Annotated in this window: 42 protein-coding genes (1 of these 42 only partly in view); 16 read left to right on the top strand and 26 right to left on the bottom strand. The window is 44.0% G+C overall.

Features of this window, described 5'->3' with window-relative positions:
- Positions 1-38 precede the first annotated feature (38 nt).
- Complete coding sequence (locus ACED48_RS08010; RefSeq protein WP_139151193.1) at positions 39-1754, top strand: hypothetical protein; 1716 nt, start codon at positions 39-41, stop codon at positions 1752-1754.
- A gap of 691 nt (positions 1755-2445) precedes the next feature.
- On the opposite strand, the gene pheT is transcribed toward ACED48_RS08010, so the two are convergent.
- The 7 genes from pheT to ACED48_RS07975 all read right to left on the bottom strand — a co-directional run bounded on the left by pheT (position 2446) and on the right by ACED48_RS07975 (position 12950).
- A complete protein-coding gene (gene pheT, locus ACED48_RS08005) occupies positions 2446-4851 on the bottom strand; it encodes a phenylalanine--tRNA ligase subunit beta (protein WP_017057497.1) in 2406 nt (801 codons plus the stop codon).
- A gap of 18 nt (positions 4852-4869) precedes the next feature.
- Entirely contained in the window at positions 4870-5853 is a 984-nt protein-coding gene (pheS, locus tag ACED48_RS08000) for a phenylalanine--tRNA ligase subunit alpha (RefSeq protein ID WP_004734764.1), read from the bottom strand.
- 217 nt (positions 5854-6070) lie between these two features.
- Positions 6071-7180: a GGDEF domain-containing protein gene (locus ACED48_RS07995; RefSeq protein WP_029627146.1), complete on the bottom strand. Its 1110-nt coding sequence runs from the start codon at positions 7178-7180 to the stop codon at positions 6071-6073.
- 236 nt (positions 7181-7416) lie between these two features.
- On the bottom strand, positions 7417-8649 hold the full coding sequence (locus ACED48_RS07990) for a hypothetical protein (RefSeq protein WP_017057500.1): 1233 nt from the start codon (positions 8647-8649) through the stop codon (positions 7417-7419).
- Between the two features lie 9 nt (positions 8650-8658).
- Positions 8659-9408: an outer membrane lipoprotein-sorting protein gene (locus ACED48_RS07985; protein WP_230855792.1), complete on the bottom strand. Its 750-nt coding sequence runs from the start codon at positions 9406-9408 to the stop codon at positions 8659-8661.
- Between the two features lie 101 nt (positions 9409-9509).
- Complete coding sequence (locus ACED48_RS07980) at positions 9510-11993, bottom strand: RND family transporter (RefSeq protein ID WP_084026600.1); 2484 nt, start codon at positions 11991-11993, stop codon at positions 9510-9512.
- A 171-nt stretch (positions 11994-12164) separates the two neighbouring features.
- Complete coding sequence (locus ACED48_RS07975; protein WP_017057503.1) at positions 12165-12950, bottom strand: TetR/AcrR family transcriptional regulator; 786 nt, start codon at positions 12948-12950, stop codon at positions 12165-12167.
- Between the two features lie 532 nt (positions 12951-13482).
- Between ACED48_RS07975 and ACED48_RS07970 the strand changes: the two genes are divergently transcribed.
- Positions 13483-14259, top strand: coding sequence for a hypothetical protein (locus tag ACED48_RS07970; RefSeq protein ID WP_017057504.1), 777 nt, complete (start codon positions 13483-13485; stop codon positions 14257-14259).
- Positions 14180-14956, top strand: a complete 777-nt coding sequence (locus ACED48_RS07965; protein WP_017057505.1) for a hypothetical protein — start codon at positions 14180-14182, stop codon at positions 14954-14956. Before ACED48_RS07970 ends, ACED48_RS07965 begins: the two co-directional genes overlap by 80 nt.
- Before the next feature lie 193 nt (positions 14957-15149).
- Here ACED48_RS07965 and ACED48_RS07960 read toward each other — a convergent pair whose 3' ends face one another.
- The 3 genes from ACED48_RS07960 to ACED48_RS07950 all read right to left on the bottom strand — a co-directional run bounded on the left by ACED48_RS07960 (position 15150) and on the right by ACED48_RS07950 (position 21342).
- The gene (locus tag ACED48_RS07960; RefSeq protein ID WP_017057506.1) at positions 15150-15644 is read right to left on the bottom strand and encodes an outer membrane beta-barrel protein; all 495 of its coding nucleotides are present in this window, start codon (positions 15642-15644) and stop codon (positions 15150-15152) included.
- Positions 15645-15787: 143 nt separating this feature from the next.
- Positions 15788-19858: an ATP-dependent RNA helicase HrpA gene (hrpA, locus tag ACED48_RS07955; protein ID WP_017057507.1), complete on the bottom strand. Its 4071-nt coding sequence runs from the start codon at positions 19856-19858 to the stop codon at positions 15788-15790.
- A 167-nt stretch (positions 19859-20025) separates the two neighbouring features.
- The gene (locus ACED48_RS07950; RefSeq protein ID WP_017057508.1) at positions 20026-21342 is read right to left on the bottom strand and encodes a MipA/OmpV family protein; all 1317 of its coding nucleotides are present in this window, start codon (positions 21340-21342) and stop codon (positions 20026-20028) included.
- Positions 21343-21477: 135 nt separating this feature from the next.
- Here ACED48_RS07950 and ACED48_RS07945 point away from each other — a divergent pair, with 135 nt between their 5' ends.
- The 3 genes from ACED48_RS07945 (at position 21478) to ACED48_RS07935 (ending at position 24564) form a co-directional block, all read left to right on the top strand.
- On the top strand, positions 21478-21966 hold the full coding sequence (locus ACED48_RS07945; RefSeq protein WP_017057509.1) for a hypothetical protein: 489 nt from the start codon (positions 21478-21480) through the stop codon (positions 21964-21966).
- Positions 21967-21974: 8 nt separating this feature from the next.
- Positions 21975-23981, top strand: coding sequence for a hypothetical protein (locus ACED48_RS07940; protein WP_017057510.1), 2007 nt, complete (start codon positions 21975-21977; stop codon positions 23979-23981).
- 133 nt (positions 23982-24114) lie between these two features.
- On the top strand, positions 24115-24564 hold the full coding sequence (locus ACED48_RS07935; protein ID WP_017057511.1) for a TerB family tellurite resistance protein: 450 nt from the start codon (positions 24115-24117) through the stop codon (positions 24562-24564).
- A gap of 123 nt (positions 24565-24687) precedes the next feature.
- On the opposite strand, the gene ACED48_RS07930 is transcribed toward ACED48_RS07935, so the two are convergent.
- Together ACED48_RS07930 and ACED48_RS07925 are read right to left on the bottom strand one after the other, a co-directional pair.
- On the bottom strand, positions 24688-25218 hold the full coding sequence (locus ACED48_RS07930) for a 3'-5' exonuclease (protein ID WP_017057512.1): 531 nt from the start codon (positions 25216-25218) through the stop codon (positions 24688-24690).
- A gap of 87 nt (positions 25219-25305) precedes the next feature.
- Positions 25306-26844: a sensor domain-containing diguanylate cyclase gene (locus ACED48_RS07925; RefSeq protein ID WP_017057513.1), complete on the bottom strand. Its 1539-nt coding sequence runs from the start codon at positions 26842-26844 to the stop codon at positions 25306-25308.
- A 348-nt stretch (positions 26845-27192) separates the two neighbouring features.
- Between ACED48_RS07925 and ACED48_RS07920 the strand changes: the two genes are divergently transcribed.
- From ACED48_RS07920 to ACED48_RS07910, 3 genes are all read left to right on the top strand, one after another.
- A complete protein-coding gene (locus ACED48_RS07920) occupies positions 27193-27825 on the top strand; it encodes a DUF2760 domain-containing protein (RefSeq protein ID WP_017057514.1) in 633 nt (210 codons plus the stop codon).
- A complete protein-coding gene (locus ACED48_RS07915) occupies positions 27825-29777 on the top strand; it encodes an Hsp70 family protein (RefSeq protein ID WP_017057515.1) in 1953 nt (650 codons plus the stop codon). Before ACED48_RS07920 ends, ACED48_RS07915 begins: the two co-directional genes overlap by 1 nt.
- Positions 29778-29915: 138 nt before the next feature.
- Positions 29916-32768 carry an Hsp70 family protein gene (locus ACED48_RS07910; protein ID WP_017057516.1) on the top strand — a complete coding sequence of 951 codons (2853 nt, stop codon included), beginning with the start codon at positions 29916-29918 and terminating at the stop codon, positions 32766-32768.
- A 155-nt stretch (positions 32769-32923) separates the two neighbouring features.
- Here ACED48_RS07910 and ACED48_RS07905 read toward each other — a convergent pair whose 3' ends face one another.
- A complete protein-coding gene (locus ACED48_RS07905) occupies positions 32924-33139 on the bottom strand; it encodes a hypothetical protein (RefSeq protein ID WP_017057517.1) in 216 nt (71 codons plus the stop codon).
- A 320-nt stretch (positions 33140-33459) separates the two neighbouring features.
- Here ACED48_RS07905 and ACED48_RS07900 point away from each other — a divergent pair, with 320 nt between their 5' ends.
- Positions 33460-34458 carry a sensor domain-containing diguanylate cyclase gene (locus ACED48_RS07900; protein ID WP_017057518.1) on the top strand — a complete coding sequence of 333 codons (999 nt, stop codon included), beginning with the start codon at positions 33460-33462 and terminating at the stop codon, positions 34456-34458.
- Positions 34459-34529: 71 nt separating this feature from the next.
- On the opposite strand, the gene ACED48_RS07895 is transcribed toward ACED48_RS07900, so the two are convergent.
- From ACED48_RS07895 to ACED48_RS07865, 7 genes are all read right to left on the bottom strand, one after another.
- Positions 34530-35003 (bottom strand): DUF2947 domain-containing protein, encoded by a 474-nt coding sequence (locus ACED48_RS07895; RefSeq protein ID WP_017057519.1) that lies wholly within the window; start codon positions 35001-35003, stop codon positions 34530-34532.
- A gap of 159 nt (positions 35004-35162) precedes the next feature.
- Positions 35163-35762 (bottom strand): ribosomal protein S5-alanine N-acetyltransferase, encoded by a 600-nt coding sequence (gene rimJ, locus ACED48_RS07890; RefSeq protein ID WP_017057520.1) that lies wholly within the window; start codon positions 35760-35762, stop codon positions 35163-35165.
- Between the two features lie 105 nt (positions 35763-35867).
- Complete coding sequence (tyrR, locus tag ACED48_RS07885) at positions 35868-37412, bottom strand: transcriptional regulator TyrR (RefSeq protein WP_017057521.1); 1545 nt, start codon at positions 37410-37412, stop codon at positions 35868-35870.
- Positions 37413-37556: 144 nt separating this feature from the next.
- Complete coding sequence (locus ACED48_RS07880) at positions 37557-38609, bottom strand: YcjF family protein (RefSeq protein ID WP_017057522.1); 1053 nt, start codon at positions 38607-38609, stop codon at positions 37557-37559.
- Positions 38610-38623: 14 nt separating this feature from the next.
- Positions 38624-39997 carry a YcjX family protein gene (locus tag ACED48_RS07875; RefSeq protein WP_017057523.1) on the bottom strand — a complete coding sequence of 458 codons (1374 nt, stop codon included), beginning with the start codon at positions 39995-39997 and terminating at the stop codon, positions 38624-38626.
- 195 nt (positions 39998-40192) lie between these two features.
- Positions 40193-40378 carry a hypothetical protein gene (locus ACED48_RS07870; RefSeq protein WP_017057524.1) on the bottom strand — a complete coding sequence of 62 codons (186 nt, stop codon included), beginning with the start codon at positions 40376-40378 and terminating at the stop codon, positions 40193-40195.
- A gap of 164 nt (positions 40379-40542) precedes the next feature.
- Entirely contained in the window at positions 40543-42060 is a 1518-nt protein-coding gene (locus ACED48_RS07865; RefSeq protein WP_017057525.1) for a fumarate hydratase, read from the bottom strand.
- Positions 42061-42305: 245 nt separating this feature from the next.
- Here ACED48_RS07865 and pabB point away from each other — a divergent pair, with 245 nt between their 5' ends.
- Positions 42306-43679, top strand: a complete 1374-nt coding sequence (gene pabB, locus ACED48_RS07860) for an aminodeoxychorismate synthase component I (RefSeq protein WP_029627147.1) — start codon at positions 42306-42308, stop codon at positions 43677-43679.
- A gap of 185 nt (positions 43680-43864) precedes the next feature.
- On the opposite strand, the gene ACED48_RS07855 is transcribed toward pabB, so the two are convergent.
- Entirely contained in the window at positions 43865-45583 is a 1719-nt protein-coding gene (locus ACED48_RS07855; RefSeq protein WP_017057527.1) for an ATP-binding protein, read from the bottom strand.
- A gap of 1 nt (position 45584) precedes the next feature.
- A complete protein-coding gene (locus ACED48_RS07850; protein ID WP_017057528.1) occupies positions 45585-46127 on the bottom strand; it encodes a heme NO-binding domain-containing protein in 543 nt (180 codons plus the stop codon).
- A 315-nt stretch (positions 46128-46442) separates the two neighbouring features.
- On the opposite strand from ACED48_RS07850, the gene ACED48_RS07845 reads away from it, so the two are divergent.
- The 3 genes from ACED48_RS07845 (at position 46443) to ACED48_RS07835 (ending at position 50086) form a co-directional block, all read left to right on the top strand.
- Positions 46443-47033, top strand: a complete 591-nt coding sequence (locus tag ACED48_RS07845) for a CoA pyrophosphatase (protein ID WP_017057529.1) — start codon at positions 46443-46445, stop codon at positions 47031-47033.
- A 318-nt stretch (positions 47034-47351) separates the two neighbouring features.
- Positions 47352-48605 (top strand): aromatic amino acid transport family protein, encoded by a 1254-nt coding sequence (locus ACED48_RS07840; RefSeq protein ID WP_017057530.1) that lies wholly within the window; start codon positions 47352-47354, stop codon positions 48603-48605.
- A 119-nt stretch (positions 48606-48724) separates the two neighbouring features.
- On the top strand, positions 48725-50086 hold the full coding sequence (locus tag ACED48_RS07835) for an L-serine ammonia-lyase (RefSeq protein ID WP_017057531.1): 1362 nt from the start codon (positions 48725-48727) through the stop codon (positions 50084-50086).
- 149 nt (positions 50087-50235) lie between these two features.
- Here the strand turns inward: ACED48_RS07835 and ACED48_RS07830 are convergent, their stop codons facing one another.
- The 3 genes from ACED48_RS07830 to ACED48_RS07820 all read right to left on the bottom strand — a co-directional run bounded on the left by ACED48_RS07830 (position 50236) and on the right by ACED48_RS07820 (position 53722).
- Positions 50236-51378: an amino acid permease gene (locus ACED48_RS07830; protein ID WP_017057532.1), complete on the bottom strand. Its 1143-nt coding sequence runs from the start codon at positions 51376-51378 to the stop codon at positions 50236-50238.
- 539 nt (positions 51379-51917) lie between these two features.
- Positions 51918-52748: a formate dehydrogenase accessory sulfurtransferase FdhD gene (fdhD, locus tag ACED48_RS07825; protein ID WP_017057533.1), complete on the bottom strand. Its 831-nt coding sequence runs from the start codon at positions 52746-52748 to the stop codon at positions 51918-51920.
- Between the two features lie 89 nt (positions 52749-52837).
- Positions 52838-53722 (bottom strand): LysR family transcriptional regulator, encoded by an 885-nt coding sequence (locus ACED48_RS07820; protein WP_017057534.1) that lies wholly within the window; start codon positions 53720-53722, stop codon positions 52838-52840.
- A 579-nt stretch (positions 53723-54301) separates the two neighbouring features.
- On the opposite strand from ACED48_RS07820, the gene ACED48_RS07815 reads away from it, so the two are divergent.
- Positions 54302-56626, top strand: coding sequence for an FdhF/YdeP family oxidoreductase (locus tag ACED48_RS07815; RefSeq protein ID WP_017057535.1), 2325 nt, complete (start codon positions 54302-54304; stop codon positions 56624-56626).
- Positions 56627-56698: 72 nt separating this feature from the next.
- Here ACED48_RS07815 and queD read toward each other — a convergent pair whose 3' ends face one another.
- Positions 56699-57064 carry a 6-carboxytetrahydropterin synthase QueD gene (queD, locus tag ACED48_RS07810; RefSeq protein WP_017057536.1) on the bottom strand — a complete coding sequence of 122 codons (366 nt, stop codon included), beginning with the start codon at positions 57062-57064 and terminating at the stop codon, positions 56699-56701.
- 327 nt (positions 57065-57391) lie between these two features.
- On the opposite strand from queD, the gene ACED48_RS07805 reads away from it, so the two are divergent.
- On the top strand, positions 57392-57671 hold the 5' portion of the coding sequence (locus ACED48_RS07805) for a methyl-accepting chemotaxis protein (RefSeq protein ID WP_029627148.1). 1355 nt of this gene lie beyond the right edge of the window; only the first 280 of its 1635 coding nucleotides appear in the window; it begins with the start codon at positions 57392-57394; the stop codon falls past the right edge of the window.

Below are 57671 nucleotides of genomic sequence, written 5' to 3'. Positions count from 1 at the left end.
CTGTGTTTATATACATATATAACTAGTGTGGTATAAATTTGCTTATAGATACTCCTCGAAACTTAAGATCTGTGGTTCGAAGCTTACTTCAGAAACCGTTCGACTTTTCTTTATATGATTCCCTATCGAAGCTGGATTCTGGTAACTTCATAGAAAAACGTAGTGATAAGGAGCAACTACTAGATATCGCTAACTTTTATGACCAAATAAAAGTAAACCTCTCCTCTCAACTACCCTTGCTTATTTATGAACTTGAAAATAAATATAAGTTCAAAGTAACTGATTTGAGTCATGCCCGCGAATTAGTTAGATACAACTTGGATACTCAAAGATGTGGTGATTTTGGTTTCGACCCAGAACAGGCGATGGAAACTAACGTAGTTTCTAGGCAACTTGATCGAATCTATGATTACTTCTCCCTGACCAGATCTGGCAAGGAACCTCCATTGACAGGGGATTCTCTATGTCGAGTACTAAAATTTTTCATATTTAATGAGTTGCTAGCGTTGACGCTAGCAGGGAAATTGAATGTGTCCAAACTCGAAAAAACTTATGTATTTCAAGTTCGAGATCTAGAGCAACGTCAAATTATAGATAGGCATTTATTCGCAAAATCAATGGCTACTGAGTCCTCAAAGGCTGATATGTATTTGGTCCGCCTTATATCTGAGTTGAACCTTAAGCTTAATAAAAAACACATAGACTTAGTGGGAGAGTTAATACTTAACAAAGAACTCTTTATAAAAAAACAACATCTAACCAAAAAATCATATGAAATCAAGTCGACAATTTTCATTGTTAACGCTGCCAACCTAGTAGGCGCTTTGCTTTTAGCAAAAGTAAAGCAAACCAACATAAAATTAAATAGATACGAACTTAGTATGATTGGGTTGGACTATGACTTTGTAAAAGGCTTTGTCTTAGAGCATAAATCTAGACTAATTACAGAGCAGTTTATCGTCTGCAATGACAATGGAATCGAGCTGTCTGTAGAGTCATGGGCTTCAAACTTGCCAGCGCTTCTTAAGGATAAGGTTGAAGAATTAGGTGAGCTTGACAAAGTTCGAGAGCATCTAGGAGGCAAATTTTTTGAAGTGGGCTACATATTCAACGAGCTAAATGAAAGCCCTGATTATTCAGATCGATTTATAGTAAAGAAAGGATTTGATAGAGATCAAATCGTCGGGAGCTACAAGAATAAGGCCGATGTAGACATTGTTTTATATGATAGGAACATTAAACATTATTATTTCCTGCAAGTTAAGTTCTCTATAGAAGGGAATACACCATACTTCAGCGGAGCAGTCAAAAGACTACAGCAGGATTTATCTAAAGGCATTGAGCAGCTAAGTGAAGCTAAGCGATTGCTAGAGAGTGGTCGATTAAGTGAAACAGTTAAAAATTTAGGTTTCAAAGATACGCCTTCACTTAATAACTCAAGCTTTATAGTTCTTCATAACTTACCCGATTATGATTATCAGGTAACTAACTATGGTATTGCCTTATATGACTGGAACTCTTTTCGCAACTTGATACTTGATTTTAGAATATTATCTCCTCGCGAAGACGGGCTGTTCGAGTATAGAGGCGATTACATCGCGAAGTTGGATGACCCTGATGCCGTAATTGGCAAGTTCTTTAGTCATCATCCTGTATTCAAGGGACAAAAGGACAATATTCTGTTAGCAAAAACATCCAAACTAAATTTTGAGCTTGAGAATTACAATATTGTTGCAATCGGCGTTGGGATATAACCTGCGGGGCAAGATTATGAAGCCCCTTGCCGGAAAGGACATGAGAAATATAAGCGTTATTTCGATTTGCTTCCTTTTAATACCACCGTTGAACGGTTTTTTTTCTGTCAGTAGGTTCAGTGCCATATGTCGGACGACTACAACGTTTTCCCTGCCTGCTCTCTGCGTATTCGACAAGCATCTTCATCGAAACCGACACCCAATCACCCGTGCATTTGATACGCGATACACCAATGAGAACGAGTACTCCTAATAATGCTCTAGCCGACAATTTAGCTGAACTAATGTAGTATTTTATTTGCATTGTTTCCGCTGTTTTACCAGACTCTTAGCGAATCTTTGGAAAACTTATCGAAAAAACAATAGTTGCTAACTAACAGTATTTGCCAAAAAGTTAGAATACTGCATTTGTTTTTCACATTAGTTTACTACATCACTATGAAAAACTAATTCTAACGACTGGAATAGCACTATGAGCATGTGGTGCACAAATGAACTGGATAAATGACTTGGCCACTTTTATTTCTGCTGAGTGCATGATTGCAATACCAGCGCGAATCCGAAAAGTCGTTTTTTTTGGTTCGTAACTCGGAAATGTCTAATTGCAAGTTAGCACCCTACTCCTTATCCAACAAAAACAAAAAAGGCCTCGCAATGCGAGGCCTTTGGTTTTTCTATCTATCAGAAGAGATTAGTCGCGAAGTGCTGCGCCAAATTTCTCTGAGATTGAAGCTACGATAGCATCTACTGAACCAGCGATGTCTGCATCTTCTAGTGTGCGCTCTACAGACTGTAGGCTAAGTGCGATAGCTAGGCTCTTCTTACCTTCTTCAACGCCTTGACCAACGTATACGTCGAACAGTTTAGCGCCTGTTAGGAATTCGCCACCAGCAGCGATACACGCTTCAACGATGTCGCCAGAAGCGACTGCTTCGTCAACAACAACGGCGATATCACGACGGTTTGCAGGGAACTTAGATACGGCTACTGCTTCTGGAAGCACGCGAGTGTTGATAGCTGCCCATTCGATTTCGAATACGATAGTACGGCCGTTAAGACCAAACTTGCGCTCTAGTTCTGGGTGAACAGTACCAATGATACCCACTTCTTTGCCATCAGCCATAATCACTGCTGACTGGCCTGGGTGAAGTGCTGGGTTGCGCTCTTTTGCTTCATAAGAAAGGGCTTTGAAGCTGTATGCGATTTCGTTTGCAGAAAGCTCAAGAACCGCTTCTAGGTCACCTTTAAGATCGAAGAAATCTACAGTGTTAGTTGCAATGTCCCAGTGCTCTTCGCCACGATTACCCGAGATAACGCCCGCAAGCATCATTTCTTGGCGCATGCCGTTTTCAGCAGTTGCTTCAGGGATGAAGCGTAGGCCTGATTCGAATAGACGAACGCGAGACTGTTGACGCTTCTGGTTGTGAACAACTGTGTTTAGAAGACCTTGGATTAGGCCAAGACGCATTGCTGACATGTCCGCAGAGATTGGGAATGGCAGGATTAGCGGCTCAACACCAGGTACAACAAGTTTTTGCTGTTCTGGTTCTACGAAGCTGTATGTGATTGCTTCGTGGTAGCCACGGTCTACAAGAAGGTCACGAACGCGCTTAAGCGGTTGGTTAGCTTCTTTGTGGTCATTCATTTTAAGTGCCGCTTTAGGCGCTTGGTTTGGAATGTTATCGTAACCGTAGATACGACCTACTTCTTCAATTAGGTCTTGCTCGATTGCGATATCAAAACGCCAAGATGGAGACGTTGCCGTCCAGCCAGCATCAGTGCTTTCAACTTCACAACCTAGGCGAGTAAGAATTTCCACTACGTCTGTAAATGGGATTTCGTGACCTAGTAGGCTGTCTAGCTTAGCGCGACGTAGAGCAACTACGTTTGCTTTAGGAAGATCAGCTTCAGATTCGCTGCCGTTTACTGGCGCAACTTCACCACCGCAGATTTCAACTAGAAGCTGTGTTGCACGCTCCATTGCTGCTGCTTGAAGTGTTGAATCAACACCACGTTCGAAACGTAGAGAAGAATCAGTGTGAAGGCCGTAAGCACGTGCGCGACCACGGATGTGATCCGGTGCGAAGAATGCCGCTTCAAGAAGAACGTCTGTTGTTTCAGTAGTAACACCTGAATCTTGACCGCCAAAGATACCAGCGATTGCTAGTGCTTTATTGTGGTCAGCGATAACAAGTGTGTTGCTGTTTAGTTCAGCTTCGTTGCCATCTAGAAGTGTTAGCTTTTCGCCCTGCTCTGCTAGACGAACCACGATACCGCCTTCGATCTTAGCTAGATCAAATGCGTGCATTGGTTGGCCTTGCTCTAGCATCACATAGTTTGTGATGTCTACAACTGGGTCGATTGAACGGATACCACAACGACGCAGTTTTTCTTGCATCCAGATTGGAGATTCCGCTTTCACGTTTACGTTCTTAACCACACGGCCAAGGTAACGTGGACAAGCATCCGTTGCTTTGATTTCAACAGATACTGTGTCTTCAATGCTTGTTGCAACAGTTTCAACTGCTGGCTCTGTAACGTCTGCGCGGTTTAGTACGCCAACTTCACGAGCAAGGCCACGGATGCTGAAGCAGTCTGCGCGGTTTGCTGTTAGGTCTACGTCGATAGTTACGTCGTTAAGCTCAAGAAGCTCACGTACGTCCATACCTAGCGTTGTGCCTTCAGGCAGCTCAAGGATGCCGTCAGACTCTACGTCGATACCTAGCTCAGAGAAAGAACAAAGCATGCCGTGCGATGGAACGCCACGTAGTTTTGCTTTCTTGATTTTGAAGTTGCCAGGAAGTACTGCGCCAACGGTTGCTACTGCGACAGTTAGGCCAAGACGACAGTTAGATGCACCACATACGATATCTAAAAGCTCTTCTGCGCCGATATCAATTTTTGTAACTTGTAGTTTGTCTGCGTCTGGGTGCTGACCGCACTCAACCACTTTACCTACTTTAACGCCGGTGAATTCACCAGCAACAGGTTCTACATCGTCAACTTCCAAACCAGCCATAGTGATTTGGTGAGCTAGCTCTTCGCTGTTAATTGCAGGTTTAACCCACTCGCGTAGCCAAGATTCACTGAATTTCATAGTTTTGACTGCCCCGGATTACTTGAATTGTTTAAGGAAACGAAGGTCGTTCTCGAAGAACGCACGAAGGTCATTTACGCCGTAACGAAGCATCGTTAGACGCTCTACACCCATACCGAATGCAAAACCAGAGTATTTCTCAGGGTCGATGCCAACAGAGCGAAGTACGTTAGGGTGAACCATGCCACAACCTAGAACTTCTAGCCATTTGCCATCTTTACGTTTCACGTCAACTTCAGCTGAAGGCTCTGTGAACGGGAAGAATGAAGGACGGAAACGCACTTCAACTTCTTCTTCAAAGAAGTTACAAAGGAAATCGTTAAGAATGCCTTTAAGTTGTGCGAAGTTTACGTTCTCATCAACTAACATACCTTCCACTTGGTGGAACATTGGCGTGTGAGTTTGATCGTAGTCGTTACGGTAAACACGACCCGGAGCAATGAAGCGGAATGGCGGTTTGCCGTTTTCCATCGTACGGATTTGAACACCAGAAGTGTGCGTACGTAGCATTAGATCAGGGTTGAAGAAGAAAGTATCGTGATCAGTACGAGCCGGGTGATCGTCTGCGATGTTTAGTGCATCAAAGTTGTGGAATGCATCTTCGATCTCAGGGCCAGACTCAGTGCTAAAGCCAAGCTCACCAAAGAACTGTTCGATACGCTCAACGGTGCGAGTCACTGGGTGAAGACCACCGTTCTCAATGCGACGACCTGGTAGGCTCACATCGATAGTTTCTTCAGCTAGTTTCGCTTCAAGCTCTGCACGTTGCAGTGCGTCTTTGCGAGCTGCGATCGCTTGTTGAACAGCACCTTTCGCTTTGTTGATCTCTTGACCAGCAGTGCGACGCTCTTCAGGTGGAAGTTTACCTAGGCTTTGTAGTTGAAGAGTGAGTTCACCCTTCTTACCTAAATACTGAACTCGCACTTCATCAAGTGCGACTAACGAATCTGCTGTATCAATAGCAGTCGTTGCATTAGCAATGATCTCTTCTAGATGTTGCATCATTTCCTCATCTACCAGTTGGTAGTGTCCGTATCGGATGATTAGTTTTTTAGATAGCTACACATAGTAATCAAACACGCAACTAATGCCAAATTGAATCGCTAAAAGAACAAGTTATTGACTAAAAACACGGCAAATTTAACAGGACATTAATGAGGAGTAGGAAGAAGTGGAACAATTACTGGTGCCACTTCTTAATTTGGAAATGACCTGAAGGCTAGATCTGAATCGAACAAACGCTGTTCTTCCCCGCGTTTTTCGCTAAATAAACAGACTCATCAGCCGCTTTAATCAATTCATTCATTGTTTCAAACTCTTGGCTCATTTCAGCCACACCGACACTAATGCTGCCAATCCAAGATTGGTTGCCAGTTTCGATCTCTAATTCAGACACTTTCTGTCGAGTCGTTTCTGCGATGTGCATGCCCCCATTAAGGTCAGTATCCGGGCAAATCACCAAGAACTCATCGCCCCCTAATCGACACACAATATCATCGTTGCGAAACCTGTTTTTCAGTTCGTTCGCGAGGGTTTGTAACACCAGATCACCAGCATCATGCCCACAAGTGTCATTAATGCGCTTGAAGTGATCGGCATCGATCATAATGCAGACTAAAGGTATGCCAAATTCTTTCGATTCTTGCCAATGCAAAGCTAACTGTTTAAAAGCACAACGACGGTTAGGTAATTTAGTGAGTGAATCGGTTAACGAGAGCTCTTCGAGTTTCTTGTTCGCTCGTTTCAATTCTGCTGTACGTTCCTCGACTTTGTCTTCGAGTACCTGGTTGAACCGTAACAACTGTTTGTTTCGTTCAGAAACTTGTTCGAATAAGCCTTTAAGCGCTGCTAGTAAAGGGATGGTTGAAGAGTCTTGCTGCTTTTCTTGTGCCTCAAAGGCTTGAAGGGGTGTTGCCCCCTCTTCTATCGCGGCCACTTGTCGCGCCATGTTTTGGTCGATGCCAAGGATGTGATAAGCGAGCCAATGGATGAGGAAGTCTAATAGCTGACGTGCTGATGCCTGATCTTCTTCCAATATGAAGGCTTGCATACTGTAGATATCTCGCATAAAAACACGATGCACTTTGATGTGTTCTTCTATGTGTAAATCATAAACTCCGCACCCTCTCATCAAAGATTCTTCTTCTTTAAAGTGAAACTCAGCATAACTTGTGAGATCAAGTAAAGCGATGCTAATGTCTTCGACTGAAATAGTATTCTCAGACAGCAGGTTTCCGTAGTGGTTGATAAAACCAACAAGGTATTGATGTTGTTCGTCTACGACACCAATACCTGTTTCAAAGTTTTTATCCCAATTAAATGAATTCATAAATCCCTTAGGGCCGATACCACCAGCATAATTTGCATGCATATTCGGAGGTTATAGATGCTCGAAAAATACAACCATTTTACCTATAGGGCTATTCGATTATTTGATCCATTTTATAAAAAGACGACTTTGAACATTCTAAATATAATTCATCTTAAATTTGAGACGCTCCCTTTAACAAGAGCGCCCCACGAATCCAACATTAACTTATTTGAAATGCTCACTTTTTGTAAAGACTAAAAATAGTACTCCAACGCCACCTCAACAAAGTCATCCTTGCGAGCAAAGAATAATAAGTCTTCAGCGGTTTCGTTCTCAAACAACCAAGCGTTCAATCGCCACTTGAGGTTATTATTGATGCGGCTCGATGCTTCGAGTTTTGCACTGTAGACATCGCTGTTATCTAAGTCTTGAGTGATGCCCGTTAATACCTCGGTTCCATCTACATCGTTTAAGGCGAAACGCGCACCAAGAAACACATCGTTTTGGCCGATGGTTTGGGCGTTATTGCCTCGACTGTCATACAAGTATTCAGCAATGAAGCCGATGTCCCAATACGACTCTAGCGCCCCAACCCACGTGTATTCAAAGCCTGTCGCCACGCTAGTGTGGTTGTCGTAGCTGTCGCGATAAATGCTTTCTAGCTTCCACAACCAATCGCCAATAATGCCTTGTACATCAAGCCCGAAATGCTGCATTTGTGCGTAGTATGGCTTGAGATTGCTGCCTTCCACACGGTAATAAGGGTCGCGATTTGTGCCGCCTAAATAACTTAAACCGACATCCCAGTCGCCGTACATTTGGCTATAACGTAATGCCACATCAACATGCTTTTCTTCTCTCGAAGATTCGTAAAGCGCATCGTCTGATACAGGTACGGTTGGTCTTAACCGTCCGTCTTCCCCTGCAAAGGTACGCTCACGAAAATACGGCAGTAACATAGCATCGATGGTTCCCCACTCTTTTATCGATGTGAAGTGCACCATAGGCTGACCCAATTTCGATTCACCATCGACCGATTCAATAGCATCGGTTTGGTTTACTACGTCCACTAAGTGCGCCGATTCGGTCACGCCCCAAAACACCTTGCCGACACCCGCTCGCAGTTCGTAGTCATCCCAATACGTTAGGTACAGAGCTTCACGAATGTCACCATGGGTTCGCTCGTCGTCTTCGCTGTCTAGGCGATAAAATGGCGTAAAGGTAAAGCTGCCATTACCCTCTTCTTGCTCCCAATAAAACTCTGGTTGTAACACCAGTGAGCTTTGCCCTTTATCTTGCCCTTGTAAGCCATCGCTAAAGAACTGCCTGTGTTCAAGGTTAACCTGCCCTGCCAGCTGTGGGGTGACCTGTTCTACGAACTCAGAGCTAAACCCATCTGCCACACATGGCAACGATACCTGCATAAGCCCCATGGTCGCCACCAAAGTGAAAGATAACTGCGTTCCTGTTGACACAATCCTTTTCATATTCTTGCCTTACTTTGCACGTTTAAGTGTGTTTTTTTGAAAATCCTTGTCCTTAAGACCGGTCTGGAACGCTAAATCTGTCGTGGTTAATACCGTACTTTTACCTGTTTGGTGGTTTTGCATCGACATGGTGTGTGCGCGCCAGTATTGGTTTAGGTATTGTTTGTAGTCTGCGAACGACAGGGTTTTCAGCAATGCGCCTTTACGGTCGTAAAACTCAACCTGAACGGGGCGGTAATATTGTTGATCGAGCCATACTTTCTGCTTGGTGTAGCCTGAATTTTTGTCGGTCGGAACTTGCTCTAAAACAAAGGTATCGACACCTTCGATTTTGGCGTCTTCAATGTAGTTGAAGGTGTACTTTTCTAGCTCAAACGAGCTTAAGTCTTCATAAGCAAATTCACTGCCCATGAACGGGCCCGATTTGTTACGTGAAGAGATGCGTTTTACACGCTTCAACGCAGGCAAATATAGCCATTGGTCATCCGATTTAGAGATGTGTGAATGGTTCAAGAAAGCCGTGCCTTTTACGTCACGTGGCTCATCAAAAATGGTCAGCCCTTTGTCGCCATCGTCATTAACCTCTAACGACTTCAATCGCATTAGGCGCGTACTGCTTTCGCCCTGTTTGTTGCGAAGTAGCATTTCCATTGTCGCGACAGAATCCCCCCACCCCATATCGACAGCTTTACGTTGTTCGGCAATTTCTAGGCCTTTCGCTGGGTCTGCTAACGCAGGGAAAGCTGCAAACGCGCTCATTGTTATCAATGACGTTATTAGTGTTTTCTTTGTAATAGAGTGTTTAATGCTTTTCATAAATTTCTCCTTGAGTCAGCCCACCGCAGCAGGCTGACGATTCCTTATTTGGTCGACGTAGACAGTTCGCCAACTGGTTTAGACGGGCTAGATTGATCGACTTTAGATAGCTTTGATTCGTGCTGAGGTTTGTCTGAATAGTGAGTTTGTTTGTCGAAGATCATCAGCAAGCTTGGTAGCAAGATGAAGTCGACCACCAGCGCAATAAAAATCACAATCGCGCTGAGTAAGCCCATGTCGGAATTGAGTCTGAAGCTCGACATCGCCAGTACAGAAAAACCAGCGACGAGCACAACAGTGGTGATCCACAATGCACGGCCAACAGTGTGGAAGGCATAACGAACCGCTTCCTCCGCGGATTTCCCTTCCAATCGTGCGCGTTGGTATTTACTTAAGAAGTGCACTGCATCATCAACCACGATACCCAAAGTAAGGGTGACTACGACCGACAATCCAAGGTTGATCTCACCAGAGATAAGCGCCCACAAACCAAAGCCAATAATTGCAGGGGCAATGTTTGGCACGAGACTGATCATGCCTAAGCGAACCGAGCGCAATGCAAAGATCATCAAACCAGAGATAAGCACTAAGGTGATAGGCAAAGTTGATAGCATGCTCGCCATATTGGTTTCACCGATGTGAGCAAACATCAGAGATGGACTGGATGCGACCACTTCATATTGCGGCGCGTTGGCTGCAAACCATGAGTAGATGCGTTCTTCGAGTTCAACCAGTTCTACGCTGCCTAGGTTATCGACCGTGAGTACCATTTTTATCGATGACTTATCGACGTTGATCTGGTTGTTCAAGTCCAAGCCATAAGGAAGAGACATCTCATAAAGCAGCAGGTATTGCGCAGCTAATTCCCGGTTAAGTGGCAATTGGTAGTAGCTCTCGTCATCGCCATGCATGTTCTTATTCAAACGCATGTAAACATCGGAAAGCGTTGCCACATGGTCGGTTTCAGGTTGTACACGCAGCCAGTCGGTAAAGTCACCAATCGCTTGCAAAAACACAGGATCAGCTATCGCTTGAGACTCGTTGGTTTTCACTGCAATACTGATGGTCGTCATGCCGCTTACAGTGTCTTCCATGAAGTCGGCCGCTTGTCTAAATTCACTTGAGGTATCGAAATACTTCACCGATTCATCATTCACTTTGTTCAAAGGAATTAACGCCGCAGCGCCGACAATCACAAGAGTTGAAACAGGCAGTAGCGCTTTACGGTGAGTCACCACAAAGTCGCCTAGCTTATCCATAAAGGTCACTTTGCTTTGTGCCGCTTCATTCGTTGGTAAAGTTTTAACTGGTAGCAGTTTTAGCAGCGCAGGTAACATAGTCACGGATAGCAAACACGCTATCATTACACCCAATGCCGATAAGTTACCAAAGTCACGCAACACCGGGGAATCCGACATGTTCATCATCAAGAAGCCTATCGCGGTAGTGACAGACGTTATCAAAATCGGCATCGCATTCAGCTTGATGCTGTATTGAATGGCTTGTGTTTTCTCCATCCCGCGTTGCATGGCTTGTCTCATGGTCACAATCACGTGAACACAGTCGGCAACGGCAAGGGTTAATACTAACGTTGGAACGTTGACCGTTGCCGTGCTAAGGAACATCCCTGCCCAGCCAGATAGCCCCATGGTCGCCACAATCGACGAGATAATCACAAGTAAGGTTGCAACCACACTAAAGAATGAGCGCAGCATAAAGGTCAGGAACACCAACACCACCAACAGCATTAATGGCACGAGCGTTGCGCTGTCTTCCTGAGCCGACATCATAAAGGCGTCATTCATGGCAATGATGCCCGCCTTGTGGAACTCGACATTCGGATAATCGGCTTGGTACTTGGCAATCATGGTGTTGATGGCCGCGATCACTTCTTGCACTTCCGCGGTTTCATCCACTTCAGGTAATTGCACGGTCACGTTAACAATAGTCACGTCACCAGACGCTGATACCAACGCATTCTTGAGTAGTGGCTCGTTTAGGGCAATCTGTTTAACTTTGGCGATTCGCTCTGGTGTATGCTCGTACCCTTCATACAACAGATCTTCCACCAAGAGGTCGTCTTCAATGGCTTCGGTGTGCTGATAATTGGCAAGTGAATCGACACGGCTTGAGTACGGAGTCTGCCACGCATCGACCGTAAGGTTTTGAATTAAGGTGAGGGTTTCCGGGGTGAAGACATTGCCATTTTCAGGCGCGACAACAATCGCTAGGTTGTCGGTTTTCGCAAAGGTGGTTTGGATTTCTTCGAACGCCATCAACTGTTTGTTGGTGCCTTCGAAGAAGATGTTGTAGTCTCCTCTGAAGTAGAGGTTCTTTGCCCCTAATGCAGAGAGCACAATGATTGAAAGAACCACCAGCAGAACGATAAACGAACGCTTGGTCGGTATTGAGTACCAACAGTTATTTAGATTCACGTTATCTAAGTTACTGCTATCTGAGCGGCTACGGCTTAGATTAGGGGTTTCTAAAGCGGGCTTCTGGCTGTCATGTTCCATCACAGTCTCCATTTGTGACGATTCGTCATATTTGTGTCATAAAAAATCAGCCAAAGCTGACACAGACACAATTCTTAGTCATACGTTCAAGAAAACCAAAACTACACTTGGTCAATTTTACGTTATGACGAATCGTCAAAAAATGGTTATTAATAAACCCACATGAGTGGGCTTAATGGAAGGTTATCGTCCTACTGATTCTAAGTAAGCAATTTCTTCACTGAACAATTCATGCTCTACACGACGCCAGGTTTTTCGGTAATCCCAATCGCTAGAAAGGGGTTGCCAGTTTAGGCCATCTAGAAGCATATTTGCGTTATGTAATACTGAATACGGGTCTTGTAACCGCTTGATACAACGACTGTTTGATGCGTTCTGTGACAAGGCATTTGAACCGAATGCGATTGACCAGTTTGCAAACACGATGGCATCTGAACCCACACCAGAAGAGAACTTTAGGTCACCCGCTTCTACTGCTTGGTTAACCATAGAGTCGGCTTGTTCAATCACCAGCTCTTCCAGTTCGTTCATCTCGGTAACGCGTGCACTAGACGCTTTCTCTAGTACCCACGGGCTTTTTGCCATGATCGCACAAGTTGATAGTACCGGTTCCATGCGAGCATAGATTCGGTAAGCAACGTGTAATGCGACGATCTTTTCGCGTGTGTTGCCTTCAAACTCTCCAGAACGAGCAAACATCAATGCCTCGGCCTTTAAAGAATGAATACACAAGGCTAAAACCACGTCTTCTTTGCTGCAAAAGTGATTGTATATCGTACCTTTAGAATAACAGCTCGCAGCCGTTAGCTTATCCATCGTGAGGTTTCCGAACCCTTGTTCTCGAACCAGATCTTTTGCTAACAACATCAATTCTACTTCTCGGTCTGCGATAGACTGCTGCTTTTTAGACAACACGCCTTTGCAACCAAAGATACCTTGTTTATCGCCTTTACAACCAAAGCCAAACATAATTTCTCAGTCCATATATGAGCTTAGCCGTTATCTAAGCTTCGCCAGTATTTAAAACGCTCCTATTCAATATATTAACACGAATGATAAATTCATGTAGCTAACCATTTTGTGACGCTTCGTCATTTCTGACTTATCGTCATAATAGCGCAAATATCGACCATATCAAGATATTTTGTCAATTAGATACAATTAATGAATAGATAAGAAAACAATCAATAATCAGTATAGAGGGAAGATAGGCACGTTCATGAGGGGATAATACAAAATTTAGAAGTGCATTCTAAAATGCTAATAGACAACGTTACTTTAAGCCTTGGTGCAGAATCAGCCCCAAAAAATACGGCCGAAAACCTCATCTTTAGCCATCTTTTTACCTAGAATGAATTAGTGTAGGCTTACTTTTTGGGGCAGACCTCTCCTTATGGTTAATATTTGGCTTACTAATGCCGTTTTCTGTTAAGTTGCTATAAATTCAGTTAGGGGTGACTTACAATGGTGGCAACGATTTACCTTTATTGAGAACACTATCTTGAGCGCCAAATATTCTTATTTAGCTTGGCAAGTGAATACTTCTAGCCCAGCAGAAAAGCTTGTTTTATTGATGCTTGCAGACGGTGCTGATGAATGCGGCTACACCAATGTGTGCTTACAATCAGCAGGTCAGCTTTGTGCTCTCTCTACCTTTGGTTTGGCCGACTGCCTGAAATGCTTGGTCGACCAAGGCTTTCTCGATAAAATAAAAGTAGATTATCGAGACAAAAAAGAGATTCACGTTTTCAAAATGCTCATTGAGGAAGAACAAGCTCAGGTTGATGTTGAAGCGCAACCGCCCAATAGCATACCAGTGTATTCTACTGCACCAGCACCAGCACCAGCACCAGCACCTAAGTTTCAACCTGCGCCGGCGCCAATGCAAAATATGCAGCAAGCCCCTCGCCCACAAGGCCGAGGCTCAATGAACAGCAATACTGTTTCGACTCATGATCTCAACGAAGAAGAGATACCATCATGGGCAGAACGTGCATTTAAGTTCTCCGGCTTGTCCGGTGACCATAGTTTAGTATGGAAGAAATTTGTCCTCTGGTATAAAGCCAAAGCCAATGAATTAATGCCATTATCTCGGATTGAATCCAAGCTGCAGTACTGGCTAGTTAACGAGAAGCAAAATGAAAGACAGAACCAGAAAACCTCTCAATATTCAGGAAATGCAGGACAAGCTCAAGGAAATGGGTATCGACAAAAGCTTAGCCCATCTGAACGCTTCAGGCAGCAGCTCATCCAAAAAGGCAAAAAGCCAACCTTCTGAGCCAGCTCCGAAAGTTCAACGTGAAGCTCCAGTAGTACCTGAAGTAATTGAAAATCAAAGTACCGAAGTGAAAGTAGCGGCGGGACAAACTGCAGACTCAGGTGCGTCTCAGCAAGTGCCTGTTGTTGATCAAGATCCTGCAGAGTTGGAGTTAACAGATTGGTGTATCCACGTGTTCGGCTCTTTTTTGAGCGTATACGAAACACAATGGGAATATCAATACGGCAGTGAGCCGAGCGGTAAATTTATTGAATTTGCTAACTCTGTCGATTCAGACGGCCTAAACCGTGTGCTAATGCACTGCCATGAACGTATTCAACTTGGCAACAGCTGGCCGCCGCAAATGGGTGAGCTTTGGATCCTAAAAGACTCTTTGACTGAAGAGGAATTATTGGATAGCCGTATTCGAGTGTTATCGCGCGGTGGTGTGAACAAGATTGAGAAGTGGTTAATCCAAAACAAGCTGTACGATTTAAAACGTACAGCTGAAAACAAGCTCGATGGCCTGTTCAAAAAATACTACTTAGAAGCGAAACGTTTAGATGAAAAAGGTATGCTTGACACCGAGTTACCAGATTACCTTCTTACCGCTAACTCCGTAAAGAACCTGAACGATTTAAAACGCGAAGAGTACGAAAGCAAACACGGTAAAGCAATTAACCCAAGAATTCAGAAGATTCTGAACAGTAAAAAGTAACCGCCCTTCCGTTATCGATTTAGAGTGCCGTTGATTGTAAGAAAATACAGTCTATCGTAAAAAGTGCAGTAGCTATTACACGGTTAACAGATACAAAAATGCCAGCTATCAAGCTGGCATTTTTTATGAATTCTTACGAACTCTTTAACAAATATCCGTGACCAACGGTAAGTCCGTCACTGACTGCAAGTAATTACAGCAGGTGGATAGTTGCGTTTAGAGAGAAAACGCCTGAGTCGTCATCTTTCATTTTGAAGTTTTGGTAGCTAGCGCCTACAGATAGTGGGCCAAAAATAAAGTACTCAGCGCCTACACCGTACATGATATCTACATCGTCTTGTTTGAAGCCGTCAGCTTTCAGCTCGTATGAATGAAGACCACCTTTCGCGTATACGTGAAGAGGACCGAAATCGATACTTGGTTTGATCGCTAGGTATGCCGTGCTTGCATCTAGGTTACTACGAACCGTGTTGCCATATTTTACGCTATCGAAAGAACCTAGATCCCAGTAACCCGCTTCAACACCGATTAATGGCAGAATACCAGTACCCACGTGGATACCCATCGCAGTTTCTTCTTCATTGCCTAATGAGTTTTGACCACCCATTACACCACCATATACCCATGAATCAGCCATTGCTGTTGAAGATGCACCTAGCAGTGCTAGTGCCAATAACGTTTTTTTCATATTCGACCTTTTCGTCCTAATGGCCGACCTTAAGTGGTAATAAATTGCCACCAAGTCGCCCTGTATGTATTAACTATTCAATTAGTAATGCAATAAAGCAAGATTTATACCCAAACCTTGCCATTGCGTCTAGCTTTATTCTTTTAGCAAGCATCAATCGCGTTTTTAACACGCTTATCTGACACCGGGTAAGGCGTACCAAGCTGCTGAGCGAAGAAGCTTACACGAAGCTCTTCTATCATCCAACGCACCTCTTTCACGTTTTCTGGAACCGCGATCCCTTTTGGAATCTTATTCAGCAGCTCTTTGTAATCATTCATTACTGACTCAACTTTGATCATATGTAAGCGATCTTTGTTAGGGTCAATAGGTAGCTTCTCCATGCGGCGTTCTATCGCCTTCATATAGCGTAGAATATCTGGCAAGCGTTTCCATCCACATTCTGTGGCAAACCCCTTAAAAATCAAACCTTCTACCTGAGCTTTTATGTCAGAAAGTGCGAATGCCATAGAAAGATCCACGCGCCCTTTCAGCTTTTTACTGATGCTGAATGCCGTGGTTAAGATGGTTTCAACCTGTTGAGCAATCTCAACAACCGTATCACCCAGCTCTGCACGTACGTGTTCTTTCAGTGCTTCAAACTGCTCTGGTTCCCAAACCAAACCGCCCTTCTCTTCAATCAGCTTATCAATACCACAAGCGATACAGTCATCGATAAGATCGAGCACCTGTCCGTATGGGTTAAAGTACAGGCCAAGTTTCGATTTGTTCGGCAGGTTCGAGTGCAAGTATTTGATCGGTGATGGCACGTTCAACAGGATTAAACGACGCTGACCCGATTTCATTGCTGAGATCTGCTCTTGCTCGGTTTCGAACAGTTTGATCTCGACGCTGTCTTTAGTATCCACCAGCGCAGGGAAAGCTTTCACATCGTAGCCACCACGCTTCTGTTGGTAGACTTTTGGTAACTCACCAAAGCTCCACGTATGCAGGTTCTGTTGTTCGATATCATCGTCTGCCACTTTAGAAAGCGTTTCTTGAACCTTGTCTTTCAAGCTCTCTTTCAGCTCATGCAGGTCTTTCTGTTCTTTCAGCTTACGCTTGCGATGATCCACAGCACGGAATGTTACCTTTAAGTGCTCTGGTATCTGGTCTAACTTCCAGTCTTCACGAACTACTTCAACACCTGTCATGCGGCGCAGTTCTTTCTCAAGAGAGTCCAACAGTGGCGCTTCAAGTGGTGTAACACGAGCTAAGAACGCATCGGCGTAGTTTGGCGCAGGCACAAAGTTACGGCGTAGCGTTTTAGGCAGTGACTTGATTAAACTAATCACCAATTCCTGGCGTAAGCCTGGGATCTGCCAATCAAAACCGTTCTGGTCGATTTGGTTCAAGATAGGCAGCGGAATGTGTACCGTTACACCATCATTGTCGTCGCCCGGCTCAAATTGGTAGCTCAGTTTCAACTTAATACCGTTTTGGTGCCAGAAGTTCGGGTAATCCAAATCAGTAACGTGGCTTGCATCGCCTCGGAACAGCATCGACTTTTCAAAGTTAAGCAGCTCAGGTGTTTTCTGGCTAGTCTTCTTCCACCATGTATCAAAGTGACGGCCTGAAACCGCCTCTTCACCTACACGCTGGTCATAGAAATCGAACAGTTCATCATCGTCGATCAAGATGTCACGACGACGTGACTTATGCTCTAGCTCTTCGACTTCTTGTAGAAGCTTACGGTTCTGCTTGAAGAAGGCGTGTTTGGTTTCCCACTCACCTTCTACTAATGCACTACGCACAAACAACTCACGGCTGACGGTTGCGTCAATCGCTCCGTAGTTCACCAAACGTTTCGGAATGATTGGGATTCCGTAGAGCATCACTTTCTCGTGAGCCATTACTGCCGCTTGCTTCTTCGACCAGTGTGGTTCGCTGTAGCTGCGCTTGATCAGATGTTTCGCCAAAGGTTCAATCCATTCCGGTTGAATCTTCGCGATAACACGACCCCAAAGTTTGGAGGTTTCCACCAGCTCAGCAGACATGATCCATTTAGGTTGTTTCTTAAATAGGCCAGACGCAGGGAAGATATGGAAGCGCGCATTACGAGCACCTTGATATTCATTCTTCTCTTGGTCTTTCATGCCGATGTGCGAAAGCAAACCTGATAGCAGCGACATGTGAATACCATCGTAGCTGCCCGGTTCGTCGTTCAACTTGGTATCCAATTCACGCATTGCTTGGTGAATTTGGAAATATACATCTTGCCATTCACGAATACGTAAATAGTTCAGATAATCTTGTTTACACTGTTTTCGGAACTGGTTACTCGACAGCGCTTTTTGCTGCTGCTTAATGTAATCCCATAGGTTCACAAACGTGATGAAGTCCGACTCTTTATCGAAGAAGCGCTTGTGCTTATCGTCAGACGATTGCTGCTTGTCTGATGGACGCTCACGCGGATCTTGAATCGACAACGCAGACGCAATCACCATGACTTCGTGCAAGCATCGGTTGCGTGGCGCTTCAATTACCATACGAGCCAAACGCGGATCAATCGGCAACTTAGCCAATTTACGACCAATCGCCGTTAGCTTCTTCTTGTCGTCGCCTTGATTCTTATTTTTGTTCGCAGCGGGTTCGGCTGTCGCTATCGCACCTAGCTCTTCAAGTAGCCTTACACCATCTTGAATGTTGCGCTTATCTGGCGCTTCAACAAATGGGAACGCTTGAATGTCGCCTAGGCCAAGAGCTGTCATCTGAAGGATAACGGAGGCTAAGTTAGTGCGGAGAATCTCTGGGTCGGTAAACTCTGGGCGTGATTCGAAATCTTCCTCAGAGTAAAGACGAATACAGATACCTTCAGCAACACGCCCACAACGACCTTTACGCTGGTTAGCACTCGCTTGAGATACTGGCTCAATCGGTAGGCGTTGTACTTTAGTTCGGTAGCTGTAGCGGCTGATACGCGCCGTACCCGGGTCGATAACATACTTGATGCCCGGAACAGTTAACGAGGTTTCTGCCACGTTGGTTGCCAGAACGATGCGTCGACCAGTGTGGGACTGGAAGATACGGTTCTGTTCACCCGCCGACAAGCGCGCATACAACGGAACAACCTCGGTATCACGCAGGTTACGCTTACTTAGCGCATCTGCGGTATCACGAATTTCTCGCTCACCGTTCATGAAGATCAAGATATCGCCAGAACCTTCATCACACAACTCATCAACCGCTTCAAAGATGCCTTCGATTTGGTCGCGGTCTGAATCACTTTCATCCCCCCCTAATGGGCGGTAACGCGTATCAACTGGGTAGGTACGGCCAGAAACTTCAATGATAGGCGCATTGTTGAAGTGCTTAGAGAAACGCTCAGGGTCAATGGTTGCCGACGTGATGATCACTTTGAGATCGGGACGCTTCGGTAGCAACTCTTTCAGGTAACCCATGATGAAATCGATGTTCAGGCTACGTTCGTGCGCTTCATCGATGATGATGGTGTCGTACTGATTTAAGAAACGGTCGTGTTGAATCTCCGCCAGTAGAATACCGTCGGTCATCAATTTGATTTGGGTGTTATCAGAAATCTGGTCGTTGAATCGAACCTTATAACCAACAAACTCACCCAGTTGTGTTTCCATCTCTTCAGCAATACGGTTGGCAACCGAACGCGCCGCAAGACGACGAGGCTGAGTGTGACCAATTAGGCCAAAGCGGCCACGGCCAAGTTCAGAACAGATTTTTGGTAACTGAGTGGTTTTGCCCGAGCCTGTTTCACCCGCCACGATAACCACTTGGTTTTCAGCAATGGCTTTCGCGATGTCTTCGCGCTTTTGGCTGACAGGGAGAATCTCTGGATATTCAATCGTTGGTTTTTGTGCAGCGCGCTGGGTTGCCGTCATCATCGACTTGGCAATATCTAATGCAATTTCATCGAAAACAACGTGCTTGGATTGTTCATTCTTAATGCGGCTTGCACCAGAGATGCGCTTACTTAAACGGAAGCGATCGCGCATCATGCACTCATTTAATGCCTTACGAAGCGAGGCTGGGGTATTTTGAGATGCGCTAGCTTTGGGTGCTTGCTGCTTTGGTTGTTGGTTTTGTTTTGGGTTTTGCTTAACTTGATTTGCAGAGGAATCAGGTGTCGCGTTTGAATTCGCGGCATGGATCTGATTCGCAGTATCGTTGTTTTTGTCTGCTTTTTCCGGAGACGAAGTCACAGCGTGTCCTATTCTTTCTCTTATATAAACTCGCGCGATTGTACCACAAGTATTCAATAAAAAAGCCTGAGGGCTATGTGAAAACTGCGCTAACGTTTAAAAACTCAGCGATTCCACAGCGGCTGTCAGGCTCTTATCTCAGGTCAAATCAGCACCTAAATCAATCGTTAAAACTCATATTGGAAATAAACGGTGTTGTAGTTACTGCCACCTTTGATTCGACCAAACTGAGAGGCGTTTTCAAAGATCGCCGAGCGATGGTGTAATGAATAACCGAACCACAAGTTGTTCAAATCGTTGTTACCAATTAAATCACCCACATTCACATCGAATGAGAAGTCTAGGTAGTTCAACAAGTGACTTGCGGTGTAACCTTTGCGATCCATCTCAGAGCCTTCAATGTAGGTAATCGAATCGATGTACGACATACCTTCTGCGACACCAAATCGCCACTGTGTCGGCCAATCAAACGTGTAGTAGGCTTTGATCGCAATGATGTATTCCGTACTCCTAGATTGCACATCTGAACTCCAGTGGTGTGCAATACCCGGCGTTAGGTAGATGTCCAACGGGAAACCAAACACTTCGTCAGTTAAAGGGTGACCATAGAAGAAGGATGTAAGCTGATTGTTGTATTCGTCTTTCTCACCGTTGAAAGTGATGATTTCACCAATGTTCGATGGCGTTGCCCAGCCGTGAGCAACACGCAGATAAGGTGCGTTACTTAGCTTAGGTTTTGGAGCCTTCTCTTTATCATTGAAGAAACCAAAGCCAAGGTAGAGTTCACCTTGATAGCGGTCTTCCACAATGGAAGAATCGTAAGCATTATCGTCCAATCGAGTCACGCTGGTCGAACCCAATAGATAAAGGTTTGAAAATACATGATAACGCGCTTCTACGCCGACATTGAGGTCAACATCTGCACCAATGGCTTCATTAGATGCTGAGTAGTATTCGCTATTGAAGTCGGCACTTTTATAACGCAGCGTCGCGCTTGGAGAGAATTCCCAATCGCCCGTTTCATACTTGGCTTTCACACGTAGATTACCGTGGAAGTTATACTCACTGTCACTCATAATTTCCGTCTCGACAGCCCATTGCTCATCAAGTTGGTAAGTGAATTGAGCACCGAAATCGGCGGTATCGCCCTCAATGGCGTTTTGCTCTGAAGCTGGAATATCAATAAAACGCATACGAGAAATAGCGTTAAATGACCACTTTTCATCTTCGGTTTGGTACAGGTATGCACCCATTTCTGTTCCGTCAATAAACACGTAATCGTTCTTGAAGAATAACATCGGGACAAATGAGTTAACCGACTGGTCGCCACCAGAAGTGTCGTAAGGAATGCTCGCGGTTCGGAACATTGCAACAATGCCCCATTCTTGCTCTTCCGCAGCCCACGCCACGCTGTTACCTAAAAAAGCGGTACTTAATAAAACCGCCCCATACGAGATGAGCTTCGGTGAAAATTCGTGCTTCATTCTTGTGTAATTACTCTTTGTAATAAATATTGTGTTACTGAATAGACATTTCTTAGTTATTCCGGCTAACTAATTTTAGGTTTGAACAGCAATGACCGTTACAATGAAGGATATTCTCGGTCAAATGAAAGTATTGTGAAAGTTTCAGAATTACAAAACATTATAAACCACTTACCCAGTGATTCCGACCCAGATATCGTTATGGGTGAGGAGTGGTTACCAGAGCGATTGGTCAACACAAAGTTAGACGGTGAATTGCTGTTTCTGGAATTCGATAATGCCCCCGAAGAAAACCAAGGGGACGACGAAGGCCGTGGTTTTGTTGAGCACGAAATTTCGATGATTAGAGAGAAGCTTGAGCAAGTCTTAGACGACCCTTCCGATACCCAGACTAAAGCCGATGCCCTATTGGCGATATTTCTCATGGGTCATGAACTTTCTAGCTCAGAAGTTATCGAAGTCCTTGAGATGGCAGAGTCTGAGGTAGCAGAGCAAGAGGTAATAGAGTCTGAAATTTCAGAATTGGAAACATCAACTCTCGAAGGTAACGAACCTGAAACACCAGAACTCGGCACCTCTGCGCTTGAAACAAAAAAACTCAACGACACACCTCCAACGATTTAGGAACCGTTTTGAAACGCTCGACGACATCATCTCTTCCATTTTTACTTGCTGGCCCGATTTTAAGAAAAACTACGGCAACTGAAGTCGTACTCTGGATAGTGACTAGCTCACCGCTTACTGGCACAACCAAACTATTCAATGCAGGACAAGAGGCGCCTTTTTATACGTCGCAACTCGATGAACAAGAATCGATTCAAGTGGGTACACATGCTTGGGTAACCTTGATTCATCTACAAGGTGAGTTTCCAACCAACGTTCCGTTGGAATACCAAATAAAGACTGAGCAAGGTTCGTTAACCGACCTTGCACCTCATTTGGTTTACACAGACAGGCGAACCAACAATGACAGCTCTCGGATCGAATTTAAGATATCGACAACGGCTGACTACATCTTGCATGGCTCTTGTCGAAACCCTCATCACCCAAGTAAAGATAGTCTCGTTGCGGCTGATAACAAAGTCGCACAACAAACGGTGCTTGAGCGACCAGATATATTGATGATGAGCGGAGATCAGATCTATGCCGATCACGTCGCAGGCCCAACGCTTGATGCTATACAACAGGTGATTCAATTACTTGGACTTGCTAGTGAGAATTTGCCAACCGATTCGCAAGCTAGCGATATAAAAAATAGCGAAATGCTGTATATGAGTGAATATCACTTGTACCGACGCCATCACCTTTTACCGCACCACAAAAGTTCCAATTCTCTACTCGATAAGATATTTCCAAGTCGCGGAGTTCCAATCTTCAGTTCGACTGATTGTGAAAACCACTTGGTCACCTTGTCTGAATTCATTGCTATGTACTTACTGGTTTGGTCCCCCACGCTATGGGAATACATCAACCGTGAGCGATTAATAGAAAACGATTTCACACAAGGCGGCAATAAATTAACGCCTGCAGAGCAACAAAAATGGCGTGATGAAAGCGTCATCATCGATGATTTCATTGCTGGCTTACCGCAAGTGCAGCGTCTGTTCGCGCATATTCCAACGTACATGATCTTTGACGATCACGATGTGACTGATGATTGGAACCTTACCGTGGGTTGGGAACATGCCGTCGACCAAAACCAGTTCGCGACTCAAGTCATTGGTAACGGCCTTGCAGCTTACTGGATGTGTCAGGGTTGGGGTAACAAACCGGAAAGCTTCGACGAAACGTTTATCGAGCAAGCAAAACAGCTTTTTGTCGATCAACCGCTCATTACTAAACAAACTCATAATGAAGCCGGCAATGCTGTGACTACTCACTCTGTTAGCAACATTGAGCCAGAAAAACATCAAGCCTTTATTGAGATGCTGAGTCGCTTTGAAGAGTGGCACTACACGATAGATTCTTCCCCAAAGGTTATCGTTCTGGATACTCGAACACGCCGTTGGCGCTCTGAATCTAGAATGAATAAACCTTCCGGTTTAATGGACTGGGAAGCGTTAATTGAATTCCAACATCAGTTACTTAATCAAGAGAAAGTCGTAATCGTTTCTGCTGCACCGATGTTTGGCGTGAAGTTCATTGAAACGCTGCAAAAGATGATGACCACGCTAGGCAAGCCACTGGTAATTGATGCTGAAAACTGGATGGCTCACCCTGGTAGCGCCAACACGCTGATCAGTATTTTTACGCATACTAAAACACCAACCAACTTTGTCGTTCTTTCTGGCGATGTTCATTACTCTTTTGCTTACGATATAAAGCTAAGATATCGTAGAAACAGTCCGAACATTTACCAAATCACGTGCAGCGGGATCAAAAATCATTTCCCTGGTCCACTGCTTAAATTCTGTGATGCTTGGGACCGGTTGTTATACAGCCCGCGTTCGATTCTTAACTATTTCACCAAGCGTAAACGCTTAAAAATTGAGAAACGAAGTCCAGATAATCAGACCTTTTATCGCCTTTCAAACCGCAGCGCTATTGGTGAGTTAAAGTTAGACAGTGACGGTAAACCACAGTCAATCACGACATTAGGCTGTGATGGTAAAGTCACACGCTTCCCTGAACCGGATTAAACAAGTGTTCCTTATCCCTCGCTTATCCGTAATGTCAGCTTTGAGTAAAGACGCTTGCGATCACGCTCTGTAAACCCAATAGTTATATCTATCAGCGTTGCAAACTCGATATAAACATTCACTGGAGCTCGTTATGTTTAATTCTCTTACATCAATCTTCAAACAATTAATAGAAGGCCAAGACCTAAGCAAAAACCAAGTCGCATCACCCAATCTCGCCATCGCGAGTTTATTATGTGAAGTTGCGGGTGCCGACCACCAGATCGATGAATCGGAAAGAGTGGCTAAGCTTCAGCTTATTCAGCGCTTGCTAGACTTAGATGAGAAGCAAGCAAAGGCGTTACTGGAACAAGCCGAGCCAAAAGTAGAGCAATCGGTATCGCTGTATGATTACACATCTCAACTAAGAGAATTGTCTCAGCAAGTAAGAATCGACTTAATAAAAGCGATGTGGGAAGTAGCGCATGCAGATGGTGAAATAGACCCAATTGAAGACTCTGTGATCCGTAAAACAGCAGAGCTACTTTACGTTGACCACAATGACTTTATCAAGAGTAAGTTAAGTGTTTTAGGCAAAAATTAGTGCCTGAAATAATGAATTGGAAACTGAAATAAATAAGAAGCGACGGATTAAGAAACCGGTCGCTTTTTTGAATCGGTAAGCTGAAAGCTGGCTAAACAGGGCTGAAAGGAGCTAAAAATTCAGCTACAACATAGTTAATGTGAGTTTCGCAAGATTATAAGCATCAACATAACCCGAGTGCTGACGCCCTTCCCATTCAATGTTCTTAGCTTCTTGAGCGGCCCTGTGACCAATGCGTTTGTCTTTCAATCTATTTTGAACACGATAAAGCGTTGCAATGTTTAAGAACTCGCTGAAAGGAGGTTCAATGCCTTTTTCTTTACACTCGTTGTGTAAGATGAGGTCATCGCGTCCCCACGCTGCGTAAATCTTGTTTGGACCACCAAAGTTCTTGATCATCGACTTGATGACAGACTCTAGCGGGCGGCCTTGCTTTTCAATTTTACGAGGTGTAATGCCCGTTAACTCGGCACAGAACAGAGAGACTTCGTCTTTCTCTGGCTTAACGTAGTATTGTGCGCGCTTCACGATAGTGCCGGATGCTAGGTCAATCTCAGCAAGACCAACTTCAATGATCTCCCCTGTTGTACCTACACCGTCTTCGCTCCAACAGCACATTTCCAAATCGAAACACACCACTCGATTGTGATTCATACGTCGCCTAGTTCTCTCGTCAAAAATTTCGTGAAATTGTACATGAGCCCAATAAAGAACTCGACCCCAGTTTCATCAAGTGCTCATTTAGCCTGCAATTGTGACTCGATTTCGGCCATTTGACTTACTGTGGTAGAGCATGCTGTCCGCTTTTTGCATGATCTCTTCAGAGTCCTCACCGCTACGAATGGCAGCACCAATACTTAAAGTACAACTCAGTTGTCGACCTTTATACTCACAATGAGAGTGACTCACTGTGTTTCGAATGCATTCTAAGTAACGATTCAAAGCTTCATGATTCGAAATGCTAGAGATAATACAGAACTCATCACCGCCTAAACGGAACAGACCATCTCCTTGCTTCAGATTGACAGAAATCAGCTTGATAACATGAATAAGTAAAGCATCGCCAGCCGGATGGCCGAATTGGTCATTAATACCTTTAAATTTATCGACATCAAACCCAATCAAACTAAAGGGCTGGTTTCGCTCAATGGCTTTGTCGAGCATTTTATTGAAAGCACGGCGGTTATAAATTTCGGTCAGGCTATCATGATTGGCTAAGAAACGAAGCTCTTCCGTTCTTTCATCAATCATTCGGTATAAACGCTCTTTCTCACGAATTTGTAAATTGACAATATAAGCAAGAAGCAGTGAGATGGTTGTACCAACAAAAGCAATACCCGCCAATACAAGATAACCATTAAAAGAGATGCATGAATCTATCTTGTAATCGACCGTCCATTCTCGGTTAGTCAACGTGATTGTTTTTGTAATATGGTGTCCAGACACACCTTCGTAGCCGTCAGATTCAAATAAAATAGGAGCATCTTCGGATTCAAAGCCGTTATCAGTAACACGTACATAGACGTCTATATCTCCGATTGTTGACGCCAAAAGGTTATCAAAGTAGGCCGTAGTACGAACTATACCAATCACAATCCCTAATAAGTTGTCACTGTGGTCATCAAACACTGGATGGAAAACCAACATCCCCCTTTTCGGCGTATCACTATCTAAACCGTCTTGCAGTAAACGAACTTTGTCTGAAATATTAGCCTCACCCGTCTCTCTGATGTTATCAAGGATCAACTTAAAGCGTTCACGAGAAGAATAAAAACCCAACACATCATTGTTTACTGGGTCATTGGGGTAGATATCGGTCGCAATAAATGCGGGTTCACCACTCAAAACATAACCGTATGTTTTTGGGCCATGTTTAGGAATAGTAAACATTTTGTAGGATGGGTACTTCGCTATCATTTGTGCGGTATGTTCGGCGATATCTTCTGCCGCCACTTTTTGCATCCATTGCAATCCAATCAAGCTTTTCGAACCATTCATAATTTGCTCAGCAAAACGGTCGAATTTATCCCAGCCCCCTGGCTCAGAGGAATAGAAAAAATTAGCACCTGAACCTATATAAGCCACATCATTATCGATAAATGCTTTCAAGCTCAACGTTTGTTGCTTAGCAAAGCTATCCAAGTTCGTATTTAAGGAATTATGTTGATTAATCGCGACTAGAACAAAGCACAATACCATTATCAAAAATGAAACCGAAAAGGCGACTAACGGCAGAGTTCGTTTTTTCAACCCCGTCATAGGGTCGATTGTATGGGGCATACAGTTTCCATTCATATTGATTGATTTGAAAGTATACACTGCCAGAATATTACTCTCTAATTATCTTTGACTTTAACAATGGGACAAAACTAACACTATTTACAAAGTGTGGACATTTACGACGAATAAACCAACAATTCTCGATTAAATTTCAAGCTAACTCGCTAAAAAGCCAATTTATTGAAAACATTTAATAAAGCCCTTAAGCCTTGAACATGCTAGTATCCACCCATATTTATAGCTTGAAAGAATCTATTTTGCCTTTGCATAAATGAGTTTTCTTTCCAACCTGTATATTCTACAAAACCAGCGAATATACCGTTAAATCAATCTTAAAGAGAAATCACTATGATCGTTGATTTGAACCTAATCCCACAGACGTTTGATATGCTTCACGCAGGCCTAACTGCATCAAGCGTTTTACTACTGTTAATTGCCGTTTCTCGTAAAACCAAAGTGGTTGAGAAAGTCATAGAAAAACCAGTAGAGAAGATCGTTGAAGTTGAAAAGCCAGTTGAAAAAATTGTCGAAGTAGAGAAAGTTGTTGAAGTTGAAAAAGTGATCGAAAAAGTCGTTGAAGTGGAATCTAAGCTGGCGACAGCGCCAACAGATTCAGCAATGCAACTTCTGTCTATCATGCAACAAGAAGCGCGCTTAATCGACTTCCTACAAGAAGACCTAACTTCGTTCTCTGATGAAGAAGTTGGCGCAGCGGCACGTGTTATCCACACTGGCGGCCAAAAAGTATTAGCAGACTACGTAACGCTTTCTCACATCCGTACTGAAGATGAAGAAACGCGCATTACAGTAGCTGAAGGTTTCAACCCGCAAGAGATCCGCCTAACAGGCAATGTAACGGGTAACGCACCATTCAACGGCACACTGGTTCACAAAGGTTGGAAAGCCACTGACATGAACCTACCTAAGCTTGCTGAGAATTACGATGCATCTGTGATTGCACCGGCTGAGGTGGAGCTATAATGGAACACCAAAATCATTCTTCATCGCAAGAGCGTTCACAACAACAGCAAGCACCTAAGTTCAGTGTTGGTATAGATTTAGGTACAACACACTGCGTTTTGTCTTTCATCGACACAACCAATGAAGATGCTCGTGTTGAGGTGATGCCAATCCCTCAACTGACGGCTCCAGGTACAGTAGAAACTCGCAGCCAACTTGGCTCGTTCCTATACCAGCCGCACGAACATGAAATGAACTCAGGTTCTCGCGTTCTACCTTGGTCTTCTGAGCCTAAAGCACTGGTTGGTGCGATTGCGCGTAACCTTGGCTCAAAAACCCCTATCCGTTTGGTAGCAAGTGCAAAATCTTGGCTATGCCACGGTGGTGTGAACCGTCGCGATGCTTTCCTTCCTGCAGGCAGCCCTGAAGAAGTTGAAAAAGTATCTCCGCTTAAGACTACTGAACTGTACCTTGAGCACCTTAAAGATGCTTGGAACCACGCGAACCCAGAACACAAACTGGCAGACCAAGATGTAACAATCACGGTTCCTGCTTCGTTTGACCCTGCTGCTCGTGACCTAACAGCTGAAGCTGCGCGTAATGTCGGGTTCACTCACCTAACGCTTTTAGAAGAGCCACAAGCGGCTCTTTACAGCTGGATTGATAACAGCAACGACACATGGCGTGACGAAGTAGACGTTGGCGACATCGTGCTTGTTGTTGATATCGGTGGTGGTACTACCGACCTTTCGTTAGTTGAAGTAACACAAGACGACGGCAACCTAAGCTTGAACCGTATCGCAGTAGGTGAACACATCCTACTGGGCGGTGACAACATGGACTTAGCTCTTGCTTACCGCTTGAAGATGAAACTGGCGCAAGACGGCAAAGAGCTAGCACCTTGGCAAGTTCAAGCTATGACTCACGCTTGTCGTGATGCGAAAGAAGCACTGCTAAACGATGGTGAACTTCAATCTGTGCCGATCGTTGTCCCAAGCCGCGGTTCTAAACTGCTTGGCGCGACACTGAAAACAGAACTGACTCAGCAAGAAGTACAACAAACACTGGTTGATGGCTTCTTCCCACAAGTGGCGGTGACGGATCATCCGGTACAAAAGACGCGTGGTGCACTGACTCAAATGGGTCTGCCTTACGCTCAAGATGCGGGTATCACTCGTCATATTGCTGCATTTCTTTCTAAGCAAGCCAATGCGCTTTCTGGAAATAGCGAAACGGCTCAACAAGATTTCAACCCGTTTGCAAACATGCCCGGTATGCCAGGCGCAGAAGCGGCAGCGGCAGCGGCAGATTTCATCAAACCAACAGCGGTGTTGTTCAATGGTGGTGTTCTAAAATCTAACCTACTTGCTGATCGTCTTTCAGATACGATCAACGAATGGTTGATCAATGCTGATGCAGAATTTGCTAAACAGCTTTCTGGATTGGATTTAGACCTTGCAGTTGCAAGTGGCGCTTCTTACTACGGCGCAGTTCGTCGCGGCCAAGGCGTTCGTATCCGTGGTGGTATCGCTTCTTCTTACTACGTAGGAATCGAAAGCGCCATGCCAGCTATCCCGGGTATGGCTCCGCCAATGGAAGCACTGTGTGTTGCGCCATTTGGTATGGAAGAAGGTTCAAGCGTTCAAGTTCCTAGCCAAGAGTTTGGTTTGGTGATTGGCCAGCCAGTACACTTCCAATTCTTCGGTTCTACGACCCGTCGTGAAGACGTAGCGGGTACGCATCTTGATCATTGGGCACCAGAAGACCTTGATGAACTTCCAGAGATTCAAGTGACACTGCCAGTATCTGAAGGTCGCCGTGAGGGTGAAGTGGTTCCAGTAACCCTAGCCTCTCGTGTTACTGAACTCGGCACGCTTTACCTAGAAGCAATTGCTGCTGATAACGGTCAGAAATGGCACGTAGAGTTTGATGTTCGTGAAGACGCGAATAACGACTCAAACGAACAAGCATAACGAAGCAACGGCACCTTAACGGGTGCCGTTGCTTTATCAATGCGATTCCCTAGCCCTGTATGGAAAGCATTTAGAAGACAATAATAAGACCAAGACTATCAACACACTGGTCATCACTCTGGAAGAATAAGGTTTTGTATGGCATCTCCTCGTTTTTTAGTCGGCATTGACTTAGGCACAACCAACACTGTGGTTGCCTACTGTGAAATCAACGACGACCTACAACATGCTCCCGTTTCTCTTTTCGATATTGATCAACTCATCGGCCCCGGTGAAGTGGTTCGTAAGCCCCTACTTCCATCATTTCGTTACCACCCAGCACAAGGTCAAATCTCCCCTTCTGACCTAACCATGCCTTGGGACACAAGCCCAGTAAAAGGCGATATCAAGAACGTTATCGTCGGTGAATGGGCGCGTGAATTAGGTGCTAAAGTGGAAGGCCGTCAAGTATCCAGTGCTAAGAGCTGGCTATCACACCAAGCGGTTGATCGCAGCTCAGACATTCTCCCTTGGGCTGGTGCGAATGATGTCGATAAAGTATCACCCGTTGTCGCGAGTGCGAGCTACCTGAATCACATTCGCCAAGCATGGAATTACCGTAACCCGAGTAACAAACTTGAAGACCAAGATGTAGTAGTAACGGTTCCAGCATCATTCGACGAGACTGCACGCAAGCTGACGCTTGAAGCCGCAGAACTTGCTGGCTTAGGCAAGATTCTATTACTCGAAGAGCCTCAAGCGGTTTGTTACGACTGGTATGCTCGTCACCAGCAAACGGCTGCGGAAGAGCTTAAACAGATCCCGCTGATCTTAGTGTGCGATGTCGGCGGTGGTACCACCGACTTGAGCTTAATTGAAGCCAAATTCGATGCGAATGGTGATGCGGAAAAACAAGGTCATAGCGAGCTAGAACTCGACCGTATCGGCGTTGGCGAACACTTGATGCTCGGTGGTGATAACCTCGATTTAGCGCTTGCTCACCTTGCAGAGCAACGATTCAATCAAAACAAGAAGCTAAACGCCTCTAGCCTAACCAAACTGATTCAACAAACTCGCGCTGCAAAAGAGAGCCTGCTTTCTGCTAATGCACCAGACGATGTAAAGATCACCATGCTGGGCAGCGGTTCAAAACTGCTTGGCGGTACTAAGAGTATTGGCTTAACCAAACAAGAAGTTCATCAAATCGCATTGGAAGGTTTCTTCCCGCTTTCTGAGTTTACAGAAGTGCCAGACAAACGCCGCAGTGCAGTGGTTGAGTTTGGTCTGCCTTACGTGGCTGACCCTGCCGTGAGTAAGCACGTTGCAGAGTTCCTAACAACGCATCAACAAGTGTCGAAAACAGCACTAAAAAACTCTGATTCTATCGAGTTTGACGATACTAAACCTGCTATTCCTGTCGGTGTGCTACTTAATGGTGGTGTGTTCAACAGTGAACTTGTCACAGAACGTATTACTCAGCTTCTAGGTAACTGGAAAGGTTCTCCAATCACAGTATTAGATAACCCTCACCCTGATTGGTCAGTCGCTCTAGGGGCTGTTGCTTTTGGTAAAGCTCGCCGTGGTGCGCAGCTGAAAATCGGTGGCGGTGCTGCTCGTTCTTACTTCTTACATTTACAAGAAAAGAACAAGATGGGCAAAGCACTTTGTCTACTTGCCAAAGGGACTGAAGAAGGCCAAGAAATCCGTTTGAACAGCCGTCGTTTCTCATTGACGCTGGGCGAACCGGTTCGTTTTAACCTACTGACTTCAACACACGATCAAATCGCACACAACACTGCAATCCAAAACGGTGTGATGGTGGATGTGGATGCCGATCTGTTCTCCCCTCTTCCACCTTACATTTCTACCTTGGAAAGTTCGGGGACTGTCGAGCTTCAAGCCAACCAAAAAGAGCGCGTTGAAGTATTGCTCGCTTGTCAGTTGACCGAAGTCGGCACACTTAAAATAGAATGTGTGAGCACTGAAGATGACTCTAAGCGTTGGTTGCTTGAGTTCGAAGTAAGAAACAAGCAAGGTGATGAGTCTGATACCTCTGCACTTCATCCAAGATTAGAAGAGTGTAAGAAATTAATCTCTCGTCTATATAGTGGCAACAAGAAGAGTGCTGAATCGAAAGAGATCAAGACTCTCTCCAAAGACCTTGAGAAACGACTCGGTAAACGTGATGAATGGGACTTCACGACTCTTCGTCATTTGTTCGATAGCTTCTCATTAGGTCGCAAGCGTCGCCGTCGCTCAGAGGCACACGAGAAGAACTGGCTGCGTTTGGCGGGTTACTCGCTGCGTCCTGGCTTTGGTGACCCAACGGACTCATGGCGTATTGAGCAAATTTGGGGACTCTACCAACAAAACATCCAATTCCAAAACCACCAAGGTTGGACGGACTGGTGGGTATTCTGGCGTCGTGTTGCAGGCGGTTTAAACCAAGAACAGCAAGAAACTATCTTGGCTGACATTGCGAAGTACCTTCACCCTGGCGCAATGAAAAACCCTAAGACGGCCAAAGATGCACAAGACAATGGTTATGAAGCCATGGTTCGTTTAGCCGCATCACTTGAGCAACTTGAGGTTGAAGACAAAGTACTGCTGGCGAGCTGGTTTTTGAGCAAAGCGATTAACCAGAATCAGTTTGAGCAAGCGCACTGGTGGGCACTAGGTCGATTGGCTTCAAGAACGCCTTTGTATGGTAGCCAACACAGCGTGATTCCTAGAGAGCAAGCTGAACAGTGGTTGCCGAAACTGCTTGAGCAGAACTGGCATAAAGAGCAGATGATCGCCTTTGCAGCTGTGATGATTTGTCGTAAGACTGGCGATCGACAGTTTGATATCTCTGACGATTATCGTAATCAAGTGATTGAGAAACTGAAACAAAGTAAGGTGCCTGAATCTTGGCTAATGCTAGTGAGTGAAGTGACTGAACTTTCTGAGAGCGAGTCTAAGCGTGTATTTGGTGATGCATTGCCAAGCGGATTAAGCCTGATCAATAGCTAGTTTTAAAAACGATGAGCTTGCGTTACTAGTGAAAAAAGAAAAGCCACTTTCGATTCGTTGAAAGTGGCTTTTTTATTGGTGGCTTAAGCCTGGTATGTGTCGTTGATAATCAGTTTTCGGGTTAAGAGCCTCAGCCGTGTTGCAGTTCATCATTGTTAATGTTTCGTTCCAGTTGGGTTGATAGGAAAATCCGTGTTTTCATAAATATCGGACAGTTTTTTCGGTTTCTTATCCTTGGCTCCTTTGGTTGATTGATTATGAGTTTCGCTTAAAAGCCATCCTTCATGCATTTTTGCCGAATCCAAAAACTCTGGATCCTCCATTGCTTCCTTGCGAAGTTTATTTACACGTTCGAGAGTATCCCAAATCATAATACTTCACCTCCACTAAGGCTACACTTCCAATATAGAACTCCCCCCTTTTGATTCAATACTTTCCGATTAAACCATAGTGAATTTGTGATTTACATATCGAAAACAGCTTTATAAGTGCATTGTTTGAACAGAAAGAACTCATTTATTTTTTATTAAAAAATAAATATGGTTATGGTGTTATCTATAAACGCACCACCTAGGAGGTACTGTGTTTTTCAATCAAGGCTATAAATAAAGAAAAATGTATTATTTCAGATTGTAAAGACAATTTTTTGACATTATAGTCAATAGTATGACATTCCATCAGGTGATCATTAATGCCATTTAGTAACATATATAAGTCAAGCTCCAAACATGCCATAAATGATCTAGTTAAAGATATGGATCTATCTTTATGGAAAAGCATGCTCAACAATATTGCAGAAGTGCTTAATGCTCCTGCTGTTGAACTTGTTCTTACTGCTGAAGTAGGATTTCAAAGCATTGCTATGTCCACATCTTCAGGGGTCAAAGCAAACCCAGGGAAGATAATCCCTAAGGACATCAACCTATATTGCAAGAAAGTAATGGACACAAGAGCTATGCTCTACGTTCACAACGCTACAGGCCAAGAAGAGTGGAGCGACAATCCAAAACTAACACAGATGGGCTATGTCTCTTATCTTGGGTTACCTATCTTTCACTCCGATGGAAGTATGTTTGCTACGCTTTGTGCTCTAGATACTAAAGAAACATCTTATCAAACTGTCCAGATAAACTTAATGGAAAGCATTCGAGCTTTATTGGAGCGCGAAGTCCATACCGCCGAAAGAGTTAGAAATTTAAAATTCACATCAATTCACGATGAACTAACTCAAGTTTTTAATCGGCGCGGTGTGTTGAATGAATCTCCTAAGATTATTGATAGTGCTTCTGAATATGGCTTAGCAATTGGGTTCATTTATTTTGACATTGATGGTCTGAAATATATCAATGATAACTTCGGGCATAATATTGGTGACCAATATATAAAATGCTTTTCCAATTCACTGAAAAAAAACACTCGCAAGGAAGACATTTGTGGCCGAATTGGAGGTGATGAGTTCGTTCTATTGTGTAGAGATGTATCAGAAACCTCTTTAGAACAAATAGTAACTCGAGTTAAGTCAGATTTTGATAAGTACTTCAACAATTTGGGGATCAATTCTCGGGCTGACTTTAGTCAAGGAACACTAATCTACTCATCGAATCCCCCTCCTATCCATGAATTAATAAAGTTAGCAGATATAAAAATGTATGAAAACAAGATGACTAAACGTTGTGCTAAATTTAAATAAAAAAAGCGAGCTCGATGCTCGCTTTTTATCTGTCGTTTATTCAACACAGGCTTAATCAAATCATGCTGTCATTAAGCTCGGTTGCCGATTTTCACTGTACCGTTTGTTGAAAACCAAAGCGCTTCTGAACGACGGCGGCCGAGTAGAATCGGACCATCATCGTAAAACAAAAAGTTCTTCCAATGCTTCTTAAAAATCGCCCACTTGGTCTCAAGTACATTGTATTTTTCGTAACAAAAATAAACAGTTACGTCATCTTGCCAATCAATGAAGTTTAGGATCTCTTCTGGCATTTCTGGTTCATCTGCTTCCCAATGTGCCATCCAGCTGATCTCTTCATTCCAGTTCGATGCTTTGCTCGGCCAATCTTGCGAGCTTAGCCTTTCTGCATCTGGGCTTTGAGGGCTTACGTTCTCTTTCCAAAACTGAGATGCTCTTGCCTGTGTCATTGGCTTAATCTTTTCCAAGTCTTCCGCTGGCAGTGGCATCGACTGATGAGTGAAAATCCATTTTCTTTGGTATTCGTCCAAAGTTGTATATGACATCAAAATTCCTCAAATTTCGTCTTAGGCTGATGGATTACCATGCCTATCTGTTCTTTCTGATGCAGCGGCGATTAGAGATCGCTTGATATTCGCTGCCTTTAAATTCGTTGTTCGCTTGTTTACTTAAATACGCTTACTGCTAAATACAACTGTAGCTAACTACAACTGCGTCTGAGCATTGCGTCTGTCTTCCCAGTTAGGGTTAACTAACGCGGTCAGTATATGGTCTTCCCATTTACCGTTAATCTGTAGATAGTCTTTAGCAAAACCTTCTCGAACAAAGCCAAGATGTTCTAATACACCAGCGCTGCGTTCGTTGTGAGGCATGTAGCCCGCCATTAAGCGGTGCATGTTCTGCACATCAAACATATAGTCTTTGGCCATGCTCAAACCTCTACGCATGTAACCGTGGCCTTGTTCACTTTCAGCCAACGAGTAGCCCACATTACAGGCGTAAAACGGAAAGCGAGACAAGTTACTGAATGATATCGTGCCTAACATTTCGTTTGAGTCGGCATTGATCAATAAACAGTAATAACCAAGCCCCATTTTATGAAGCTCGTTTAGCTTGATCAGTCGCTGCGCCCAACCTTCTCTTTCGAAGAACGCATCTTCTCGAATCGGTTCCCAAGGTTTAAGGTGCTCTCGGTTTGTTTGAAAATACTCACTGATCATGTTCGCATCGTCAATTTGCGCTGTACGTAGAATAAGGTTTCCATCGTGCTTATAAATGCGTTCAGGTGTACTCAGATCTTCCATTCGCTTTCTTATTCCGTTATCTGGTCTTGTTCTAATTTCTTACTCAATACCGTTTGCTTGTTCAATACTACCCACTTACTTAATAACATACCCAAACAGGCTCAATCAGTTCTTTCTAATACCGTAGTCGCGCAGTTTGTTGGCAATTGAGGTGTGAGAAACATTCAAGCGCTTTGCTAACTTACGGCTTGATGGGAACGACTGGTAAAGCTTCTCTAGAATCTGAGATTCATAGTCTTTCATGATCTCATCCAGAGAACCATCTAAGCTTAGGTTTGCCATTCCTGCCGTCATGGTGTCTAGCTGAGGCAAGTGGAATTGCTCAACCGTTAAAGTATCCGAATCCAACTCTGTCAGTGCGCGTAGAACCATGTTGTCTAATTGACGAATGTTACCCGGCCATTGGTAATTACCAAGCTGATCAATTAACTCTTGAGTGAGCTTTGGCTTTAGCATACCTAATTGCTGCGCATATTTAGCCACGAACAGCTCTAGCAATGATGCTACGTCATTAGAACGTTCACGCAAAGCTGGAATTGACAGCGTCAGTACATTCAAGCGGTAGAATAAGTCTTCACGGAATGAGCCAGAATCAGCGAGTTCAGAAAGACGGTGGCGCGTTGACGCAATAATACGAACATCAGCGTGCATCTCTTCTTCTTCACCAACACGACGGAATGAACCATCTTGTAGGAAACGCAGCAGTTTGATTTGTAGATGCGGGCTCATCTCGCCAATTTCATCTAAAAATACGGTACCACCATTCGCTTGTTCGAAAATGCCTTTATGACCTTGTTCATGGTTAAATGAACCCGGTGCATGACCAAACAATTCCGTTTCCGCTACATCATCAGGCATCGATGCACAGCTTAGAATCAAAAATGGGAAAGACGAACGATTTGAGCGGTTATGACACGCTTTTGCCAACATCTCTTTACCTGTACCTGTATCGCCCTCAATTAACAAAGGCTGATCCAGCATCGCCAGTTTCTTAGCTTGACTGATCAAGGCTTTATGGCGATTAGAGACACCAACAAAGTGTTCAAAACCTAAGTTGTTCTGTTCTGGGATTGCATCTGGCGTGTTCGTCTCTTGATTACACGACCGAATCGTCATTACTGCACTCGCCAGTACTGCTTCGTTAACATCGCCACCAAGATAAATAGGCAGAACCTCAATCGAGAAATCTAAACCATCCAACACCACCACTTCACGATGACGAGTGACGTCACCTTCGATCCAACGAGCAAAGTTGAAGCTAGGTACGAATGTCGAAAGCGGCTCGCCGATCACTTCGTCTTCTTGCTTGCCGAATAAGTTCAATGCAGCGTGATTCGCTATATCAACTGACCCTTTAAGGTCAATCGCTATAACGGGGTCTGGTAGATTAGCCAACAGAGCAATTAACTCTGTGTTATGTCTTTCGCTTGGCATAAATTGGATTTTTCGTACATCCTTCACACCAGAAATTCTGCGAATTTCAGCCATAAGTTCACTAAAAGCATCAAAATTGATATCAGGGCAGTTTAGGTAAATAATGCCTTTAACATCAATTTCGATTCCTCTTAAATCAATGCTTTTTGAGGCCAAGATATCGAGCAACTCACGCGTTAAGCCGAGTCTGTCTTCACACAATACTTCAAGACGCACAAATAGTCCTATTATAGGTGTCAGGATAAGTTGACAGTAGTGTGGATTAAGGTCTAAGTTCAGTCAAGAAGAAGAGTAAACATATGTTTACTCTTCGCCCGCATACCACTCAATGTCATACATTTTGTTTCAAAGTCGTATGCACTATTTCAGCGTGATTCGTTTTATTTCAGAAAGGACGGCTTTTCGCATATCTGCCAGTTTTACTTTGCGCTCGTTATGCCAAGGCATTGGGCGAAGTAACGTCATGGCTTTTAAGCCCAATCGAGCGGTTAGGATACCAACACCTAGGCCCTGTCCTGCTCTCGCGGATACTTTGCCAGCAAGATCCATCGAGACAAGATCCATACTCGCGTCTATTGCGAGTTCACTGGCCCCCGCAGCTGCCATATTGATCAACACCAACTTGAATAACTTAATACGCGACCAGTAGCCAAGATCAATGCCATACACATCAGCAAGCTTGTCTATCATGGTGAAATTGCGCCACGCCACCAGCAACATATCAGCCGCCGCCAATGGACTCACTGCAACCAAAGCCGCCGATTCGGTCGAGAACTTAGTGACGATTTGAGTCGCAACTTTATCTTGTTTGCTCACCACTAGAGCATCGTACATATCCAACACCTCAGCATCGCTGTGTGCTGGGTTAATGCTGTTTCGCCACTTATCGTACGAAGGCGACTCAGCGATAATTCCGCCCTGCTTCGCGATGTTTTCACAGAACGCTTTGCCCTTACCGACACTTTGGCTTTGCAATAGCTCTTCACTCTGCTCTTGCACACTAAAGTGATCTTTAAGTGAGCGCAGTTTCCACAGCTCTTTGCCTATTGCGCCTAAACCCAATGAAGCAATGGCAGCCATAAAGCCTGACCAACCTAATGCAAGCCAGTCAGCAGTTTGAATCGCGGTAATCACCGAATCAATTGCCTGCCATCCAACTAGGCCAGAGAAAGCGACCAATAAACCCGTTCCAAACCACTTCTTCTTTTTGCTCGGTCGAATCACTTGTTCCAATTGCTGCTCAGCTTCACCATCAAGATCGGCTTCCAATTGCGGTGCAACAGGGATAAATTTCTCTTGCTCTGTGAACAGTTGTTGTGCGCCTAAATCCGGGCCAACGTCGCTCTTATCTTGCTCATCAAAAGAGGTCTTCAACGGTTCATTAAAGACCTGCTTTGTTTTTAATTCACTCATTTTGATTGCCTCAATTATTTCAACTTGTCGCCAATGAGATACTCTAAAACCTTGTCGACTCTTAGATGTTGGCAAGGCTCATCGGAATGTTGCTCCATCGGTCTAAAGCTCGTGAAATCAAACTGGTTGGTTTCCCAATACTGTTTGTTGGGCAACTTACGCGGCACTTCTCCCGGATACATGGTTTGAGGGACATTATCCAAAGTCACGCCTTGCAACGCTGGGACATTGTCTGAACTCGACGAGATATAGCCCGCGCTGGTCGCTTGAATAGACGCGATACTCATACAACTCATGTCGATGTGTTCAAACGCCGCCTGTTGCCAAGCCGGATGCACCATCTGTTGTAGCAGTGACACCAAGTTCGGATGTTGATCCGGTGTCACGTGGTCAGCCTTAGTGGCTGCAAACAAGATCTTGTCGATCTTCGGTGCAAACAGACGCCTTAAAATATTGCTTCGACCGTACTTAAAGCTCTTAAGTAACTGTTCTAACGCGCCACGCATGTCCATGAAAGAGTCATAGCCCGCATTAAGTGGCTGTAAGCAATCCACCAGTACGATTTGTCTGTCGAACGTCGCGAAGTGATTTTTGTAGAACGCTTTGACGACCTTCTGTTGATACTCTTCATAACGCGCTTTCAGTACCGCATAGTTACTTGTTTTTAAGAACTTACCCTCAGGTGCGATACACGGAAAGAATTGCAGCACAGGCGCGCCTTCAAGCTCACCGGGTAATACGAATCGACCCGGCTGCACCCAGTGCAACCCGTTATCCTTACAAGTGTGAAGATACTGAGTATAGCTATCGGCAATGGCGACCAGTTTCTTTTCGTCCGCTTCTGCTAGCAAGTCAACGTCACCACGCATTGCGTTCCACTGTTGCGAGTAAGTTTCTCTGTCGCCTTTCAATGCGGCAAACTGAGATTGGCTCCAGGTATCGAAGTCCATATCCAGTAACGGCAAATCAAGCAGCCACTCTCCTGGATAATCGACAATATCGAGATAAAGGGTGCTGTTTTTACTCAGTAGCTTTTTCGCGCCCTTCGTAGGCTTATATTTGATTGCTAGACGAATCTCACTGACATCACGCGTTGGCACCGGCCATTCTGGTGGCTGCGCATTCAAAGATTCCATCGCTTCATCGTACGAGAAACGGGGAATCATCATGTTGTGTTGTGGAATACGTTTAGCACCAATAATTCTTCCATCTCTCGCCGAGGCAAGAAGTGGTAAATTTTTGTGGGTAGACGTATAAAGAAGCTGATTAACCAGCGAAGTAATGAACGCTGTCTTGCCCGCACGAGAAAGCCCCGTGACCGCTACTCGAATGTGAGAATCCGTTCCTCTGCTTATAAAGTCACTCATTTCTTGAGTTAGGTGTTTCATTTGAACGACTCCGTTATAAATAGGCTAGCTGCTTAAGATAATAGAGAGGGAAGCCTATGTTCTTTCCCTGTTGGGATAGTTTGTATGCTTTTGCTAATAGTGGAGAGTATGCAATACCCATTCTTAATGCTAGATGAATAAAAGCCCCTGACTACATACATAATCAGGGGCTTTAAATTTTTTCGTTGATGTCTACTAATCGTCTTCTATCAGCTTGTAGATAACAAACAGTGTTATCTCAGAAATCAACCACAATACACATGTTATGGTTACGTATTTGTCGTTAAAGATGCTGATTCCGTGCAAGATCAAATCGTAACCAATGAAACTACCAATCACCACTGCCAAGATAATCTGTAGGATCTGAATAAAACGAGGCATTCCTCTCTCCTATGTTCTTATATCAAACGATATGTTTATCACTATATCATTGATAATAAGACAAAAGTGCAAATAATGCTGCACTTTTGTCTTCAACTTTCTGTCAAGAATTGCAATTCAAACACTGAAGCTAGCGTCTGTTTCGACTTTTTGACTTCAGAAAATTATGCTTTTTCAGCTTCAGCAATTTTCACTTTCCACGTGTCAGGGCCGATCTGGTGCGCGTTCACGCCGTTAGAGTCAACCGCTACTGTTACGGGCATATCTTCAACTTCAAACTCGTAAATCGCTTCCATACCGAGATCTTCAAACGCAACAACGCGTGCTTTTTTAATTGCTTTCGCGACTAAATAAGCTGCACCGCCAACCGCCATTAGATAAACCGCTTTGTGCTCCTTGATTGATTCAACCGTTGCAGGACCACGTTCCGCTTTACCTATCATGCCCATGATGCCAGTTTCGTTTAGCATCATGTCAGTGAACTTATCCATACGTGTTGACGTTGTTGGACCCGCAGGGCCTACCGCTTCATCGCCTACCGCATCAACAGGGCCAACGTAGTAAATGAACTTGCCTTTGAAATCAACGCCAGCTGGAAGGCCTTCGCCGCTTTCGAGCATGCCTTGAATACGTTTATGCGCTGCATCACGGCCTGTTAAGATCTTACCTGATAGCAGAACCGTTTCGCCTGTCTTCCACTCTTGTACGTCTTCTTTGGTTACTTCATCAAGGTTAACACGACGTGTGTTTGCGCCCGCTTCCCAAGTGATGTCTGGCCATTCTTCTAGCTTAGGTGGCGATAGCTCTGCAGGGCCGCTGCCGTCTAGTGTGAAGTGAACGTGACGAGTCGCTGCACAGTTCGGGATTAAGCAAACAGGCTTAGAGGCTGCGTGTGTTGGTGCTGTTTTGATTTTCACATCAACCACAGTCGTTAGACCGCCAAGGCCTTGAGCACCAATACCCAGTTTGTTTACGCGGTTGAAGATATCTAAACGAAGCTCTTCTTCAGCGTTCTCTGGACCTTTGTCGATAAGCTCTTGGATATCGATGTGTTCCATAAGAGATTCTTTCGCTAGTACCGCTGCTTTCTCAGCCGTACCGCCGATGCCTATACCAAGCATGCCCGGAGGACACCAGCCTGCGCCCATTGTTGGTAGCGTCTTCTCTACCCACTCTGCAATATCATCAGAAGGGTTCAGCATAACCATCTTGGTTTTGTTCTCAGAACCGCCGCCTTTCGCCGCGATTTGAATTTCAACTTTGTTGCCTGGAACCATATTAATGTGAACAACCGCTGGTGTGTTGTCTTTTGTATTAATACGCTTACCTGCAGGGTCCATTAGGACAGACGCACGCAATGGGTTGTCTGGATTGTTGTAAGCTTGACGAACACCTTCATCAACCATCTGTTGTACTGTTTGATCCGTTTCCCACCTAACATCCATGCCGATGTTCACGAAACAAGTAACAATACCCGTATCCTGACAAATTGGACGATGACCTTCCGCAGACATGCGCGAGTTGATAAGAATCTGAGCGATCGCATCTTTTGCTGCTTGGCTCTCTTCTTTCTCATACGCTTTTTCTAGGGCTTGGACAAAGTCTAAAGGGTGATAATAAGAAATGTACTGAAGTGCGTCAGCGACACTGCTGATCACATCTTGCTTACGAATAACCGTCATTGCATGCCTCTTTATTGTTCTGGTTCCATGTGGGTCCATGGTTTGACTATTCAGGCCTAATTGGCTTAGCTTTTTATTGTGTTAAGCTGTATTTAGTTGCTTTAGCAATCGCTTGCATAGCTGTAAACTAAACCATTTGTATTACACCGTTCTAATCAAGAACCCATTTTATTTTCAATTTATGATACTCTTGCTTCCTCTCACACGCCATGCAGTGATCGAACTCTTTGTCACAAATTAAACAAATGAATAACAACGAATTTCGCTCTATCCAAATAAAGCCGCTTGAATATCAATCAACTTTAGCTAAACGGCTGTTTTCCCATATTGAAAGCCTGCCGTGGGCAATGCTATTACGCTCCGCTTCAGAAAGCCACGTTGATAGTCGATACGATATTTTAGTTGCTCAACCCATCGCCACCTTCGAGACAATCGGCGTCAAAACGACCGTGAATGTAAACGAAGAACGTAAGGTGTCAGAGTCAGATCCTTTCGAACTACTCGACCAATATCAGCAGCAATTATTGCCTGCAACCAAAGGCCACCCTGAATTACCATTCGTTGGCGGTGCTTTAGGCTACTTTAGTTATGATTTGGGGCGCAGAGTTGAAACACTTCCGTCTCTTGCAAAGCGCGATATTAACGCACCCGACATGGCGGTTGGTTTGTATGAATGGGCAATAGTGGTTGATCACAAGCTTAAGACAGCGTGTGTGGTTGGACAGAACATCGAGGCGCACTGGAATTGGTTATCTGAGCAGCAAGGCAAATCTCAAACAGAGGAATTTCGCCTAACGACACCGTGGCAATCGAACATGAGTGAACAGAGTTATTCTGACAAGTTCGAGCACGTTCAAGAATACCTGCTGTCTGGCGACTGTTATCAGATTAATTTAGCTCAGCGCTTCAATGCCAAATACCAAGGCAGTGAATGGTTGGCCTATGGAAAGCTTGAACAGTATAACTCAGCCCCCTTCTCCGGTTTTATCCGTTTGACCGAATGCGCAATCATCAGTGTTTCGCCTGAACGATTCTTAGAGCTCAATAGTGGCACTATTGAAACAAAACCGATCAAAGGCACACGCCCTCGTTCTGAAGACCCTATAATTGATGATGCCAACGCACAAGACTTAGCAAGTGCCGATAAAGATCAGGCAGAAAACTTGATGATCGTTGACCTGCTTCGTAATGACATTGGCCGAGTAGCAAAACCGGGCACCGTTCATGTACCAAAACTGTTCGACATTGAAAGCTTCCCTGCGGTTCATCATTTAGTAAGCACAATAAGAGCTGACCTTGATGACCAATATTCAGCAACTGCTCTACTGAGAGCTTGCTTCCCTGGTGGTTCGATTACTGGTGCACCTAAAGTTCGCGCAATGCAGATCATTGAAGAGCTAGAGCCTCATCGACGTTCAGCATATTGCGGCAGTATTGGCTACATCAGTCGAAACGGTCGAATGGATACCAGTATTACCATTCGTACGTTAGTGGCAGAGAACAATACCCTTTACGCTTGGGCTGGTGGTGGTGTGGTGTTTGATAGTGATTGTGCATCTGAATACCAAGAGACGCTCGACAAGTTGAGCCGGATCTTGCCCGTGCTCGAAGACAGCTAAGCATCAGTCCAATGTTTGACGACGTTTACCCGTTGGCGTTCAGCAAATAAAGCAAACCCTAGGTTATCCGGTTGTCATCATGACCACTTAGGGTTTTTAGTTTCTTTCTAAATGCATGTTGTCCACGGAACTCACTAGCTCAACTTAAATCACTGTAGTTTTACCTAAATAATAAATAGCTTGACCTAAACAACAGCAGCAGGTGTGGAACCCCACTTCTTAAGCATATCTTTGAGGTCATCCGCTGTGTAGGGTTTACTGAGTATGTCATCCATACCACACTGAATACAGCGTTCACGCTCTTCTAGTGTTGTGCCCGCAGTCAGTGCCACAATCGACTTGTTATATCCTTTCTCTCTTAGGGTCTGTGTTGCCTCAAAGCCATCCATGACTGGCATTCTGCAGTCCATAAATAAAATGTCGTATTCATTGTTACATGCTAACTCAAGCCCTTCGACACCATTGCTTGCGATCGCAGGCTCTATCTCATACTTACGAAGCATTTGTTGGATGATGATCTGGTTCATCTTAATATCATCAACCACCAGTACTTTTAATAACGACAGTTCGACATCTGACTCGAGATCTTTAGCCTCTCGTTCGCTGTTAGGCAATATATCGATAACTTGCAGCGGAATTGCGATAGAAAAAGTCGTTCCTACACCCACGGTACTCGAAACTTTAATATCACCGTGCATCATCGCTACTAACTTGCGACAAATCGCTAACCCCAACCCTGTACCTTCATAGTTTCGGCTACTAGAGTTATCAGCTTGTGTAAAAGGTTCGAAGAGTGTTTCATGAGCAGACTCAGCGATTCCAACCCCAGAATCTTGTACCGAAAAGAAAAATTGATTATGTCGCCATTCTATATCAACACTTACGTGACCTTCTTCAGTAAACTTGATGGCATTACCAATCAGGTTCACAAACAACTGTGTAATGCGCTCCAAATCCCCATTGAAGTGAGTCGGCATATTTTGGGCAACATTGACATTAAATTGCAGTTGTTTCTCAATGGCTCTATTTGTAAAGATGCTGTCGATAGTGTTTCTCAAATCCTTCAACGCAAACTTCTTCGGAATAAGTTCCAACATGCCCGCATTGATTTTACTGTAATCGAGTAGGTCATTAATGATGGTTCTTAGAAACTCACCAGATTGGCTTAGGTTGTTCACTAATTCGCGCTGTGAACTTGTTAATTCGGTATCACTAATCAGTTCCGCACTACCCAACAATCCGTTTAATGGGGTCCTTAACTCGTGGTTTATCATGGCAACAAAATCGCGTGTCGCCCTTTCAGATTCTTCCGCTCGTTGACGTGATTTAATATTGCGGTTAATGGCAAGCTGATGAGCCAACGCACTGCATATAAGGTCGGCCACCAACGATAATTGACTCTCAATAAACTCATAGTCTTGTACAGACAAATTAACTTTAACAATCAGTGCACCAACAATCACCTTCTCGACTTCAAGGGGCACCGTCAGTATATTGCCTTCCCATTGAGGCATCTGTATATCATGTGTTAGCTCGCCAACGGTTTTGTCGCCATAGTCGTACGTTTGAAGTTCTGGGATTAGCTTAGGTGGCAGTATTAAGCGGCTGGCTTCGATAAGGTAACTGTTCATTACATTAGTCGTTAGTTCAGACAACATAACATCATCCAGATCATTACGGAGAAACGCTCGTCCAAAATCAATCAACAGGTTATCGACTTGTTCTTGAAACTCAATACGACGCAAATTCGCTTTAGAGCGCTTCTCTAACTGGCGCAAAGCAAGTTCAAGTTGCTGGTTAGTCTCAAATAGTTCCAGACTTTTTTGCTCCAACAATCTTTCAGCTTCTTTTCTTGCCGCGATCTGTCGCTTAAGTTTCTTTTCTAGCGCGGATGCCAAACTCATATTACTTTTCTACTTTAAGATTAAACCTAACCACACTTTGCTCATCATTTTGAGGTGTCATCTCTATTACAATCGATTCACTATAGTAATCAGCACAACCCTCAATGAGTCCTAAACATACATGCGACATACACCTCGCACTCTTATAATCGAATATAAGCTGCGCTTCTGTAGTCGTTATAAAACTAAATTCTGGTGGCTCAGCATCCGGATAGAGCTTCTTCACTTCTACATGAATATAATGCTCTACGTGTTGGATAAATTGGAAAGTGGTATTGCTGTGCTTAAGGCTGGCTTTATTAGGTATAGAAGCTAACAGGTTCTTAAAGACAGACTGACCAAACACTCGCTGTAAACTGGCAGCATCTATATTGGTTTTTTTACTTAGGTTAATGATGAGCTTCACAAGATTTTTATGGTCGTAACTACCTACAGATGTGTAAATCCCTTCATCTTCTGACATATCTAAAACTTCTTCCAACAACTCTAATCCAAATTTGTCTTCAACAAGCTCTAAAAATTCGGTGAATATGATTCCTTTCATCGCATGCCTTTTTTTTATTTCTTTTTAGAATGGGCTACTAAATTATTGTGATCAAATTCTTAAACAAAAAATATACGTTTCATCACCCAATTATATGACATGGATAACGCTTACCAATTTAAATGCACATATTGAATATGGGGGAATGGTTATTTTTAAGTTGAATTTTGCACTTTTACTATTAACTAATTATCCAAAAGAACAGAGTTCTCTTGTTAAAACTATGGGGAGCAAGGCAAATTTTAGTCAAAGTTGGTAATCTACTCGGTGTTATGCTTATACTTAAAATTATAATTATCAATATATTGGGTTGATATGAATAGAAAGAACTTCCTTCAGCAATTCCAACTGAATACAGCTGTCGGTTACCACCCTGAGTCTATTGAGCGTGTTGCTCACATAAGCCGGGAACAACTTCGCAAAGCGGCTGTTGTGGTCGGTTTAGTTGATCGCGAAGACGGTTTACATGTAATTTTTACTAAAAGAGCCGCTCATTTAAAGCATCACCCAGGACAAGTGAGCTTCCCTGGCGGAAAACACGAACTTTCCGACCCTTCAATGCAGTTCACAGCACTGAGAGAACTTCACGAGGAAGTAGGAATTCGATCGGATCAAGTTAAAATTGTTGGACAATTACCAGCATTAAGTACCATTAGTAAATTTTATGTTACACCAATTGTTGTATTAGTCGATCCCAACTACAAAGCGGTTATAGATGCGAACGAAGTCGCCTCTATTTTTGAGGTACCTGCCACCTATATTTTGGACCAAGCCAAGCTTCATAGTCATACCGTTAATTTAAGAAAAATCAAACACCGTGTTTTTGCCATGCCCTTCCAAGAGCACCTAATTTGGGGCGTTACGGCTCAAATCATTCAGTCACTGCAACAGCACGTAATGCAATAGATCACACTGAAACCACACCTTGTTTAATCTTTGTTAACAAATCCGAGCCTTTCTATGGAACAGATTTATTAATGCAATTTTACGCAAACGTTTATCTGATATAAATCTGTACAACCCATCTCCTCAAATTAGAAAAACTAATAACAAGCATGAGCATAAATCACCTGTGGCACGCTATTTTCGTGATCAAAAATCCGTTTTTCGCATATCATGTGACACGCCGTTTCATTACATGATTTAGATCTACTTTTTGCCAAAGAAAATTCTGCAAAATTAGCCCCGACTTATTTCCTGTTCCCAAAAAATGAGTAATTTAACATGAACACAACAACTTCTTCGGTAAGTGCCGTTAAAGATTCAAGCAAGTTTAACTATAAAGATTTTACCTGGTGTTTATCACTATTTGGTACAGCAGTTGGTGCTGGTGTACTGTTCCTTCCAATCAAAGCTGGTGCGGGTGGTTTTTGGCCACTAGTTATCCTAGCTCTAATCGCGGCACCAATGACTTGGTTCGCACACAAATCTCTAGCTCGTTTCGTACTGTCAGCTAAAAACCCTGAAGCCGATATTACAGACACAGTTGAAGAACACTTCGGTAAGACTGGCGCAAACATTATCACTTTCGCTTACTTCTTCGCTATCTACCCGATCGTTCTTATCTACGGTGTTGGTATCACAAACACTGTTGATTCTTTTTTAGTAAACCAAATCGGCATGGAATCTATTCCTCGTCCTCTTCTTTCTGGTGCACTTATCCTTGCTATGACAGCAGGTGTTGTATTCGGTAAAGAGCTGATGCTAAAGGCAACTTCAGCAATGGTTTATCCGCTAGTATTCATCCTACTAGCTCTTTCTTTTTACCTAGTTCCTGAATGGAACACTTCTATGATGGACGTTGAACCTGAGTGGTCAACAATGCCTTCTATCATCTGGCTTGCAATTCCAATCATCGTGTTCTCTTTCAACCACAGTCCAATCATTTCACAGTTCTCTAAAGAGCAACGTCGTGTATACGGTGAAAACGCAGTTAAGAAAACTGACGCTATCACTGGCGGCGCAGCAATGATGCTGATGGGCTTTGTAATGTTCTTTGTATTCTCTGTCGTGCTTTCTCTATCTCCAGAGCAACTAGCAACAGCACAAGCGCAGAACATCTCTGTACTTTCTTACCTAGCTAACATTCACGAGTCTCCACTTATCTCTTACATGGGTCCTCTAGTCGCGTTCGCAGCGATTACTTCAAGCTACTTCGGTCACTTCTTAGGTGCTCACGAAGGTCTTGTAGGTCTAATCAAGTCTCGCTCTGACTCTTCAGTAAGCAAGATTGAAAAAGTGTCTTTGGCGTTCATCGTTGTTACCACTTGGATTGTTGCGGTCGTTAACCCAAGTATCCTAGGTATGATTGAAACAATGGGTGCTCCAATGATTGCAGCTATCCTGTTCCTAATGCCAGTATTCGCGATGCAAAAAGTACCAGCAATGGCTAAGTACAAAACTTCAGCACCTGTACAAATGTTTACAGCTTTATGTGGTCTAGCGGCTATTAGTTCTGTAATCTACGGCGCTCTTTAATCTTAAGCATTTTTCATAAGATGGTATTCATCTTATGTCTCGAGATTAAACACAAATATAATGATAATAAATGAGCCTCCCTACTCCACTTGGGAGGCTCTCTTTTTGAGGTAATCGCTATGATTAGTGTATTTGATATCTTTAAAATCGGTGTTGGTCCATCGAGCTCGCATACAGTTGGACCAATGAAAGCGGGTAAAGAGTTTATTGATGACCTACGTTCAATGGGAAAGTTGCGCGACATCACTAAAATCACCGTGGACGTATATGGATCACTATCACTGACAGGGAAAGGTCACCACACAGATATCGCTATCATCATGGGTCTTGCTGGCAATACTCCTGAGAAAGTAGATATTGATTCCATCGCAGGTTTTATGGCTCGCGTAGAAGAAACTGAACGTCTACCTGTTGGTATGCACTGTCATACTGTTTCGTTCCCTAAAGATGGCGGAATGAATTTTCATACTTCGAACCTTTCATTGCATGAAAATGGCATGAGCATTCATGCTTGGGTTGATGACGAAGTAGCATACTCAAAAACATACTACTCAATTGGTGGCGGTTTCATCGTTGACGAAGAGAACTTCGGCAAAGAAGAAGCAAACCCAATCAAAGCACCTTACGAATTCACAACAGCTGAAGAGCTGGTTAATCAGTGTAAAGAAAGTGGCCTTTCTATTAGTACACTGGTTATGAAAAACCAAGCGGCTTTCCACTCAGACGAGGAGTCTCGCGTTTACTTCTCGAACATCTGGAAAACGATGCGTGAATGTATGGATCGCGGTATGAATACTGAAGGTATCCTGCCAGGTCCATTGCGCGTACCTCGCCGCGCTTCAGCACTTCGCCAACAGCTAATTACTTCAGAAAAAACAACTAACGACCCAATGACGGTTGTTGACTGGGTAAATATGTTTGCGATTGCTGTAAACGAAGAAAACGCAGCTGGCGGTCGTGTAGTAACGGCACCAACAAACGGCGCATGTGGCATCATCCCAGCGGTATTGGCTTACTACGATAAGTTCATCCAAACAGTGACAGAAAAAGACTACATCCGTTACTTCGCAGCTTCTGGCGCGATCGGGGGTCTATACAAGCGTAACGCTTCTATCTCTGGCGCTGAAGTTGGCTGTCAGGGTGAAGTTGGTGTGGCATGCTCTATGGCTGCTGCAGGCCTTGCTGAACTTATGGGCGGTAGCCCAGAGCAAGTATGTATGGCGGCAGAAATCGGTATGGAGCACAACCTAGGTCTAACGTGTGACCCAGTTGCTGGCCAAGTACAAGTACCATGTATCGAGCGTAACGGTATTGCTGCAGTGAAAGCAATTAACTCAACTCGTATGGCACTTCGTCGCTCTTCTGCTCCTACTGTTTCTCTCGATAAAGTTATCGAAACGATGCTAGAGACAGGTAAAGACATGAACGCTAAATACCGCGAGACTTCTCAAGGTGGTTTGGCAGTTAAGGTGGTTTGTTAATTAGCATTAGTTTGTTAATAGCCTTTAGCCAACCTGCTCTTTATTAATCAGATAGTAAAAAGGAACGCTGATGCGTTCCTTTTTTTGTATCTGAAGCTTTTGTAGCTTAAATTTGGTAACTGATTGATTCAACGGACCAAATTGTTTTTCTAAATCACTTGTGAGATAAGCAAGAAGCAACCAAATAACAATGAGAAAAGCATCATTGGTCGGCCACCTTCTGCACTGTATCTGTCTTCCGCTACTTTCATAAAGCGCTGCTTGTGAACCATCATCAACGGAACGAACACGGCTAAGAACACTAAGATGATGCCGGCGTAATTCAGTACTTGTAAGAATTTGTCAGCAGCAAGCAGAGAACCCGCCAAAGGTAAGATGAAACTAATGCAGTACGTTACCGCGGTATTTTGGTTGAACATGTCCTTATTCTGGTTGAATAAAGACATAGCTACACCAAAGAAAGAGGTCAACAACGCCAAGCCAGTGAAGGTAGACAGAACGTTACCCACCCAAGGAGACTGAGCCTCAAACGCTGCCATCAAGTCTGAGACATTCTTAAAGCTTCTGAATTGCTCTTCATTCAAATTGCCCACGACAGCGAATAACCAGCATAGGTAGCACACTAGTGGAATAAGGGAACCTGCAATCACCATATTTCTTAACTGTGTGTCTGTCGCTTCGTGGTTGTAAGAAACCAAGGTCGGGATCACTACCATAAAACCAAAACTGGTAAACAGAATTGCACTGGTTTTGATTAGGTCAAGATGATCATGACTTGTCACTTGCGACAAGTTAGACACCGTCATTCCCGGAGCCAAAAACACCATGGTTGTTACCAAACTGCCTAGCATCACGAAAAACAACAAACGATTGAGCTTATCGACCACTCCTGTACCACTTGCCACAATCGCACCAGCGATCACTGTGAAACCGATCTGACCATTCGTTGCTGTTATTTCTAAGCCAAAGTTAGACAGTACCTTACTCAGTAGATCACCAGCGCCTAGGATGTAGGCCATTAATAGGCAAATCAGTAACGCATAAAGCAAACCATTGGTGATCAGCTGGCCCTGCTTGCCCAGTGTTTTTCTTGCAATTGAGTTTAATCCTAGACCGCCACCCGCTTTGATGGTCGCTTCTAGAAGTAGTAACGCTGCATAGGTGGTACCGAAGCAAATTAGTACCATCAGCAATGTACCGTACAGCAATCCAAATTGAGCTAATACCATTGGGATCGCAAGCATACCAGCACCGAGAGCGGTACCAGCGATAATTAGGGAGCTACCCATCATTTTAATATTCATTATTTTTAACTTATTTGTTTAGTTTTTATAGGTGTGAGTCTTCGTGCATCAAGTGGATGACAAAGGAATTCAGATAGAAATAAAGTTATAAAACGAATAACAATAGGAGCGATAAGCAGTAAAGAAGCGTGCAGAAACGTTGTCGAACAGGGCGTTCAAAGGGGAGCTTGTCTTAAAAAAGGGAAAACGAGATGCATAAATTTTCGTTAACTGATGTGGCGAACCTTCCGTCGGTTCAATAATCGGTGAGGTAATCTTAAATTTCATGTATGTGTCCAGTAAATCACATTCCATAGCAATTGAAACAGCGTATCCGTTGCTGCCCTTCCTCTAGCATTAGAGACCTTTTTATCTTATCGAATAAGCCTCGAAACACAACGCTATAACCACACTTTTTGCTATTAAATTGAACAAAACAGCTGTTTGAACAAAATTCAACCACCAAACTGCGTAAAACAATAATCATTTATAATAAGAACCAAAGAGAGACGCAATGGTATCTCTTTTTATCCGAACGAAACATTACATCAAGGCGCAGGGCTATATAAACGAGGTGGGCTGCTGTTTGGTAAGTGAATCAAATTTAAACGGTTACGCCTTGCCCATTCGACAGTCAATGATGTCGGTGCCGACAAACAAACCAAGGTTGCAATTTCAGCACGTACCGCTTTATGGATAAGCTCTAAACTGCAACGACTCGTCATAATGGCGAACCCCGACTTAGGGTTGGTACCGTTCACGGCCATTGCCCCTATTAGTTTATCCAGTGCGTTATGGCGACCGATATCTTCGCGGCAAAGGACAATTTCACCTTTCGAATTCGCAAACAACGAGGCATGTAAGGCGCCGGATATTTTCGCTGCTTTTTGATGTTCGGCAATTCGACTTCTCAATCCCTGAAAAACCAGTGGACTGGGTGGTAACGACGATGGCAATGGCACTAAATCCGGAAGTGCTTGTTCAAGCGCCTCAACACCGCACAAGCCACAACCTGTGGTTCCAGCCAAGTTACGCCGCTGAGTTTTCATTTCCCAAAAAGCACGATTGCTAATTTCTACTTGTGCGAAATGAGATTCACCATTGCGACCAATCTCTATATCGCGAATTTCATTGAAGCTTTTCACAATACCGGAGCTTAAACTAAAACCGCGCACAAAATCTTCCATGTGTCCGGGCGTGACCATCATAACCGCTTGATTTATCCCATTATAACTGATCGCCAATGCAGATTCGTTTGCCAAAGGAGCATCCACCACCATACTATCGCCCGTAAGCTCTCGATAGCTCATGGCATTGGGCTGTGGAGGCGCTTGATTAAAATCAGGCAGTTCAATATAGGATTGAGTTAAACATCTCATAAAATCACCCGGAAAGACGGTCAGCTTGACGATATCGACTCAGACTGAAAACCTTACTTATTAAATAAATATCACTGGTTAAACAAACATCACTGATTAAACAAGTGTTTTGCCTCAGCAAAACACTGGTCAGTGAGTGCTGAATAAGGTTCTTGTTTACGCTTAAGTAGACCTAGAGGCGAATGCACCACGGCTTTTTCTATCGGTACGATACGCAGTTGTTCATTGAGCTCTTCCAATCCAGAGTTAAGCGGCATAACAGCACAGCACAGGCCACTAGTGACGGCTTGGATCAGGTGAAAGGTAGAATTACTTTCAATCACAGTCTGCGGAACTAAGCCTTTACTACCAAAGCTCAAATCAATCGAATGACGATAGTGCATACCTTTAGACAAAAGCCCTAAAGGAATGTTATTGAGTGATTCCCACAAGACCTCCGGCTCTGCAAAATCAAAGAACCGGCTGTCATACAAAATACCTAAATCCGTTGAATTCATTTCTATAACGTCAAAGTAAGCCGTATTGATCTGGTCAACGTAACACATACCTAAATCAAGTTGATTACGATTGAGCTGGTCTATGATCTGCTCAGACGTCATCGATAAAATCTGAAAACGGAGTTCAGGGAACTTTGCGGACAAAGGCTTAATCAGCTGCATAGGGTTTTGACTGGCTAGGGGCACCATGCCAATCCTTAGCGAACCGACCAGTTGACCACGGCAGTTAGCCGCTTCGGCTTGTAAACCGTCATGAGCCGCTAAGACAGTCTTTGCCCAAGCCAATATACGTTCACCCGCTTCGGTAAACCCTTCAAAACGTTGACTTCTTGAAATCAATTCGAGGTCTAACTCTTCTTCTAAACGCCTTATCCTCATCGACAACGTAGGCTGAGTAATATGACAAAGTGTCGCTGCCTGACCAAAGTGTTTCGTTTGATCTAAAGCGATTAAGTACTTAAGTTGTTTTATATCCATGAATGATTAGTAAAACCTTGAAATGAAGCGTTTTCTTAGCGTTCGTCGTACATTAACGGTTCTCTGCGATTGAAAATACCTATCACAGGGAAATGGCTCAATCTGTAAAGCAACAGCTAAAATAAAACGGTATTTTTTGATTTAAATCAAAGTATGCCTAATTTAAATACAGGTCAAATCTAAATTATCTATGGAATGATAGACAATAACTATCATGGAAAGATCAGCAATACCAAGGCTAAACGACGAATCTCTCATGAAATAGAGCCTACATCGCACTGGGTAATAATTTCTATTTATCACTGTGACAAAAGCGAGATTTTCCATATTTACTCGCCGTGATAGATTCTATTTATCACTCAGTCGGCAATATCAATTGGACGTATCGCCTCTTAACGACATAACCTTTGATTTAGATCATGGCGAACAATTCGCCAATCCATTTCTAAATATTCAAAGCAGTAAACAGGTATCGATACTAAATCATAAAAACCGTTTTACTCCCGCTTTATTTTTATAATGCGCCTGTTTTACTGGTTCCCTTGTTTATTGCCTTTTCTGTGCGTGAGGAGTGCTGTCGTGAGCCAAAAAGAACAGATAAAAAAATATGAAGGTCCCGCGGGCGGTTGGGGAGCGTTAAAAGCTGTTACTAAGAGTTGGTGGGGAAGTGAAAACGCCATCAAGAACATTCGAACAATGCTTAAAACGAATCAAAATGGTGGTTTTGATTGTCCAGGATGTGCATGGGGTGAATCGCCCCAAAGCGGTAAAGTGAACTTCTGTGAGAACGGTGCAAAAGCCGTGAACTGGGAAGCAACAAATCGATTTGTGGACCCTGAGTTCTTCGCTCAACACAGCGTCTCATCCTTGTTATCACAAACAGACTACTGGCTAGAGTACCAAGGCCGAATAACCCATCCGATGAAGTACGACGCTGCATCTGATCACTACATTCCTATCGCGTGGGACGAAGCATTTTCGCTCGTAGCCAAGCATTTGAAGCAACTCGACTCGCCACATGAAGCAGAATTCTATACCTCTGGACGAGCCAGTAATGAAGCGGCGTTTTTATATCAACTCTTCGTCCGTGCATTTGGAACGAATAACTTTCCAGACTGTTCAAACATGTGCCACGAAGCCAGTGCAATTGGCATGAAAGATACGGTCGGTGTCGGCAAAGGAACCGTGATTTTTGACGACTTTGAACAAGCAGACGCGATTTTTGTACTCGGGCAAAACCCAGGTACTAACCACCCCCGCATGCTTGAACCATTGCGTGAAGCGGTAAAACGCGGCGCGCAGGTGATCTGTTTCAATCCATTGAAAGAACGTGGACTTGAACGCTTCCAAAACCCTCAAGTTCCGATTGAAATGTTAAGCAATGGTTCAAAACCAACCAATACTGCTTACTTAAGACCAGCATTAGGTGGTGATATGGCAGTCTTTCGTGGGATGGCTAAATATTTGCTGCAATGGGAACGTGATGCGCTCGCAACGAAAGGAAAAGCCATATTTGATCGTCAATTCATCAGCGAACACACCACAGGTATTGATGAATACTTAGCAGAAGTTGATGCGACAACATGGGAGCATATTGCTGAACAATCGGGATTAGCTTTAAGCGAGATAGAAATGGTCGCTGACATGTATCGCCGTTCAGAAAAAGTGATTATGTGCTGGGCTATGGGGTTAACACAACATCGTCATTCGGTACAAACCATCAAAGAAATAGCCAATGTACAATTGTTGCGCGGCAACATCGGTAAGCCCGGCGCTGGGCTATCACCCGTTCGGGGGCATAGTAATGTTCAAGGCGATCGTACAATGGGTATCGATGAAAAACCCTCAAACCAATTGCTTGATAACATTGAACGTCGCTTTAACTTCAATGTCCCACGAGATGCAGGGCACAACACCATACAAGCGATTAAAGCGATGGAGGAAAAACGCTCGAAAGTCTTTATTGGTTTAGGTGGTAATTTTGCGCAAGCCACACCCGATACTCCTCGCACGCATCTAGCGATGCAAAATTGTGACCTAACCGTTCATATCTCAACTAAGCTCAATCGCTCTCACCTTGTTACCGGTCAAGATGCCCTGATTCTGCCATGTTTGGGACGCACGGAAATCGATACACAGGCTAATGGACCACAAGGCATCACCGTTGAAGATACGTTCAGCATGGTTCATATCTCTTACGGGCAGCTCAAGCCTCGATCAGAACATTTACGTTCTGAGCCAGCCATTATTGCGGGTATTGCTAATGCCACTCTGGGCAGCCATCCAATAGATTGGAATTGGGTCGTTGAAGATTATGGGCATATCCGCGATCTCATTGCAGATACGATTCCAGGCTTTACCGACTTCAATCAGAAGCTGGAAAATCCGGGGGGATTTCATTTAGTTAATCCTGCCGCAAATCGTCAATGGAACACCCACAGCGGTAAAGCGCAATTTGGCTCCAATGAACTGCCAAAACAGCTAATTAATGAAGCGGTTTTGCAAGGTGTTAATAAACCCGATTTGATCTTACAAACCATGCGTTCCCATGATCAATACAACACCACGTTATATGGCTTGAATGATCGGTACCGCGGTATCTTTGGTATGCGTGAGGTTCTGTTTATCAATGAAGCAGATATATCGAAGCTCGGTTTTGAACCGGGTGACAAGGTCGATATGGTGTCACTTTGGGAAGATGGTGTAACGAGAAAAGTGAAAGGGTTTACCTTGGTGGCTTATGACGTTCCACAAGGTCAGGCAGCGGCTTACTATCCTGAAACCAACCCTTTAGTTCCTCTAGACAGTTATGGTGAACGAACGTTTACCCCGACCTCGAAATTTATAGCCATTAGATTAGAAAAATCTGTGTCTGACACCATTCCCCTTGAAACCGTCAGCTAACTTTCAATCAACAACTAACCTTCAACCGACAACTAAAAAAATCCACCTGTTTTAGCAGGTGGATTCTAATGTTTACGCTTCGCCAATATAAATACAACCTGCAGTACAGGTTTCTTTAATTTCAACTTTGCTCAAAAGCGGCAAGTTTGGTTTTAGCTCATTCCAGATCCACTTAGCCAACACTTCACTTGTAGGGTTCTCTAAACCCTTAATGTCGTTGAGGTAGTAATGATCTAAACGGTTGTAAATCGGTTTGAATACCGCTTTAATTTCCGAGAAGTCAATTACCCAGCCTGTATGTGGATCAACTTCACCTTCTACGTACAAGCGAACAAGAAAAGAGTGGCCATGCAAACGACCGCATTTATGCCCTTCTGGCACATGAGGAAGATGGTGGGCAGCTTCAAACATAAACTCTTTGTATAACTCAGTTCTCATTGTGTTTCTCAGGCTAAAAAAATGACACGCAATTTTACGTAAAACCACTGCACACTACAAGTTCTATCACCGTTGGACGTCCTTACTCCAGTAAGGATTCCCCCAAAAGCTAATTATGCTGCTTCATAAAATCAATATGCACATTAATGGAAGCTCAACACTAAATTAAAACCTAATTTACATAATAGAAGCGCCACAATCTCGCTACATCACAGAAACAAAACCACAACCGGAGTATGGTCACATAATTCACCCTACTCCATAGGTAGTAGAGACTCTAACAAGTAAAGTGTGCGCGTCATTATAATTAAAAAAAACAAACACCTTATGCGCTCAACGATCACCTTTAAAATCCTAGTGGCTCTCGCCATCGTGTTCACTTTTTTGCTAGTAATATCGACCTACTTTCAATATTCGCAGCAAAAGCAGCTTGTTCATTCTGTATTAAGTGAACAGCTCCATGATAAGGCGAGCAACTATTTCGATAGCCTCAATATGATGATGCTGACTGGCACCATGGCACAGAAAGAGACGCTTCGTCAGAAAGCATTGGCACAAGAAGGTATTGAAGATGTTCGCGTATTACGGGCTGATACTGTGAGCAGGC

Source organism: Vibrio sp. 5S239 (genome assembly GCF_041439575.1).
Lineage (GTDB): Bacteria > Pseudomonadota > Gammaproteobacteria > Enterobacterales > Vibrionaceae > Vibrio > Vibrio kanaloae.
This window is presented reverse-complemented; position numbering and strand designations above follow the sequence as displayed.

What these genes read in the sequence shown, in the direction of transcription:
- pheT (WP_017057497.1), bottom strand. Translation starts at nt 4,851, where the DNA reads ATGAAATTCAGTGAATCTTGGCTACGCGAGTGGGTTAAACCTGCAATT.
- pheS (WP_004734764.1), bottom strand. Translation starts at nt 5,853, where the DNA reads ATGCAACATCTAGAAGAGATCATTGCTAATGCAACGACTGCTATTGAT.
- ACED48_RS07995 (WP_029627146.1), bottom strand. Translation starts at nt 7,180, where the DNA reads ATGAATTCATTTAATTGGGATAAAAACTTTGAAACAGGTATTGGTGTC.
- ACED48_RS07990 (WP_017057500.1), bottom strand. Translation starts at nt 8,649, where the DNA reads ATGAAAAGGATTGTGTCAACAGGAACGCAGTTATCTTTCACTTTGGTG.
- ACED48_RS07985 (WP_230855792.1), bottom strand. Translation starts at nt 9,408, where the DNA reads ATGAGCGCGTTTGCAGCTTTCCCTGCGTTAGCAGACCCAGCGAAAGGC.
- ACED48_RS07980 (WP_084026600.1), bottom strand. Translation starts at nt 11,993, where the DNA reads ATGGAGACTGTGATGGAACATGACAGCCAGAAGCCCGCTTTAGAAACC.
- ACED48_RS07975 (WP_017057503.1), bottom strand. Translation starts at nt 12,950, where the DNA reads ATGTTTGGCTTTGGTTGTAAAGGCGATAAACAAGGTATCTTTGGTTGC.
- ACED48_RS07965 (WP_017057505.1), top strand. Translation starts at nt 14,180, where the DNA reads ATGGGTATCGACAAAAGCTTAGCCCATCTGAACGCTTCAGGCAGCAGC.
- ACED48_RS07960 (WP_017057506.1), bottom strand. Translation starts at nt 15,644, where the DNA reads ATGAAAAAAACGTTATTGGCACTAGCACTGCTAGGTGCATCTTCAACA.
- ACED48_RS07950 (WP_017057508.1), bottom strand. Translation starts at nt 21,342, where the DNA reads ATGAAGCACGAATTTTCACCGAAGCTCATCTCGTATGGGGCGGTTTTA.
- ACED48_RS07935 (WP_017057511.1), top strand. Translation starts at nt 24,115, where the DNA reads ATGTTTAATTCTCTTACATCAATCTTCAAACAATTAATAGAAGGCCAA.
- ACED48_RS07930 (WP_017057512.1), bottom strand. Translation starts at nt 25,218, where the DNA reads ATGAATCACAATCGAGTGGTGTGTTTCGATTTGGAAATGTGCTGTTGG.
- ACED48_RS07925 (WP_017057513.1), bottom strand. Translation starts at nt 26,844, where the DNA reads ATGCCCCATACAATCGACCCTATGACGGGGTTGAAAAAACGAACTCTG.
- ACED48_RS07920 (WP_017057514.1), top strand. Translation starts at nt 27,193, where the DNA reads ATGATCGTTGATTTGAACCTAATCCCACAGACGTTTGATATGCTTCAC.
- ACED48_RS07915 (WP_017057515.1), top strand. Translation starts at nt 27,825, where the DNA reads ATGGAACACCAAAATCATTCTTCATCGCAAGAGCGTTCACAACAACAG.
- ACED48_RS07910 (WP_017057516.1), top strand. Translation starts at nt 29,916, where the DNA reads ATGGCATCTCCTCGTTTTTTAGTCGGCATTGACTTAGGCACAACCAAC.
- ACED48_RS07905 (WP_017057517.1), bottom strand. Translation starts at nt 33,139, where the DNA reads ATGATTTGGGATACTCTCGAACGTGTAAATAAACTTCGCAAGGAAGCA.
- ACED48_RS07900 (WP_017057518.1), top strand. Translation starts at nt 33,460, where the DNA reads ATGCCATTTAGTAACATATATAAGTCAAGCTCCAAACATGCCATAAAT.
- ACED48_RS07895 (WP_017057519.1), bottom strand. Translation starts at nt 35,003, where the DNA reads ATGTCATATACAACTTTGGACGAATACCAAAGAAAATGGATTTTCACT.
- rimJ (WP_017057520.1), bottom strand. Translation starts at nt 35,762, where the DNA reads ATGGAAGATCTGAGTACACCTGAACGCATTTATAAGCACGATGGAAAC.
- ACED48_RS07880 (WP_017057522.1), bottom strand. Translation starts at nt 38,609, where the DNA reads ATGAGTGAATTAAAAACAAAGCAGGTCTTTAATGAACCGTTGAAGACC.
- ACED48_RS07875 (WP_017057523.1), bottom strand. Translation starts at nt 39,997, where the DNA reads ATGAAACACCTAACTCAAGAAATGAGTGACTTTATAAGCAGAGGAACG.
- ACED48_RS07870 (WP_017057524.1), bottom strand. Translation starts at nt 40,378, where the DNA reads ATGCCTCGTTTTATTCAGATCCTACAGATTATCTTGGCAGTGGTGATT.
- ACED48_RS07865 (WP_017057525.1), bottom strand. Translation starts at nt 42,060, where the DNA reads ATGACGGTTATTCGTAAGCAAGATGTGATCAGCAGTGTCGCTGACGCA.
- pabB (WP_029627147.1), top strand. Translation starts at nt 42,306, where the DNA reads ATGAATAACAACGAATTTCGCTCTATCCAAATAAAGCCGCTTGAATAT.
- ACED48_RS07855 (WP_017057527.1), bottom strand. Translation starts at nt 45,583, where the DNA reads ATGAGTTTGGCATCCGCGCTAGAAAAGAAACTTAAGCGACAGATCGCG.
- ACED48_RS07850 (WP_017057528.1), bottom strand. Translation starts at nt 46,127, where the DNA reads ATGAAAGGAATCATATTCACCGAATTTTTAGAGCTTGTTGAAGACAAA.
- ACED48_RS07845 (WP_017057529.1), top strand. Translation starts at nt 46,443, where the DNA reads ATGAATAGAAAGAACTTCCTTCAGCAATTCCAACTGAATACAGCTGTC.
- ACED48_RS07840 (WP_017057530.1), top strand. Translation starts at nt 47,352, where the DNA reads ATGAACACAACAACTTCTTCGGTAAGTGCCGTTAAAGATTCAAGCAAG.
- ACED48_RS07835 (WP_017057531.1), top strand. Translation starts at nt 48,725, where the DNA reads ATGATTAGTGTATTTGATATCTTTAAAATCGGTGTTGGTCCATCGAGC.
- ACED48_RS07830 (WP_017057532.1), bottom strand. Translation starts at nt 51,378, where the DNA reads ATGATGGGTAGCTCCCTAATTATCGCTGGTACCGCTCTCGGTGCTGGT.
- fdhD (WP_017057533.1), bottom strand. Translation starts at nt 52,748, where the DNA reads ATGAGATGTTTAACTCAATCCTATATTGAACTGCCTGATTTTAATCAA.
- ACED48_RS07820 (WP_017057534.1), bottom strand. Translation starts at nt 53,722, where the DNA reads ATGGATATAAAACAACTTAAGTACTTAATCGCTTTAGATCAAACGAAA.
- queD (WP_017057536.1), bottom strand. Translation starts at nt 57,064, where the DNA reads ATGAGAACTGAGTTATACAAAGAGTTTATGTTTGAAGCTGCCCACCAT.